Origin of the sequence: Rhizobium sp. RAF36 (assembly GCF_052114105.1) — a bacterium.
Lineage (GTDB): Bacteria > Pseudomonadota > Alphaproteobacteria > Rhizobiales > Rhizobiaceae > Rhizobium.
In genome coordinates, this window is record NZ_JBFREC010000011.1 from 1 (window position 1) to 57,671 (window position 57,671).

At 61.4% G+C, this 57,671-nt stretch carries 45 protein-coding genes and 1 tRNA gene (1 of these 46 running past the window's edge); 16 read left to right on the top strand and 30 right to left on the bottom strand.

The genetic code is table 11. The features are described 5' to 3' along the window. The coding region (locus AB4Z25_RS26355; protein ID WP_442210067.1) for a beta strand repeat-containing protein at window positions 1-2,841 on the top strand (2,841 nt) is incomplete at its 5' end. A gap of 592 nt (window positions 2,842-3,433) precedes the next feature. Here the strand turns inward: AB4Z25_RS26355 and AB4Z25_RS26360 are convergent. Continuing rightward, window positions 3,434-3,508: transfer RNA gene (locus AB4Z25_RS26360), tRNA-Val, on the bottom strand. Between the two features lie 84 nt (window positions 3,509-3,592). Further along, window positions 3,593-3,955 carry a response regulator CpdR1 gene (cpdR1, locus tag AB4Z25_RS26365; RefSeq protein WP_003542883.1) on the bottom strand — a complete coding sequence of 121 codons (363 nt, stop codon included), beginning with the start codon at window positions 3,953-3,955 and terminating at the stop codon, window positions 3,593-3,595. Window positions 3,956-4,143: 188 nt separating this feature from the next. Here cpdR1 and AB4Z25_RS26370 point away from each other — a divergent pair, with 188 nt between their 5' ends. Both AB4Z25_RS26370 and hisN read left to right on the top strand, forming a co-directional pair. Further along, a complete protein-coding gene (locus AB4Z25_RS26370) occupies window positions 4,144-5,025 on the top strand; it encodes an N-formylglutamate amidohydrolase (RefSeq protein ID WP_112385543.1) in 882 nt (293 codons plus the stop codon). Between the two features lie 248 nt (window positions 5,026-5,273). Then, window positions 5,274-6,047 (top strand): histidinol-phosphatase, encoded by a 774-nt coding sequence (gene hisN / locus AB4Z25_RS26375; RefSeq protein WP_112538645.1) that lies wholly within the window; start codon window positions 5,274-5,276, stop codon window positions 6,045-6,047. Between the two features lie 3 nt (window positions 6,048-6,050). Here the strand turns inward: hisN and AB4Z25_RS26380 are convergent, their stop codons facing one another. Then, window positions 6,051-7,025: an alpha/beta hydrolase gene (locus tag AB4Z25_RS26380; RefSeq protein WP_112538646.1), complete on the bottom strand. Its 975-nt coding sequence runs from the start codon at window positions 7,023-7,025 to the stop codon at window positions 6,051-6,053. A 419-nt stretch (window positions 7,026-7,444) separates the two neighbouring features. Here AB4Z25_RS26380 and AB4Z25_RS26385 point away from each other — a divergent pair, with 419 nt between their 5' ends. Then, window positions 7,445-7,912: an Hsp20 family protein gene (locus AB4Z25_RS26385; protein WP_112385540.1), complete on the top strand. Its 468-nt coding sequence runs from the start codon at window positions 7,445-7,447 to the stop codon at window positions 7,910-7,912. Window positions 7,913-7,994: 82 nt separating this feature from the next. Here the strand turns inward: AB4Z25_RS26385 and AB4Z25_RS26390 are convergent, their stop codons facing one another. Next, window positions 7,995-8,999 (bottom strand): bile acid:sodium symporter family protein, encoded by a 1,005-nt coding sequence (locus AB4Z25_RS26390; RefSeq protein ID WP_112538647.1) that lies wholly within the window; start codon window positions 8,997-8,999, stop codon window positions 7,995-7,997. 92 nt (window positions 9,000-9,091) lie between these two features. Here AB4Z25_RS26390 and AB4Z25_RS26395 point away from each other — a divergent pair, with 92 nt between their 5' ends. Then, window positions 9,092-9,949, top strand: a complete 858-nt coding sequence (locus AB4Z25_RS26395) for a LysR family transcriptional regulator (RefSeq protein WP_112538648.1) — start codon at window positions 9,092-9,094, stop codon at window positions 9,947-9,949. A 42-nt stretch (window positions 9,950-9,991) separates the two neighbouring features. Here the strand turns inward: AB4Z25_RS26395 and AB4Z25_RS26400 are convergent, their stop codons facing one another. Then, a complete protein-coding gene (locus AB4Z25_RS26400) occupies window positions 9,992-10,429 on the bottom strand; it encodes a BA14K family protein (protein ID WP_112538649.1) in 438 nt (145 codons plus the stop codon). 342 nt (window positions 10,430-10,771) lie between these two features. Further along, window positions 10,772-11,824, bottom strand: coding sequence for a threonine aldolase family protein (locus AB4Z25_RS26405; RefSeq protein ID WP_112538650.1), 1,053 nt, complete (start codon window positions 11,822-11,824; stop codon window positions 10,772-10,774). 537 nt (window positions 11,825-12,361) lie between these two features. Here AB4Z25_RS26405 and gltB point away from each other — a divergent pair. Continuing rightward, on the top strand, window positions 12,362-17,086 hold the full coding sequence (gltB, locus tag AB4Z25_RS26410) for a glutamate synthase large subunit (RefSeq protein WP_112538651.1): 4,725 nt from the start codon (window positions 12,362-12,364) through the stop codon (window positions 17,084-17,086). Between the two features lie 200 nt (window positions 17,087-17,286). After that, entirely contained in the window at window positions 17,287-18,762 is a 1,476-nt protein-coding gene (locus AB4Z25_RS26415; protein WP_442210070.1) for a glutamate synthase subunit beta, read from the top strand. Window positions 18,763-18,806: 44 nt separating this feature from the next. Here AB4Z25_RS26415 and AB4Z25_RS26420 read toward each other — a convergent pair whose 3' ends face one another. After that, window positions 18,807-20,009, bottom strand: a complete 1,203-nt coding sequence (locus AB4Z25_RS26420) for a DUF459 domain-containing protein (protein ID WP_112538718.1) — start codon at window positions 20,007-20,009, stop codon at window positions 18,807-18,809. Between the two features lie 81 nt (window positions 20,010-20,090). After that, window positions 20,091-21,314, bottom strand: a complete 1,224-nt coding sequence (locus AB4Z25_RS26425) for a lytic murein transglycosylase (RefSeq protein WP_112385533.1) — start codon at window positions 21,312-21,314, stop codon at window positions 20,091-20,093. Between the two features lie 200 nt (window positions 21,315-21,514). Between AB4Z25_RS26425 and galU the strand changes: the two genes are divergently transcribed. Beyond that, window positions 21,515-22,402, top strand: coding sequence for a UTP--glucose-1-phosphate uridylyltransferase GalU (gene galU, locus AB4Z25_RS26430; RefSeq protein WP_112385532.1), 888 nt, complete (start codon window positions 21,515-21,517; stop codon window positions 22,400-22,402). Between the two features lie 3 nt (window positions 22,403-22,405). On the opposite strand, the gene AB4Z25_RS26435 is transcribed toward galU, so the two are convergent. After that, window positions 22,406-23,989, bottom strand: a complete 1,584-nt coding sequence (locus tag AB4Z25_RS26435; RefSeq protein WP_112538652.1) for an outer membrane beta-barrel protein — start codon at window positions 23,987-23,989, stop codon at window positions 22,406-22,408. Between the two features lie 144 nt (window positions 23,990-24,133). Between AB4Z25_RS26435 and AB4Z25_RS26440 the strand changes: the two genes are divergently transcribed. Further along, a complete protein-coding gene (locus tag AB4Z25_RS26440; protein ID WP_112538653.1) occupies window positions 24,134-25,129 on the top strand; it encodes a KpsF/GutQ family sugar-phosphate isomerase in 996 nt (331 codons plus the stop codon). Here the strand turns inward: AB4Z25_RS26440 and AB4Z25_RS26445 are convergent, their stop codons facing one another. The 8 genes from AB4Z25_RS26445 to AB4Z25_RS26480 all read right to left on the bottom strand — a co-directional run bounded on the left by AB4Z25_RS26445 (window position 25,130) and on the right by AB4Z25_RS26480 (window position 33,315). Further along, on the bottom strand, window positions 25,130-25,585 hold the full coding sequence (locus AB4Z25_RS26445; protein WP_112538654.1) for an NfeD family protein: 456 nt from the start codon (window positions 25,583-25,585) through the stop codon (window positions 25,130-25,132). Between the two features lie 3 nt (window positions 25,586-25,588). Further along, the gene (locus AB4Z25_RS26450) at window positions 25,589-26,599 is read right to left on the bottom strand and encodes an SPFH domain-containing protein (protein ID WP_112538655.1); all 1,011 of its coding nucleotides are present in this window, start codon (window positions 26,597-26,599) and stop codon (window positions 25,589-25,591) included. Between the two features lie 102 nt (window positions 26,600-26,701). Continuing rightward, the gene (gene hemH, locus AB4Z25_RS26455; protein WP_112538656.1) at window positions 26,702-27,739 is read right to left on the bottom strand and encodes a ferrochelatase; all 1,038 of its coding nucleotides are present in this window, start codon (window positions 27,737-27,739) and stop codon (window positions 26,702-26,704) included. A gap of 126 nt (window positions 27,740-27,865) precedes the next feature. Further along, complete coding sequence (locus AB4Z25_RS26460) at window positions 27,866-29,737, bottom strand: 5'-nucleotidase C-terminal domain-containing protein (RefSeq protein ID WP_112538657.1); 1,872 nt, start codon at window positions 29,735-29,737, stop codon at window positions 27,866-27,868. Window positions 29,738-29,949: 212 nt separating this feature from the next. Then, window positions 29,950-30,318: an outer membrane lipoprotein Omp10 gene (gene omp10, locus AB4Z25_RS26465; RefSeq protein ID WP_112385525.1), complete on the bottom strand. Its 369-nt coding sequence runs from the start codon at window positions 30,316-30,318 to the stop codon at window positions 29,950-29,952. A 168-nt stretch (window positions 30,319-30,486) separates the two neighbouring features. After that, window positions 30,487-31,941, bottom strand: a complete 1,455-nt coding sequence (locus AB4Z25_RS26470) for a homospermidine synthase (RefSeq protein WP_112538658.1) — start codon at window positions 31,939-31,941, stop codon at window positions 30,487-30,489. Between the two features lie 136 nt (window positions 31,942-32,077). Then, window positions 32,078-32,983, bottom strand: a complete 906-nt coding sequence (locus AB4Z25_RS26475; RefSeq protein WP_442210075.1) for a heme-dependent oxidative N-demethylase family protein — start codon at window positions 32,981-32,983, stop codon at window positions 32,078-32,080. 47 nt (window positions 32,984-33,030) lie between these two features. Continuing rightward, window positions 33,031-33,315 carry a YciI family protein gene (locus tag AB4Z25_RS26480; RefSeq protein ID WP_112538660.1) on the bottom strand — a complete coding sequence of 95 codons (285 nt, stop codon included), beginning with the start codon at window positions 33,313-33,315 and terminating at the stop codon, window positions 33,031-33,033. A 130-nt stretch (window positions 33,316-33,445) separates the two neighbouring features. On the opposite strand from AB4Z25_RS26480, the gene AB4Z25_RS26485 reads away from it, so the two are divergent. After that, window positions 33,446-34,351: a sensor domain-containing diguanylate cyclase gene (locus AB4Z25_RS26485; RefSeq protein WP_112538661.1), complete on the top strand. Its 906-nt coding sequence runs from the start codon at window positions 33,446-33,448 to the stop codon at window positions 34,349-34,351. Here AB4Z25_RS26485 and AB4Z25_RS26490 read toward each other — a convergent pair. The 3 genes from AB4Z25_RS26490 to AB4Z25_RS26500 all read right to left on the bottom strand — a co-directional run bounded on the left by AB4Z25_RS26490 (window position 34,348) and on the right by AB4Z25_RS26500 (window position 38,236). Beyond that, the gene (locus AB4Z25_RS26490) at window positions 34,348-34,974 is read right to left on the bottom strand and encodes an aminotransferase class IV family protein (RefSeq protein WP_112538662.1); all 627 of its coding nucleotides are present in this window, start codon (window positions 34,972-34,974) and stop codon (window positions 34,348-34,350) included. The two genes, AB4Z25_RS26485 and AB4Z25_RS26490, sit on opposite strands and share 4 nt — an antisense overlap. Next, window positions 34,971-36,077, bottom strand: a complete 1,107-nt coding sequence (locus AB4Z25_RS26495) for an aminodeoxychorismate synthase component I (RefSeq protein ID WP_442210193.1) — start codon at window positions 36,075-36,077, stop codon at window positions 34,971-34,973. The genes AB4Z25_RS26490 and AB4Z25_RS26495 overlap by 4 nt, the downstream gene beginning before the upstream one ends. 305 nt (window positions 36,078-36,382) lie before the next feature. After that, window positions 36,383-38,236, bottom strand: coding sequence for a M3 family oligoendopeptidase (locus AB4Z25_RS26500; protein WP_112538663.1), 1,854 nt, complete (start codon window positions 38,234-38,236; stop codon window positions 36,383-36,385). Window positions 38,237-38,444: 208 nt separating this feature from the next. Between AB4Z25_RS26500 and AB4Z25_RS26505 the strand changes: the two genes are divergently transcribed. Together AB4Z25_RS26505 and AB4Z25_RS26510 are read left to right on the top strand one after the other, a co-directional pair. After that, a complete protein-coding gene (locus tag AB4Z25_RS26505; protein ID WP_112538664.1) occupies window positions 38,445-39,998 on the top strand; it encodes a sigma-54-dependent transcriptional regulator in 1,554 nt (517 codons plus the stop codon). 178 nt (window positions 39,999-40,176) lie between these two features. Further along, window positions 40,177-42,030, top strand: coding sequence for a DUF882 domain-containing protein (locus AB4Z25_RS26510; protein ID WP_112538665.1), 1,854 nt, complete (start codon window positions 40,177-40,179; stop codon window positions 42,028-42,030). 128 nt (window positions 42,031-42,158) lie between these two features. Here the strand turns inward: AB4Z25_RS26510 and AB4Z25_RS26515 are convergent, their stop codons facing one another. The 3 genes from AB4Z25_RS26515 to AB4Z25_RS26525 all read right to left on the bottom strand — a co-directional run bounded on the left by AB4Z25_RS26515 (window position 42,159) and on the right by AB4Z25_RS26525 (window position 43,621). Then, on the bottom strand, window positions 42,159-42,422 hold the full coding sequence (locus AB4Z25_RS26515; RefSeq protein WP_007822869.1) for a DUF2312 domain-containing protein: 264 nt from the start codon (window positions 42,420-42,422) through the stop codon (window positions 42,159-42,161). Between the two features lie 91 nt (window positions 42,423-42,513). Next, window positions 42,514-42,819, bottom strand: a complete 306-nt coding sequence (locus tag AB4Z25_RS26520) for a DUF1244 domain-containing protein (protein WP_112538666.1) — start codon at window positions 42,817-42,819, stop codon at window positions 42,514-42,516. 10 nt (window positions 42,820-42,829) lie between these two features. Continuing rightward, on the bottom strand, window positions 42,830-43,621 hold the full coding sequence (locus AB4Z25_RS26525) for an N-formylglutamate amidohydrolase (RefSeq protein WP_112538720.1): 792 nt from the start codon (window positions 43,619-43,621) through the stop codon (window positions 42,830-42,832). A 219-nt stretch (window positions 43,622-43,840) separates the two neighbouring features. Between AB4Z25_RS26525 and AB4Z25_RS26530 the strand changes: the two genes are divergently transcribed. Together AB4Z25_RS26530 and pyk are read left to right on the top strand one after the other, a co-directional pair. Beyond that, complete coding sequence (locus AB4Z25_RS26530; RefSeq protein ID WP_112385515.1) at window positions 43,841-44,311, top strand: DUF1036 domain-containing protein; 471 nt, start codon at window positions 43,841-43,843, stop codon at window positions 44,309-44,311. Continuing rightward, the gene (gene pyk, locus AB4Z25_RS26535) at window positions 44,311-45,750 is read left to right on the top strand and encodes a pyruvate kinase (protein ID WP_112385514.1); all 1,440 of its coding nucleotides are present in this window, start codon (window positions 44,311-44,313) and stop codon (window positions 45,748-45,750) included. Before AB4Z25_RS26530 ends, pyk begins: the two co-directional genes overlap by 1 nt. A 73-nt stretch (window positions 45,751-45,823) precedes the next feature. Here pyk and AB4Z25_RS26540 read toward each other — a convergent pair whose 3' ends face one another. From AB4Z25_RS26540 to AB4Z25_RS26550, 3 genes are read right to left on the bottom strand one after another with little or no spacing between them, the layout of a single operon-like run. Next, window positions 45,824-46,378 carry a DUF4865 family protein gene (locus tag AB4Z25_RS26540; protein WP_112538667.1) on the bottom strand — a complete coding sequence of 185 codons (555 nt, stop codon included), beginning with the start codon at window positions 46,376-46,378 and terminating at the stop codon, window positions 45,824-45,826. After that, window positions 46,375-46,776: a cupin domain-containing protein gene (locus AB4Z25_RS26545; protein ID WP_112538668.1), complete on the bottom strand. Its 402-nt coding sequence runs from the start codon at window positions 46,774-46,776 to the stop codon at window positions 46,375-46,377. Before AB4Z25_RS26545 ends, AB4Z25_RS26540 begins: the two co-directional genes overlap by 4 nt. Then, window positions 46,773-47,192, bottom strand: a complete 420-nt coding sequence (locus AB4Z25_RS26550) for a tautomerase family protein (RefSeq protein ID WP_112538669.1) — start codon at window positions 47,190-47,192, stop codon at window positions 46,773-46,775. Before AB4Z25_RS26550 ends, AB4Z25_RS26545 begins: the two co-directional genes overlap by 4 nt. Window positions 47,193-47,297: 105 nt before the next feature. On the opposite strand from AB4Z25_RS26550, the gene AB4Z25_RS26555 reads away from it, so the two are divergent. Beyond that, a complete protein-coding gene (locus AB4Z25_RS26555) occupies window positions 47,298-48,215 on the top strand; it encodes a LysR substrate-binding domain-containing protein (protein ID WP_112538721.1) in 918 nt (305 codons plus the stop codon). A gap of 71 nt (window positions 48,216-48,286) precedes the next feature. Here AB4Z25_RS26555 and AB4Z25_RS26560 read toward each other — a convergent pair whose 3' ends face one another. From AB4Z25_RS26560 to AB4Z25_RS26570, 3 genes are all read right to left on the bottom strand, one after another. After that, on the bottom strand, window positions 48,287-53,749 hold the full coding sequence (locus AB4Z25_RS26560; RefSeq protein WP_112538670.1) for a hypothetical protein: 5,463 nt from the start codon (window positions 53,747-53,749) through the stop codon (window positions 48,287-48,289). A gap of 645 nt (window positions 53,750-54,394) precedes the next feature. Further along, on the bottom strand, window positions 54,395-55,369 hold the full coding sequence (locus AB4Z25_RS26565; RefSeq protein WP_112385509.1) for a threonine ammonia-lyase: 975 nt from the start codon (window positions 55,367-55,369) through the stop codon (window positions 54,395-54,397). Window positions 55,370-55,441: 72 nt separating this feature from the next. Continuing rightward, complete coding sequence (locus AB4Z25_RS26570) at window positions 55,442-56,503, bottom strand: helix-turn-helix domain-containing protein (protein WP_112538672.1); 1,062 nt, start codon at window positions 56,501-56,503, stop codon at window positions 55,442-55,444. 157 nt (window positions 56,504-56,660) lie between these two features. Here AB4Z25_RS26570 and AB4Z25_RS26575 point away from each other — a divergent pair, with 157 nt between their 5' ends. Then, complete coding sequence (locus AB4Z25_RS26575) at window positions 56,661-57,368, top strand: hypothetical protein (protein WP_112538673.1); 708 nt, start codon at window positions 56,661-56,663, stop codon at window positions 57,366-57,368. Here AB4Z25_RS26575 and ggt read toward each other — a convergent pair whose 3' ends face one another. Beyond that, window positions 57,369-57,671 carry the 3' portion of a gamma-glutamyltransferase gene (gene ggt / locus AB4Z25_RS26580; RefSeq protein ID WP_112538674.1) on the bottom strand. The gene runs 1,443 nt beyond the window's last position, so 303 of the gene's 1,746 nt are visible here — the last part of the coding sequence; the start codon falls outside the window, past its right edge — the gene reads right to left on this strand; its stop codon occupies window positions 57,369-57,371.

The following is a 57,671-nucleotide window of genomic DNA, read 5'->3' on the forward strand; positions in this document are numbered from 1 at the left end:
GGCGCATTGTCGGCTGCCCAGGTCGGCTCGCTCACCAACGACCAGATCGGTGGCCTGACCGCCGGTCAGATCGGCAAGCTCAGCAATGCTGCTGTCGCTGGCCTCAAGGCCACGCAGATCACGGCGATGACTGCCGATCAGGTTGCCGGCATCACCGCAGGTCAGAGCGCTCTGCTGACGGCTGCGCAGGTTGCGGGCTTCAGCGCCACGAACGTGACGAAGCTGACCGACGACGCTGTTGCCGGGATATCCGCCAAGGCGATTGGTGGTCTTACCAACGAAGCGATCGCTGTCCTCAGCGACAGCCAGATCGGCAAGCTCAGCGCCGACCAGATCAAGGTGATGACGCCGAAGCAGGTTACCGCCTTCACGGCTGGCCAGCTCGGCAAGTTCACCGACGATCAGATGGGTGCTCTGACGGCAGCCCAGGTCGGTTCTCTCTCCGACACGCAGATCGTCGGTCTCTCGGCTGCTCAGATTGGCAAGCTCAGCAACGCTGCAGTGGGCGGTCTGAAGGCAACGCAGATCAGCGGTATGTCTGACACGCAGCTTGAAGGTCTGAGCGTTGCGCAGGCTGGCGCACTGACGGCGGCCCAGGTCGGTGCTCTCAGTGCCGATGACATCAAGAAGTTCTCCGACGACGAAATCGGGGCGATTGGTGTAAAGTCGATTAACGGCCTGAAGAACGAGGCAATCGCTGCCCTTACCGAAAGCCAGATCGGCAAGCTGACGACCGGCCAGATCTCCGGTCTGCTGTCGACACAGGTTGCGAGCTTCACGGCTGCTCAGCTTGGCAAGTTCACCGACGACCAGATCGGCGCACTCTCCGCCGCTCAGGTTGGTGCACTGACCAACGACCAGATCGGTGGTCTTTCCGCCGGTCAGATCGGCAAGCTTAGCAACACGGCCGTCACCGGCCTCAAGGCAAGCCAGATCACGGCGATGACTGCCGATCAGGTTGCCGGCATCACCGCAGGCCAGAGCGCTCTTCTGACCGGTGCGCAGGTTGCTGGCTTCACTGCCACGAACGTTACGAAGCTGACCGATGATGCGGTTGCGGGCCTGACCGCCAAGGCAATCCCGAGCCTGACGAACGACGCGATCGCTGTCCTCAGCGAAAGCCAGGTCGGCAAGCTCAGCACCGACCAGCTCAAGGCGATGACGCCGAAGCAGGTCAGCGGCTTCACTGCCACGCAGCTCGGCAAGTTCACCGACGACCAGATCGGTGCGCTCTCCGCAACTCAGGTCGGCGCGCTGACCGATACGCAGATCGGTGGCCTCTCGGCCGGTCAGATCGGCAAGATCAGCAACACGGCAGTCACCGGTCTCAAGGCCACGCAGATCACGGCGATGAGCGCCGATCAGGTTGCCGGCATCACCGCTGACCAGAGTGCTCTGCTGACAGCTGCGCAGGTTGGTGGCTTCAGCGCCACGAACGTGACGAAGCTGACCGACAACGCAGTTGCCGGCCTGACCGCCAAGGCGATCCCTGGCTTGAAGAACGAAGCGATCGCTGTCCTCAGCGACAGCCAGATCGGCAAGCTCAGCGCCGATCAGATCAAGGCGGTGACAACGCAGCAGATCGCAGGCTTCACAGCTGCTCAGCTCGGCAAGTTCACCGACGATCAGATGGGTGCTCTGTCGGCTGCTCAGGTCGGCGCACTCTCCGACACGCAGATCGCCGGTCTCTCGGCTGCCCAGATCGGCAAGCTCAGCAACGCTGCAGTGGGCGGTCTGAAGGCAACCCAGATCAGCGGCATGACCGACGTACAGCTCGAAGGCGTCAGCACGTCCCAGGCCGCTGTGCTGACGGCAGCCCAGGTCGGTGCTCTGAGCGCCGACGACATCAAGAAGTTCTCCGATGACGACATCGGGGCGATCACGGCGAAGTCGATCAACGGTCTGAAGGCCGATGCCATTGCCGCTCTCAGCGAAAGCCAGATCGGCAAGCTCAGCGCGGACCAGATCTCCGGTCTGCTTTCGACGCAGGTTGCCAGCTTCACGGCTGCTCAGCTCGGCAAGTTCAGTGACGACCAGATCGGCGCACTTTCCGCCGCTCAGGTTGGTGCACTGACCAACGACCAGATTGGCGGTCTCTCTGCCGGTCAGATCGGCAAGCTCAGCAACTCGGCTGTAGCGGGTCTGAAGGCAAGCCAGATCACGGCAATGAGCGCCGATCAGGTTGCCGGCATCACCACAGGCCAGGCAGGTCTGCTGACTGCTCTGCAGGTCGCTGGCTTCAGCGCCACGAACGTCACCAAACTGACGGACGACGCGGTTGCCGCGATCGGTACCAAGTCGATGGGTGGTCTGAAGACCGACGCGATCGGTGTTCTCAGCGACAGCCAGATCGGCAAGCTGAGCGCTGATCAGATCAAGTCGATCACGACACAGCAGATCGCCGGCTTCAAGGCTGCCCAGCTCGGCAAGTTCACCGACGACCAGCTCGGCGCACTCTCCGCCGCCCAGGTCGGCGCACTGAGCAACGATCAGATCGCGGGTCTCTCTGCGGCTCAGATCGGCAAGCTCAGCGACACGGCGATCACCGGTCTCAAGGCAACGCAGATCACCTCGATGAGCACCGCTCAGATCGAAGGGATCACGCTGTCGCAGACCGCAAAGTTGAACGCTGCACAGATCGGCGCCATGGCGCCGGAAGGCGTCGCGAAATTCTCGGTCGACGAGATCGCCGCAATCGACGTCAGCGCGATCAAGGGACTGTCTGCGGACGACATCACGGCTTTGGACAAGGATCACGCCAACGCCTTCACCACGCCGCAGATCCAGGCAATGAACGACGATCAGCTGGCAGCCGTCGTGGCCGCCTACAACGCAGCCTAAGACGCAAGGGAGGGTGGCCTGTCGGCCACGCTTCACCGGCTTAACGCAATCGGGCCCGCAGCTTTGCGGGCCCTTTTCATTTTCCGGCCTACCTGGTCCTCGCGCATGGCAACAAGCTGCCCCCAGTTCGCTTCGAGACCATGCCGCGAATCATCATTGCCGTCCGATTCGCGTCGGCTGTTTTATGTGATGGAAGTGTGCCGCCGGCTGGGCCCGGTCATTCCGATTTTTCAACGGCCATAAAAGGCCCAGAGAGGGCCTAGGGCGAGAGATGACAGTCTTGTGCTGTTGCGGCCCGGGTTGCATCAGCGAGCACGTCGTGAAGGCTCTGTAGAGGCTTTCGCTTGTGCCAAAGATTGAGCCCAGCACACAGCAGCGATCGCCATGGCGTATTTCAGGGCATGCTTCTTAATTCGACTGAGAACCATACCGCAGTTCCTCTGCGATAGCGCGCGGCAGACGCGGGAAATGGCAGTGCTGCAGAAGGCAGCGGCGTGGGAGATTTTGTGAGAAAACTTAGCCGGCTTTGAGGGAAGCTAAAATCACCAATCAGCGGCTTGGTAAAATCCTCTAATAAATCAAGAGGATCGGATGGTGGGCGTGACAGGGATTGAACCTGTGACCCCTACGATGTCAACGTAGTGCTCTCCCGCTGAGCTACACGCCCATCCGATGGCGGCGCATAGATCACAAAACCTTTGGGGCCGTCAATAGGCTTTTTTGAAGTTTTGTGACCTGACGCCTGCAAGCCTTATGCGGCAAGCATTTTGTTCACTTCGTCGACGAGATCGCGGAGGTGGAAAGGCTTGGAAAGGACCTTTGCATCCTTCGGTGCCTTCGAATCAGGGTTCAGTGCCACGGCAGCAAAACCGGTGATGAACATGACCTTGAGGTCCGGATCGAGTTCGGTCGCGCGACGCGCGAGTTCGATGCCGTCCATTTCAGGCATGACGATGTCGGTCAGCAGAAGCGAAAAGGGCTCTTCGCGGAGCCGGTCATAGGCGCTTGCGCCGTTGTCGTAGGACAGAACCTTGTAGCCTGCCTTTTCGAGCGCCTTCACGAGGAAGCGGCGCATGTCGTTGTCGTCTTCTGCAAGCAGTATCTTCTGAGTCATTATCCAGACCGCTGGTGAGATGAATTTTTATGGGAGGCTCCAGCCAATACACTAGTCCTTCCCCGGTAAACAACCGGTGAAGTGACCACCCGTGGCTGTCATCCCCTGTACATAGTATGGACTTGCGGCCGGGCAACTGGCAACATGGGGCAAGCAAGCCTCGAACGACATGGTTAAGAGGGTAGAAGGTGCCTGAAATCCGCGAATACGAGCTTTTTGAGATACGTGAGCCCGTGTCGCAGACCATTCCCTTCGTTTACAATTCCCCCCATAGCGGCCGCATTTATCCACCGGAATTTATCGCCCAGTCCCGTCTTCAGGGCATTTCGATCCGCCGCTCGGAGGATCACTACGTCGATGAACTGTTCTCGGCGGCCAGCCTGCTCGGTGCGCCGCTGCTGCTCGCAAACTTCCCGCGGGCCTATCTCGACGTTAACCGTGAACCCTATGAACTCGATCCGCGAATGTTCGACGGGCTTCTGCCGTCCTATGCGAACATCAATTCGCTGCGTGTTGCAGGCGGTCTAGGGACCATCCCGCGCATCGTCGCCGAAAACATGGAGATCTATGCGCGGCGCATTCCGGTCCAGGAAGGGCTTGATCGCGTCGAGAGCGTCTACAAGCCATATCACGCCGCACTGCGGCGGCTGATTGCCCGTACCCATGTGCAGTTCGGCTTCGGTGTGCTGATCGATTGCCACTCGATGCCTGGAAACGTGCGGGTTGCCGGCAGCAACCAGCGGCCGGATTTCATCATCGGCGACCGTTACGGGACGTCGGCCTCCGCCGAGTTGTCGCGCACTGCGATCAGTATCTTCGAAGAGATGGGCTTCACGGCCATTCGCAACAAGCCCTATGCCGGCGGCTTCATCACCGAGCATTACGGGCGCCCGTCGAGGGGTTTGCATGCGCTGCAGATCGAGGTCAACCGCTCGATCTACGTCGATGAGGTCACGCTGGAAAAGCGCGCGGATTTCCCGGTGATCGCCAATGCGGTGACGAGCTTCATGCGGCAGATGGCTGATTACGTGCAGCGCTTTGCCGACGATACGGCACTGGCTGCTGAATAACTCCCTGGCAATACTCAAAAAAAACCGCGCTCTGCAGCGCGGCTAAGTCTAGGGAGGAAACACCCAAGGAGGGTATTTACAGTCAGAAGACTGTAAGAAGAAGCTACTATTGCGCTGCACAATCGTCAAGCAAAATATTGCGGTGCAAAATAATTAGGCAGATAAAGATCGATTGCCTGAAGTGTTTGCATTTTAACGCAGTTTCGCTATGAAAAGCGCCAATCCCGAGGCCAGAAACGGATCCGCCAATGCTCCCCGACCGCTCGTTCTTCAATCGTCTGGCCGAAGCGGCCAAGGCCGAAACGCTTCCGCGCTTCCGCTCCGGCCTTGATGTCACCAACAAGCTCGTCAGCGGGTTCGACCCGGTCACCGAGGGCGACCAGGCGGCGGAAGCTGCGATCCGCAAGCTGATCGAGGCGCATTATCCCGAACACGGCATCCTTGGCGAGGAGCACGGCAGCGTCGGTCTCGACCGGGAATATGTCTGGGTCATCGATCCGATCGATGGCACGCGGGCCTTCATATCGGGCGTACCCGTCTGGGGCACGCTGATCGGCCTGCAGCAAAATGGCCAAGCCATCATGGGCATGATCGAGCAGCCGTTCACCGGAGAGCGCTATTTCGCTGACCAGAGCGGTTCGTTCTACACCGGGCCGGAAGGCGACAGGCAGCTCAAGGTGCGCGATTGCGATGCGCTTTCCAACGCCATCCTGTTTACAACCTCGCCGCATCTCTTCACCGGCAGCGATATGGACAAGTACCGGGAGATCGAAAGCCAGGTGCGGTTGTTCCGCTATGGCTGCGATTGCTACGCCTATGCGCTGCTTGCGGCCGGGCATATCGATCTCGTGATCGAAAACAGCCTGAAGCCCTACGACGTCGGCGGCATCATTCCTGTCGTCGAAAAGGCGGGGGGCATCATGACGACCTGGGACGGCGGGCGGCCGGAAAACGGCGGTTCGATCATCGCCGCCGGCAGCCGGGCTGTCTACGAACAGGCGATCGCCATCCTGCAGCGCTAGGCGTCAGGTGCCGATCGCTTCGACTTCCTGTATCGCTTCGGCATCGCTGCCGGGGATGAAGGCGTGGAAGGCGGCAAGGGCGGCTGCGCGATAGACATCGCGCTCCTGGAAGATCTCGTGACGGGCGCCGTTGACCGGCACCAGCTGACCGGCGCGGAAATAGCGCGACAGGCGCTCCTGGGCGATATAGGGCACGACGCCGTCACGCGTGGGGGCGATGACAACGGTCGGAATGGTGATGGAGAACAGGTGATTCGGCGCCATCACCTTGTCGATCGTCTTGAAGGATTCGACCAGCCAGCGGGCAGTCGGCGGGCCGAGCGTTAGTTCGGGGTGATTTCGCGTCATTGCGGCGTTGCGCTCGAAGCGGACCTCGTCTGACGTCAGCGGATTGTCGCGGAACTCGGGCTCGCGCAATTTGGCGCTCAGCGCCATGGTGCCCAAGCCGACGCTGCAGGCGGCGGACGCCAGCCTACGGATGGTCGAGGCCGATGCAGCCTGGCCGATCAGACCGATGAACGGTGCCGACAAAACCATACGCTCGATGCGGGTCGATAGATACGGTGCGGCGGAAAGCGCAATCAGCGCTCCGGTGGAATGCGCCAGGATGTAGAAGGGCAAGCGGGTGTCCGGCAGCACGATCTTCTCCAGGAAGATGTCGAGGTCGCGCTCGTAATCCGAAAACCGCCGGACATGGCCGTGCTGGCGCTTCTTGACGAGGCGCGGCGAGCCGCCCTGGCCGCGCAGGTCGAAGGTCGCCACCCAGAGGCCCTTCGCCGTCAGATCGCGGATCGTCTCGAAATATTTCTCGATATATTCGTTGCGGCCCTGCAGCAGCACGACCGTGCCCTTGGCGACGGAGGCGTTGGAGCGAAACACCGCATAACGCAGCTGCTGCCCGTCAAAGGTCTCGAAATAGCCCTCGGTCCGGTTCTCTGGGGCCGGATTGTCTGGAGTCGAGATGAGAACCTGGTCCATGGAATTTGCCGCTGCTCGATGAACGTCTATTGTAGGGGATAATGCACGCGAGGCTGAAATCAACTCTTAAAGATCGTCCGGCCGCCAAGTCCGCTCGAAAAAAGAGACCGGCGGGGCGAGAGGGATGCCCGGCGCCGGTCCATAGTCGGACTGAAGAAGAAGGGACGATGCACTTCAGCCATCGGGCCAGTTTGATTACCCGACGGTTTGATTTCTAGGACAGGGCGACTGAACCGATACCGAACCGGGCGTTCATGCGTGGTTCACCGGTCTGATCGGCGGCACTTGAACTCCGGAAAATCGATCACCATCTGAATTCTGCAGGTGCCGGAAGGGCCTGCCCAACCGCTCCGAAGCTGCCGAATATGGGGTTTCGGGGACATGTTTTTCGCAACTCGTCGCTTCCCAAGGAGGACACTATGCGTCACGTCGATTTCTCTCCCCTCTACCGTTCCACCGTCGGTTTCGATCGTCTTTTCACGATGCTCGACAGCCTTGCTCAGCCCGATCAGGGCCAGACCTATCCGCCCTACAATATCGAGCGCACCGGTGAGAACACCTACCGCATCACGATGGCGGTTGCCGGTTTCGATGAAACCGAAATCTCGATCGAAGCCCAGGCGCACGCCCTGACCGTCAAGGGCGAAAAGAGCGAAGATGCTGCCGACGGCAGCGAATTCCTCTATCGCGGCATCGCCAAGCGCACTTTCGAGCGCCGCTTTCAGCTTGCCGATCATGTCGAGGTCACTGCCGCTTCGCTGAAGAACGGCCTGCTGCACATCGACCTTCTGCGCAGCATTCCTGAAGCCATGAAGCCCCGGAAGATTGCGATTGCCGCCGAGGCGGTCAACGCGCCCAAGGCCATCGAGGCTCAGGTCACCAACTGATCAATCCCTCCCAGGACTGAAAAGAAAAGCGGCGCTCCGGTGGAGCGCCGCTTTTTTGTTGATTGCTTGCCGGGCTCGCCGGTCAGGCCGGACTTGCCGCTTCCTCGAGCTCCTTGGCGCTGGCCCGCTTTGCGGCGGCAGCCGCGTATTTCTGGGCGATGACGGCGCAGGCCATCAGCTGGATCTGGTGGAACAGCATCAGCGGCAGCACGATAGCGCCGATTGACTGGCCGGCGAAGATGACGTTGGCCATCGGCACGCCGCTCGCCAGGCTCTTCTTCGAGCCACAAAAGGTGATGGTGATCTCGTCGGCCTTGTTGAAGCCGAGCGCCCGGCTTCCGTACATGGTGATCGCAAGAACCAGCGCCAGCAGCAGCATGTCGAGGACGATGACCACGGCGATATCGCCGATCGAGAACGTATGCCAGAGACCCTCGACGACGGCCTTGCTGAAGGCCACGTAGACGACCATCAGGATCGATCCGCGATCGACAGGCATCAGGATCTTCTTTATCGAGCGGATCCAGTCACCGATCCACGGCTGCAATACCTGGCCGAGCACGAAGGGCAGCAGCAGCTGCAGCATGATCTGCTCCAGCGCATCCCACGAGAAGCCGCCATGGCCGCCGACCGAAAATAATAGGCCGACGAGCAGCGGCGTCAGGAACATGCCGAAGATGTTCGATGCCGATGCCGAGCAGATCGCTGCCGGAACATTGCCGCCGGCCATCGAGGTGAAGGCGATCGAGGACTGAACCGTCGAAGGCAGCACGCAGAGGAAGAGAATGCCGAGATAGAGCGGTTGCGGCAGGATCGTATCGGGGATGAAGCCGATGGCTACGCCAAGTAGCGGGAAAAGCGCGAAAGTGGTCAGCAGGATCGCCAGATGCAGACGCCAGTGCAGCACGCCGGCGATCACCACGTCGCGGGAAAGACGCGCGCCGTGCAGGAAGAACAACAGGGCGATCGCCAAATCCGTGGCAATGCTGAAGTAACCGGCAAACGCTCCGTCCGCCGGAAACAGCGACGCGAGGATAACGGTGCAGACGAGGAGGATCGTGAAAGTATCTGGCAGGAAGCGGCGCATGATCTGGTCCCGGGCAATTCTAAGTTCATTGTTTTGTCATCCATTATGATTCAGGATGCAAGGAATAACAGTTATCATGAATTGAGATTAGAATGCTCGATCTTACCCAGTTGCGCAGTTTCGTCGCCGTCGAACAGATGGGCAGTTTCACTCTGGCTGCCGAGCGCCTGGGGCTTGGGCAATCGACGGTCAGCCAGCATATTCAGCGGCTTGAAACGTCGGTCGGCCGGAAATTGCTGGCGCGGGATACGCATAAGGTGGTGCTGACTGGAGACGGTGAGGCGCTGCTGTCGCATGCCCGGGCCATGCTTTCGATCGAGGGGCAAGTGCAGTCTCTGTTTCGCGGCAACAGTCTGCGCGGCAAGCTCAGACTCGGCGTTTCGGAGGATTTCGTCACCAGCCAGCTCCCGGCGGTGCTGGAAGATTTCGTCCGCTCGCATCCCTCCGTCGATCTGGAGCTCACCGTTGCTCTTTCTGGTGCGCTCTATGAGATGCAGGACAATGGCGAGATCGACCTCGTGCTTGCGAAGCGCCGGCTGGGGGATGCGCGCGGCAAGCTGGTTTACCGCGAGCCTCTGGTGTGGCTGGCGCGTGATCCCGAGCATATCATGGCGCAGAACCCGCTGCCGCTGATCGCCTTCCCGGCGCCAAGCGTCACCCGCAGCATCGCGCTGGAAGCACTGGGGCGGACGCAGGTGGCGTGGCGGATCGTCTGCACCTGCGGCAGCCTCAGCGGCCTTACGGCGGCGGCGCGTGCCGGAATGGGGGTGCTGGTGCAACCGCGCAGCATGGCACCGTCAGGATTGAAGGAAATTTCGCCTGGTCGGCTGCCGGTGCTTGAGGATGTGGAATTTGTGCTTGTCCCACGCAAGGGCGCCGATCGGGCTCTGGTCTCGGCGCTTTCCGAAGACATCCTCGGCAAGGTGCGCAGCTTGCGGTCAAGCAACTAAAGAAAAACCCCGCCGGATCGGCGGGGGTTTCTGTTGTTCCGGTTATGGGCCTACGCACTGCTGGCGGGGGCCGTTATAGGGCTGGAACGTGTTATCCGAAGCCCGGTAAGAACGGTAGCGGTCGGCGCACCAGCGGGTATGCGAGTTGCCGCCATAGTAGCGCGGCTGCGACGCAGCGCTCAATGCGCCGCCGATGATCGCACCGGCTGCAAGTCCGCCGATAATCGCGCCGGTATTGTTGTTATGGCGATGGTAGTAGCCGTCGCGATAGTAGCGGCGGTTATAGTTCGAGTGGTAGCGGCCATTGTTCCAATGGTGGTTGTTCCAGTTGCGGTGGCGCACAATTCTGGGGCTGCGCACTTGCTGGATATCGGATGCCAGCTGCGGCTTCTCGATGTTGACCACGGGGAACGCCTGCGCTGGCGCAATGCCGGTGAAGGCGGTGGCGAGAGAAATGACTAGGATTGCGAGTTTTTTCATGATTTTCACCTTTCGCCTGTAAAATCGAAAGGCGGCCCGAAAGTTCCGCGAGACCACACTTTTGTGCAGGCTTTCACGCAAACGTTAACGGGCTGCTTGCCGCTTTAAGCCGCTCTCAACCGTGTCGCTTAGGCGTTTGGTCAGATTTCGGCCGATAGTTTAGCAATCCTTAAAGGTCGTCGTTCGGGGCGAGGGAGAACGGACCTATGGTTTATGGAGCAATATTCGTATCCGGGCTGGTTGCCTGCGTGATGATGATCGTGGTGATTGGCCACGAAGCAGAAAAGGCGGATCAGGGTGCACCCCAATCCGCCGTCTTCGGACATCAGAATTGATGCCGTCTTATGCCGCCAGGCATTTCAGGAAGCCGTCGACATCGGCTTCCGTCGTCGCAAAGCTGGTCACCAGACGGATCAGCGTTTCGTTGTCGCCAACGAGTTCCGGGGTGGCGACCGGGATAGGCCACTCATAGAATTTTGCGCCGCGGCTTTCGGCGGTCTTGGCTGCTGCCTTGGTGATCACGGAAAAGACTTCGTTGGATGCCGTCGGCCAGGCAAGGCGGGCGGAATTGCTGGCGCCGATGCCGGAGCGCAGCTGGTCGGCCATGCCGTTCGAATGGCGTGCAAGGCCAAGCCAGAGCTCTTCCTCGAAATAGGCGTCGAACTGTGCGGCGATGAAGCGCGATTTGGAGAAGAGCTGCGCGGCGCGCTTGCGGATGAAGGGAATATCCTTGGCCTGCTCCGGATTGAAGAAGACGATCGCTTCCGCACACCAGCAGCCGTTCTTGGTGCCGCCGAACGAGAGAATATCGACGCCGCGCTTCCAGGTCATTTCCGCCGGTGTTGCACCGAGCGCGACAAGCGCATTTGCAAAACGGGCGCCATCCATATGAAGCGGGAGGCCGCGCTTTTTGGCGATCGACGAGATCTCGCCGATTTCAGGCAGCGAGTAGACGGTGCCGATCTCTGTCGCCTGAGTGATGGAAATGGCGGAGGCGCGGCCGTGATGCACGGCATCTTCCGGGAAGCTGGCGATCTTCGCCGCGAGTTTCGCCGGGTCGATCTTTCCAGCCTCGCCGCTGACGGGGATTAGGCGGGCAGAATCGGCGAAGAATTCCGGTGCGCCGCACTCGTCTTCGATCACGTGGGCCTCGGAGTGGCAGAAGGTCACGCCGCCCGGCCGTTGCACGCTGGCAAGCGAGAGTGAGTTGGCGGCGGTGCCTGTTGCCACGAAGAAGACGGCGACGTCGCGCTCAAAGACCTCGGAGAAGCGGGCTGCGACCTTCTTGTCGAGATCGCTGTTGCCATAGGCGGCGGCAAAGCCGGTGGAGGCTGAAAGAAGGCGTTTGGCAATGGCCTCGTGGGCACCGGCCCAGTTGTCGGAAGCAAAAAACATGATGTGACCGCACTTGGTAGTTTGGGGAGGGGTAAAGTTCGGCAGGGACATTACGCCATTGCCGCGGCCGATCAAGCGGCAGCCATCAGACACATCACGAAATCTGATTTCCGCAATCAATATACAAAATAATGCAAAAGAGCGTAATTTTATGTCGCACAATTGTTGTTTAGGGTAACTTTTGGTCGAAACTTGATGTTTTTTTAATTTATCACTCTTGCGGGAGCTCCGTCATTCTGGCATAGAACTTGTGAATTAGGACAGGGTTGTTGTCCTATTTTGGCCTTCGTGGCCGGAGAGGTGCCGAAAGTCCTGACCTTTGCAGGCTTTCACGTTATAGTCCGCACGAGCGCAAGACCTTTGAGGTTGCGCGGAGGCGGCTGACAGGCGCGGAGCGCGGCGGATCGCTTCTGGCGGACGCATGCGGCCGATCTTCACAATGCAACAGCGCTGTCACGCGCCGGACCTAAGATCGGGAACGGTGCATGACGAAAGGCCGCCCGCCGACCCCCGCGGGCTTTGACAGGAGCGAAGACGATGACGAAGAAGACGCCATCCACGAGTTTTGACCAGAGTGCTGCGGCCAGTGCGCGCGCAACGGCCAAAACGCGCAAATTCGCCTCCGGGCTGCCGAAAAAGCAAGGCCTCTACGATCCCCGCAACGAGCACGATGCCTGTGGCGTCGGCTTTGTTGCGCATATGAAGGGTCAGAAGTCGCATCAGATCGTCAAGGACGGCCTCTTCATTCTCGAAAACCTGACGCACCGCGGTGCCGTCGGCGCCGATCCGCTGATGGGTGACGGTGCAGGAATTCTCGTGCAGATTCCCGATCGCTTCTTCCGCGAGGAAATGGCGAAGCAGGGCATCACCCTGCCGAAGGCCGGCGAATACGGCGTTGGTCACATCTTCATGCCGCGCGACGAAGCACAGATCGAGCATTTCAAGAAGGTGATCAAGGATGTCATCACCGAGGAAGGCCAGGTTCTGATCGGCTTCCGCGATGTGCCGGTCGACAACTCGTCGCTGTCCAAGGCGCCTGAAATCGCCGCCACCGAGCCGCATCACGTTCAGATCTTCATCGGCGCCGGCGAAGATGCCGCGACGAACGACGAGTTCGAGCGCCGCCTGTTCACGCTCCGCAAGGTGATCTCCAACCGCATCTATGACGAGTTCGATGGCGAGGAGAGCAATTTCTATCCGGTATCGCTGTCGTCGGCGACGATTGTCTACAAGGGCATGTTCCTGGCCTATCAGGTCGGCGCCTATTACACCGATCTGGCGGACCCGCGGTTCGAAAGCGCTGTCGCGCTCGTGCATCAGCGCTTCTCGACCAACACCTTCCCGTCCTGGAAGCTGGCGCATCCGTACCGCATGGTTGCCCATAACGGCGAAATCAACACGCTGCGCTCAAACGTCAACTGGATGGCGGCGCGCCAAGCCTCGGTGTCCTCGCCGCTGTTCGGCGACGATATCTCCAAGCTTTGGCCTATCTCTTACGAGGGCCAGTCGGATACGGCCTGTTTCGACAACGCGCTCGAATTCCTGGTGCGCGGCGGCTATTCCATGGCGCATGCCGTGATGATGCTGATCCCGGAAGCCTGGGCCGGCAACCAGTCGATGGCTGCCGAGCGCAAGGCATTCTACGAATACCACGCGGCGCTGATGGAGCCGTGGGACGGCCCGGCTGCCGTTGCCTTTACCGATGGCAAGCAGATCGGCGCGACGCTCGACCGTAACGGCCTGCGTCCGGCGCGCTATCTCGTCACCAACGACGACCGTATCATCTTGGCTTCGGAAGCCGGCACGCTGCCGGTTCCGGAAGAGGACATCGTTCAGAAGTGGCGCCTGCAGCCCGGCAAGATGCTGCTGATCGACATGGAAAAGGGCCGGATCGTTTCCGACGAGGAAGTGAAGTCCGAGCTCGCTACCAAGCATCCCTACCGCAGCTGGCTCGACCGTACGCAGCTGATCCTCGAAGACCTGAAGCCGGTGGAGCCGCGCGCGCTGCGCCGCGATGTCTCGCTGCTGAACCGCCAGCAGGCCTTCGGCTACACGACCGAAGACACCAAGATCCTGATGTCGCCGATGGCGACCACGGGTCAGGAAGCCGTCGGTTCGATGGGCACCGATACGCCGATCTCGGCGATGTCGGAAAAGTCGAAGCTGCTCTACACCTATTTCAAGCAGAACTTCGCGCAGGTCACCAACCCGCCGATCGATCCGATCCGCGAAGAGCTGGTCATGAGCCTCGTGTCGTTCATCGGCCCGCGTCCGAACCTGCTCGACCATACCGGCATGGCGAATGCCAAGCGTCTGGAAGTGCGCCAGCCGATCCTGACCAACGGCGATCTCGAGAAGATCCGCTCGATCGGCCACACGGAAGACCGCTTCGACACCAAGACGCTCGACTTCACCTATGACGTCGAACGTGGCGCCGAAGGCATGCCCGAAATGCTCGACCGCCTCTGTGAGCGCGCCGAAGCGGCCGTCAAGGGCGGCTACAACATCATCGTGCTGTCGGACCGTCAGCTGGGCCCCGATCGCATCGCCATCCCGGCGCTGCTGGCGACCGCTGCCGTCCACCATCACCTGATCCGCAAGGGTCTGCGCACCTCCGTCGGCATCGTCGTCGAGACCGGCGAGCCGCGCGAAGTGCACCATTTCTGCCTGCTCGCTGGCTATGGTGCCGAAGCGATCAACCCGTATCTCGCTTTCGATACGTTGCTCGACATGCATGCCAAGGGCGAGTTCCCGAAGGAAGTCGATGCCTCGGAAGTCGTCTATCGTTACATCAAGGCTGTCGGTAAGGGCATCCTGAAGGTCATGTCGAAGATGGGCATCTCGACCTACCAGTCCTATTGCGGCGGCCAGATCTTCGATGCGATCGGTCTGCAGCAGGAGCTGGTCGACAAGTATTTCTTCGGCACGGCAACGATGATCGAAGGTGTCGATCTCTCGGCGATCGCCGAAGAGACCGTTGCCCGCCATACGTCGGCTTTCGGCAAGGATCCGCTGCTGGCGACGACGCTCGATATCGGCGGCGAATATGCCTACCGCATGCGTGGCGAAAGCCATGCCTGGACGCCGGATGCCGTTGCCACGCTGCAGCATGCCGTTCGCGGCAATGCCGAGGATCGCTACCGCGAGTTTGCCGAAATGGTGAACACGTCGGCACTGCGCATGAACACGATCCGCGGTCTCTTCAACATCAAGAGCGCCGAGCAGCTGGGCCGCACGCCGGTTTCCGTCGACGAGGTCGAGCCGGCGATCGATATCGTCAAGCGCTTCTCGACGGGCGCCATGTCGTTCGGCTCGATCAGCCGCGAGGCGCATACGACGCTGGCGATCGCCATGAACAAGATCGGCGGCAAGTCGAACACCGGCGAGGGCGGCGAAGAGAGCGATCGCTACATGCCGCTGCCGGATGGCTCGTCGAACCCGGAACGCTCGGCCATCAAGCAGATCGCCTCGGGACGTTTCGGTGTGACGACGGAATATCTGGTCAATGCCGACATGCTGCAGATCAAGGTCGCGCAGGGTGCCAAGCCCGGCGAAGGCGGTCAGCTGCCCGGCCACAAGGTCGATGCGACCGTCGCCAAGACCCGCCACTCGACCCCGGGCGTCGGCCTGATTTCGCCGCCGCCGCACCACGACATCTATTCGATCGAAGATCTGGCACAGCTGATCTACGACCTGAAGAACGTCAACCCGACGTCCGATGTCTCGGTCAAGCTCGTCTCGGAAGTCGGCGTCGGCACGGTTGCTGCCGGTGTTGCCAAGGCGCGTGCCGACCACATCACGGTCTCGGGCTTCGATGGCGGCACTGGCGCATCGCCGCTGACCTCGCTGAAGCATGCGGGTTCCCCCTGGGAAATCGGCCTTGCCGAAACACAGCAGACGCTGGTGCTGAACGGTCTGCGCTCGCGTATCGCCCTGCAGGTCGATGGCGGTCTGAAGACCGGCCGCGACGTCATCATCGGTGCGCTTCTCGGTGCCGACGAGTTCGGCTTCGCGACCGCGCCGCTGATCGCTGCCGGCTGCATCATGATGCGCAAGTGCCATCTGAACACCTGTCCGGTTGGCGTTGCGACGCAGGATCCGGTTTTGCGCAAGCGCTTCAAGGGCACGCCGGAGCACGTCATCAACTACTTCTTCTTCGTCGCCAACGAAGTGCGCGAAATCCTCGCCTCGCTCGGCTTCACCAAGCTCGACGATATCGTCGGTGCTTCGGAGTTGCTGGAGAAGGACGAGATGCTGGCGCATTGGAAGGCCAAGGGTCTCGATTTCAGCCGCATCTTCCACAAGGTCGAAGCTGCCAAGGAAGAGACCTACTGGACCACACGCCAGAAGCATCCGATCGACGATATCCTCGACCGCAAGCTGATCGAGCAGGCGGAACCGGCACTGACGTCCAAGACCCCGGTTGCCTTCGAAGTCGATATCAAGAACGTCGACCGTTCGGCAGGCGCGATGCTGTCTGGCGAAGTCGCCAAGCGTTACAACCATCGCGGTCTGAAGGAAGACACGATCAACGTGACGCTTCGCGGCACGGCCGGACAGTCGTTTGGCGCGTTCCTAGCCCGCGGCATCACCTTCAACCTGATCGGCGACGGCAACGACTATGTCGGCAAGGGCCTTTCGGGTGGCAAGATCATCGTCCGTCCGCCGGAGAATTCGAAGATCGTCGCGGAAGATTCGATCATCGTCGGCAACACCGTTCTCTACGGCGCGACCGAGGGTGAATGCTACTTCCGCGGTGTCGCGGGCGAGCGCTTTGCTGTCCGTAACTCGGGTGCGATCGCCATCGTCGAAGGCGTGGGCGACCACGGCTGCGAATACATGACGGGCGGCGTCGTCGTCGTGCTCGGCGCAACGGGGCGTAACTTCGCGGCCGGCATGTCCGGTGGCGTGGCTTACGTTCTCGACGAGATCGGCGATTTCGCCAAGCGCTGCAACATGGCGATGGTCGAACTCGAGCCGGTTCCGGAAGAGGACGACATGATGGAGAAGCTGCATCATCACGGCGGCGATCTGGCGCACAAGGGACGCGTCGACGTCTCCGGCGACATGACCCGCCACGACGAGGAGCGCCTCTATCAGCTGATCTCCAACCATCTGCACTACACGGGCTCAACCCGCGCGAAGCAGATCTTGGACGGCTGGGCCGACTACCGCCCGAAATTCCGCAAGGTCATGCCGGTCGAGTACCGCCGTGCGCTTGAGGAAATGGAGCGCGCCCGGATGGGGATCGCTGCGGAATAATTTGCAAAGAAGTCCGCCGCGCCGAGTGCGTGGCGGATGACCGGACTATCTTCAAATGACCCGTGCCGATTGGTGGCAGCATCCTGCTGCTGGTCCGCACGGATGGATCTCAGGGGATATGTGCTGATGACGGTCGAAAGAAGCAACCTGCCTCCAGAGCTGAGGCTGATGATGGACAACTGGCCGCAGGCGAGGCGGTCATGAGGGTAAGGGACGAAAATATGGGTAAGGTTACAGGCTTTCTGGAAATCGACCGGCAGGTTGCGAAGTATCAGCCCGCGTCGGATCGTATCCGGCATTTCCGCGAATTCACCATCCCGATGTCTGACCCGGAAGTGCAGAAGCAGGCAGCCCGCTGCATGGACTGTGGCATTCCCTATTGTCATGGCCCGACCGGCTGCCCTGTACATAACCAGATCCCGGACTGGAACGACCTCGTCTACAACAACAACTGGGAAGCAGCGATCCAGAACCTGCATTCCACCAACAACTTCCCGGAGTTCACCGGCCGCGTCTGCCCCGCGCCCTGCGAGGAAGCCTGCACGCTGAACCTTGAAGATACGCCTGTGGCGATCAAGACGGTCGAACAGGCAATCGCCGACAAGGCTTATGAGCTCGGCTTCATCCGCCCGCAGCCGGCGACCGTTCACACCGGCAAGAAGGTTGCGATCATCGGTTCGGGTCCGGCCGGTATGGCGGCTGCCCAGCAGCTCGGCCGCGCTGGTCACGAGGTTCATCTCTATGAGCGCGAGAGCAAGGCCGGCGGCCTGCTGCGCTACGGCATTCCTGATTTCAAGATGGAGAAGAACTTCATCGATCGCCGCGTCGAGCAGATGAAAGGCGAGGGTGTCACCTTCCATTGCGGCGTCAATGTCGGCGTCGACGTCACCGTCGAACAGCTCTTGGCGGATCATGACGCGGTGCTCTATTGCGGCGGCTCGGAAACTCCGCGCGAAGCCGGTATTCCGGGCACGGATTTCGCAGGCGTTCACGACGCGATGCCTTATCTCGTGCAGCAGAACAAGCGCGTCGGCCGCGAGAATATCGACAGCGTCGGCTGGCAGGCGGATCCGATCTTGGCCGGTGCCAAGCATGTCGTCGTCGTCGGTGGTGGCGATACCGCATCGGACTGCGTCGGCACGGCGTTCCGCCAGGGCGCCGTCAAGGTGACCCAGCTCGACATCCGCCCGCAGCCGCCGGAAAAGGAAGACAAGCTCGCCGTCTGGCCGTTCTGGGCCACGAAGATGCGTACCTCGTCGTCTCAGGCCGAAGGCGCTGTCCGCGAATTTCAGGTCGCAACGCTCGAATTCGTCGGCGAAGACGGCGTGTTGACCGGTGTGAAGTGCTGCGAAGTCGATGAGCGCCGCAAGCCGGTTCCCGGTACGGAGTTCGTGATTAAGGCCGATCTCGCCTTCATCGCTATCGGCTTCCGCGGCCCGTTCACCGACAGCGTGCTCAAGGAACTGGACGGCAAGCTGACGCTGAACACCGACCGCCGTGGCTCGACCAACGTCGTTGCCAACGACAAGGACTACAAGACCTCTGTCGACAAGTTCTGGACCGCCGGCGACGTGCGCCGTGGCCAGTCGCTGGTCGTCTGGGCGATCCGCGAAGGCCGCCAGGCCGCGCGCGCGATCGATGAAGCGCTGATGGGCTCGACGGTTCTGCCGCGCTGATCTGATGAGAGATTGAATTGAAGAGGGCCGCTTCTGCGGCCCTTTTATTTTGCCGAAACCTGCTTCGGTTCTTTGGCAGCGGGAAGCCTGTAGTCATCGACCCGGCCGGCGGGTGCCTGTTCGACCATGCCGTCCTGCACCAGAATGTCGCGTGGCGATTTCGTCAGCGATACCGGCGGTGCCTTGGCGCCGAGCAGTTCGGATCCACCGTCGAGATTGGGATCGGAGAGGCTGATCGGCTGCGTGTGCGGCGCGTTGGGTTCCGGCAGGCCGAGGCTCGGCAGGTTGCTGGTGTCGAGGCGCACCAGGTCCGGGCTTGCCTGGGTGCCGAGAATGCGGCGTGCCGGCTTCTCGACATAGAAGGCAACCTTGCGGCGCCCCGCCTGCGTCAGGTTGATGCCGTCGGAGGTGCGCAGGCGTACCTGCTGGCCGTTGATATCCGAACCGGTGACGATGAACTCGCCACCCTCGTTGACGAAGCCGTCCCAGATGTCGACGAACTCGCCGCCGGCACTTTCAATCTGTTTTCGGAACAGCTGGTTCATCTGCACGGCATCCGCCGTCATCGAATCCGAATCGAAGGCCGGGAGACCGACCCAAAGCAGCGGGATCTTGCGGCTTGTCACTTCCTTGCCGAAATTCAGCACACGCTTCTGGTATTCGGCATACCATGCGTCGGTCCGGAATTTCTCCTTGGTGCCGTTGATCGCCATCTGCTGGCGGTCGTTGGCGCCGATCATCACGACGACGATGGCGGGCTTGACCTCGTCCATCATCTTCAGCAGCTGTTCGGGCCAATCGTAGTAGTCGTCGCGGACGAGGCCTGACGAAACATTGCCGCGGGCATCGATGACGACGCCGGGAGAGGTCTTGAAGGCTTCGGTCATGCCATCGCCAAGGCCGCTTGCCAGAAAGTCGCCGACGATCAGGATCTTCTGGGCATTTTCCTGCTTCTGAACGACGTCCTCATCGGGCACGGGCGCCACAGCCTTCGGCGCAGCCGCTGCCTTGGGCGGCGCAGTGCGCTTCTTCTGCGGGCGGGGCCGCTGGACATCGGGCGCTGGCGGATATTCTTCTTCGACGGCGCGGCGGCCGAGGAAGAAATCGAGGATCGAGCGGCGCTGATAGCGCTCCTGGGCGTCGGCAAAATGGACAGGCGCAGTCAAGCCGAACGACAGTACCAACGCAGCCGTCAGCAGCGTTCGTCCGCCGAGTTTCCGCTTGTGATCAGACTTCCGCATGGTCATGCCCCGCATCTCGCGCCATTTTCGCATGGAGTGGGCGTAATCGTCCACTCACAACGCGATTTGTGCCGCGGATTCTTCCTGTTAGCGCCGCAGCGCGTTCAGAAGAGGAAGCGAAGGCTCGCCATCCGTCTGCATGCCGAGACGCTGCTGGACTGCCGAAATGGCGGCTTTCGATCCGGAGCCGAAATTGCCATCGACTTCGCCGTCGTAATAGCCGAGCGTCTTCAGACGAGTCTGGAGCTCGAACTTTTCCTTCACATCAAGCGTACCATCTGGCCGCGGCCAGCGCTGCTTCATGCCGCCATAGCCGGCAATCTCATCGGCAAGCAGACCGACGGCGAGAGCATAGCTGTCGGAAGCATTGTATTTCTTGATGGTGAAGAAGTTCGAGGTCATCAGGAAACCCGGGCCACCCGGGCCGCCCGGCATTTTCAGCTGCGCCTTGGTCGAAGCATCCTTGAAGCTTTTGCCGTTCGGGCGGGTCAGACCCATCGCGGCCCATTGAGCCAGCGTGTGGGTCTTGCCTGCCTGCTTGGCCGCACTTGCGGGAACCTGGACTTCGTAGCCCCAGGTCTTGCCTGTGTCCCAGCCATTTTTGGCCAAGAGGTTGGCCGAAGTCGCCAATGCGTCCGGAACCGAATTCCAGATGTCGCGATGGCCATTGCCATCGGCATCGACGGCGTAAAGCAAGTAGCTGGTCGGGATGAACTGCGTGTGGCCCATGGCGCCGGCCCAGGAACCGGTCATGCCGTCGGCGGAGATATCGCCGTTCTGCAGAATCTTGAGTGCGGCAATGAGCTGCTTCTGGGCAAATTTCGCCCGGCGCTCATCGGCATAGGCAAGCGTTGCCAGTGCGCGCGGCACGTAATGCAGGCGGTCGTCTTTGGCGAGCACGGCGCCGTAATTCGATTCCATCGACCAGATGGCGAGAATGATCGTCTTGTCGACGCCGAAATGGCGCTCGATGGCGTTCAGGGTCGAGGCGTGCTTTGCGGCCATTTTGCGACCGATCTCGACTGTGTAGGGGTTAACCCGGGAATCCACATAGTCCCAAATCTTGGTGGTGAATTCCGGCTGAAAAGCCGCCTTTTCAAGGACTGTAGGGTCAGGTTCGCTCACACCCGCGAAGGCTTTGCGGTACGTTGCCTTGCTGATGCCATTTTGCGCGGCAGTTTGATAAAAGTCCGCGATCCACTTTTGGAACCGCTGGTCGGCGGCTGCGTTATGCGGAGCCAATCCGGCGGAAGCGGTCACAACGAGGGCGAGAGCAAGACCACGAAGGGAGTATTTGTGATTTTTGGTCATCGGCAGTCCGTATCCGTCATCTCTGTTACAAGTGCGGCGGAGGGGCATTCCGTCCGGACCCGAGACTACCGGAACGAAGTCAACAAATTCTTTACCATGACAACGTCTTCCCGTCATCATTTGTAAAACAGTAGCGAATTTAGCTTAATTCACCCCAAATAGCTTGAGTTCAAAGCGATAAGCCCCCCAGGAGGTTCTACGTGACGCAGCAGAAAAAGGTTCGTAAGGCGGTATTCCCGGTCGCAGGTCTTGGAACGCGGTTCCTTCCGGCAACCAAAGCCGTTCCGAAGGAAATGCTGACCGTCGTCGATAAACCGATCATTCAGTATGTGGTCGACGAGGCGCTGGAAGCGGGTATCGAGCATTTCGTGTTCGTCACCGGCCGCAACAAGCACATCATCGAAGACTATTTCGATATCCATTTCGAGCTGGAGCAGACGCTGCGCGAGCGCAGCAAGAAGGCCGAGATGACGCTGCTGGCCGGCCAGCTGCCGAAAGCAGGTACTGTCAGCTTTACCCGGCAGCAGGAGCCGCTTGGTCTTGGGCACGCCGTCTGGTGCGCCCGCGAGATCGTCGGCGACGAGCCTTTCGCGCTGCTGCTGCCTGATATGATCATGAAGGCCGAGGGCAAGGGCTGCATGAAGGGGATGATCGATCTCTATGCTCAGAGCGGCGGCAACATCATTGCCGTCGAAGAATGCGAGCCGGATCAGACGCACAAATACGGCATCGTCGGTGTCGGCGAGGCGATCGGTGAAGGCTTCCGCATCACCGGCATGGTCGAAAAGCCTGCCAAGGGTACGGCACCGTCGAACTTCTTCATCAACGGCCGCTACATCCTGCAGCCGGAGGTCTTCAAGATTCTCGAAACCCAGGAGCGCGGCGCGGGCAACGAAATCCAGCTGACCGACGGCATGCTGAAGCTTCTGACGTCGCAGGATTTCGCGGGCTATCACTTCAAGGGAACGACCTATGACTGCGGCGCCAAGGATGGTTTCATCCTCGCCAACGTCGCCTTCGCGCTCGACCGCGCGGATATCCGCCCGACCGTCGAAGACGGCTTCAAGGCTCTGCTGAAGGGTCTTTAAGGCCTAGCGTTTCAGCCGCAAACCGACACCGGCTCGCCATTGCTGCGAGTCGGTGCCTTCATCCCGCGTCGTCAGCTCGTAGCCGAGAGTGCTGGTGAGATCGAGATAGCGGTTGATGTTCCAGATGAGACCGGCACTCGTCGTATAGACCGTCTCATCGCTGCTCGCTCCGGCCGGATAGTCGCGCAGCATCACCCCACCCAGAACCGTTGCCTGCAGGTTGTCGCGCAGCTGATGCGTGATCGTCGTCGTCAAGGCGTGCGAGACATAGCCGCTCAGCCCCGGCGTCGTGGAAGGCTGGATGCTGGTCTGCAGGTCGAAATTGACATTGGTACCGCGCAGCGGCGACCAGAGGATATTGGCGTCGACAGTCGCCGTATCGATCGAGGCCAGGCGGTCATCGTCGAAACTTGCGGTTTCGTATCCGGCGCTGACTTCGCCCCTGAGCTTCTCGCCGAGATCGACCTGCACGCCGGCCTTGGCGCCGTAGCTGTTGCCGGAGCGGGCGTAGCCTGAGCTGTCGCGGGTCTCGTCGTAGGCGGTCTTGCCGACAGTGCCCTCGATGAAGGGGATGAGTGCCGGGGAGAGCTCATAGCCGATGCGGGCGCGGAGGGTGCCAGCGGTCTGGTCGCGGTCGCTGAGGGAAACGTCCGTGCCGTTGGCGAGCGTCACGTCGGAATAGATGGTCCTGACGACATCGAGTTCGGTGGTGCCGCGCAGCACGCCGAAGTCGCGCTCGATTGAAGCACCGGTGCTGAATTCCTGAACATTCGACTGCTTGCTGGCATCGGAGATCGCGTTAGGATCGTCGGTGTCTTCACGGTAGAAGCGGTAGCCGCCCTTCAGATGCGCGACCGTATCCTCTGGCAGATCGAGGCGCAGATCGCCGTCGATCTGGAAGGAGGGCTGCTCTTCGCCTTCGCCGCTGATATTCTGCTGCCAGCTGCCCTGGCTGGTGACGGTCAGCTGGTGCAGCGCCCAGTCGGAGGTGAGTGTCGCGTTGCCATCGGTCTGCAGGAAGCCGCGGCTTTCCTTGGTGCCATTTTCCTTGGTCGTCTCGGTATTGATCGACTGCGTAATCGATGGGCGCAAGATGAAGGTGCCGATGCGGATGCCGTCGGTATCCTTCTCGGTCAACGCATCGTCGGCCTTGCGCGGCAGACGGCGTTCGTCGATCGCCGGTTCGCGGGTGTTGAGGCGGCGCATGTCCTCGTCGAGGATCGAGCCTGTCGTCTCGTCGCTTGGCTGCTGATCGCCTGATGCCGTCGTGGATGACGCGCCGTTCTGCTGGGCGGCGCCGGTCTGGGTGCCGGTTGCGGTGTCATCGGGGGAGGGCACGCCGGGCTGGCCCGGATCCGGAACACCATCGCCATCCAGGTCGGCCGCCTGTGTCTGTTGGCCGCCGGTGTTGCCGCCGGAGGAATATTGGGAGGAGGATGAGTAGCCAGATGTGCCGCTGCCGTAGCTCTGCGCCGATTGGGCGAACGCGGACTGCGGCAATGCTGCGGCGGCCAGGAGAACGGCAGACACGGCAAAGCGCGTCGCACGGAGCGGCGTCAAACTGCTCGTATCACGTTCCTTGCCCATTCAGAATCCGCGTGTGGCATGCTTCAACTCGTTACCTGAAAGTAAAACGTCATAGTTAATCATTCGTTTAGACTGGTGCTCCGGGCCGTCGTTTCGACCGAGACAGCAATGGACAGCCACAGTGAAAAGCGCTAACGCAGGCGCATGATGAGGAAAGCTGTCAATCTGGCCGAGAACAGTGTGCTGGAATCCGCGAAGCGGACTATCACGACGGAGCGGCGCGGTCTCGAGGCGCTCGAGCGCGCGCTCGACAACGGGCTTTCCGGCCCATTCTCCCAAGCGGTCGAAACGATCGGCGGCATCAGCGGCCGGGTGATTGTGACGGGCGTCGGCAAGAGCGGTCATATCGGCGCCAAGCTGGCTGCGACATTCGCCTCGACAGGAACGCCTGCCTTCTTCGTACACGCCGCCGAAGCCAATCACGGCGATCTCGGCATGATTGCCAGGGACGATCTGGTTCTGGCGATCTCCAAGGGCGGCGAGAGTGCCGAGCTTCGCAGCATCATCTCCTATACCCGCCGGTTTTCCATCCCGCTGATCTCGATCACCTGCGGCGCGGAATCGTCACTCGCCAAGGCCTCGGATGTGGTGCTTCTCGTTCCGAACGAGGAGGAAGCCTGCCCGAACGGTCTCGCGCCAACCACCTCTACACTTATGCAGCTGGCAGTCGGCGATGCAGTGGCGGTAGCGCTGCTTGAGGCGCGCGGGTTCACGGCGCGCGATTTCCATGTGTTTCATCCCGGCGGGAAACTCGGCGCCAGCCTGGCGCATGTCGGTGACATCATGCATACCGGCGAGCGCGTGCCGTTGGTGCCGCAGGGTACGCCGATGCCGGATGCGATCCAGGTTCTGTCGCGCAAGCATTTTGGCTGCGTCGGCGTTCTCGATCAGGACGGCCGGCTTTGCGGCATCGTGACCGAAGGGGACATGGCGCGCAATCTGACGCGCAATCTGGCCGAACTTGTTGTCGACGACATTATGACGCGGACGCCGAAGGTGGTGAAGCCGTCAGTGCTGGCAACCGCTGCGCTGGCACTGCTCAACAAGCACCATATCGGAGCGCTGATCGTCGTCGATGACGACAACCGCCCGGTCGGGCTCATCCATTTCCACGATCTCTTGCGGATTGGCGTCGCCTGATCAGGCGGCCTCAACCGTCAGGTCGCGGCCATTGCTGGCGACGACCTTGACGCGGGTGCCGACCGGAAGGTCGGGCCCCATGACCTGCCATATCGTATCGTCGAGACGAATCCGGCCACGTCCCTCGCGGATCGGTTCAGCCAGCGTTGCCGTGCGGCCGACAAGGCTCGCGCCGCGCTGATTGAGGAAGGGCTCGTCCGTTGCGTCGTGGCGCAGCGTTAGCTTGCGGCCAACGAAAGTTGTCGCCACGGCAAAGGCCGCGAAAAGGATCAGTTGCACTTCCCAGACCCAGAAGCCTGCGTCCCATAGCAGAAACGAAAGGACGCCGACGGCGAGCGCCGCAAGCCCGATCCAGACGAGGAAGAAGCCGGGCACGATCATTTCGGCGGCCAGCAGGATTAGACCGATCACCCACCAGCTCCACGGGCCAAGCTCTGCAACGATGCGTGCCAGCATGCGTCAGCGCTCCGGGTTCTGGTTGAACGGGTTTACGGGTGGCGTGCTGCGCTGGGTGACCTGGCGGGAAGGCTGCGGGGCGGGTGGGGTGCTGCCGTCGCCGAAGACTTCCTTGGCGATGGCGCCGATACCGCTCAGCGAGCCGAGAATAGAGGATGCCTCGATGGGCATCAGCACGACCTTGGAATTGGGGGCCGAACCGATTGAGGTCAGGGCTTCGGTGTATTTCTGCGCCACGAAGTAGTTGATTGCCTGGACGTCACCGGCGGCGATCGCTTCGGAGACCATCTTCGTCGCCTTGGCTTCGGCTTCGGCCAAGCGTTCGCGCGCTTCGGCGTTGCGGAAGGCGGCTTCGCGCTGGCCTTCGGCCTGCAGGATCGCCGACTGCTTGGCGCCTTCGGCGCGCAGGATCTGGGCGTTTCGCGAGCCTTCGGCTTCTAGAACCTGGGCGCGCTTCTCGCGCTCGGCCTTCATCTGGCGGGCCATGGCATCGACGAGGTCACGGGGCGGCTGGATGTCCTTGATCTCGACGCGGGTGACCTTGATGCCCCAGGGATGCACGGCCTCATCGACGACGCGCAGCAGGCGGTCGTTGATCGCGTCGCGGTTGGAAAGCAGCTCGTCGAGGTCCATCGAGCCCATGACCGATCGGATGTTGGTCATCGTCAGGTTGAGGATGGCGTTTTCGAGGTTCGAGACCTGATAGGCGGCCTGTGCGGCGTTCAGCACCTGATAGAAGGACACGGCATCGGCGGAGACCGAGGCATTGTCCTTGGTGATGACCTCCTGGGTCGGCACGTTCAGCACCTGTTCCATGACATTCATCTTGGCGCCGACGCGCTCGATGAAGGGGGTGATCAGGTTGAGGCCGGGCTCCAGCGTCCGCGTGTAGCGGCCGAAGCGCTCGATCGTATAGCGATAGCCCTGCGGCACCGTCTTGATGCCCGCAAAGAGCACCAGAATAACGAAGATGACGAGTGCGATGACGACGATGTCGAAGCCGCCCAGGACCATGAAATTCCTCCACCGGTTGTTGCCGGAATATCCGGCACACATCAAACGTGGAGACTTATCCCGTTATTTGCAATGATCCGCAACAAAAAGCCGCTGGCTGGGTCAGACCCAGCCAAGAAGCTCACGCCGCACCACCTTTTCGAGCACGCGCATGCCGTCTTCGCTGTCATTCAGACAGGGGATATGCGCGAATTTCTCGCCGCCATTCTCGTGGAAAGAGTGGGCTGCCTGCTCGGCAATCTCTTCCAGCGTTTCGAGACAGTCGGACACGAAGCCGGGGTTGAGTACCGCGATCTTCTTGACGCCGTCCTGCGCCAGCTTCTCGACCGTCTTGTCGGTATAGGGCTGTAGCCACTCCTCAGGCCCGAAGCGGGATTGGAAGGTGACCATGAACTTGTCTTTCGGCAGTCCGAGACGTTCGCGCAGCAGGCGGCCGGTCTTCTGGCACTGGCAGTAATAGGGATCGCCCTGCTTGAAGTAGGACATCGGGATGCCGTGGAAGGAGGCAAGGATCATCTCCGGCTTCCAGTCCAGCGTGGCGAGATGGTTGGTCACCGAGTTGGCGAGCGCCTCGATATAGGTCTCGTCGTCGTGATAATCAGGGATGGTACGCAGGGCCGGTTGCCAGCGCATGGTGAGCAGCTTCTGGAACGCCTTGTCGTTTACCGTTGCCGTGGTTGCTGCGGCGTATTGCGGATAGAGTGGGAAGAGCACGATACGGTCGCAGCCGGCGGCCTTCAGGCTGTCGATCTTCGAGGCGATCGACGGGTTCCCGTAGCGCATCGCCCAATCGACGACGACATTCGGCAGGTCCTTCAGGCGCTCGGCCATCAGGTCCGACTGGCTGCGCGTATAGGTGCGTAGGTAGCTCTCATCCTTGTCCTTGTTCCAGATCAGCTCATAGGCCTTGCCGACCTTGCCGGGGCGGGTGTTCAGCACGATGCCGAACAGGATCGGGTACCATTTCCAGGGCGACCATTCGATGACACGCTTGTCTGTCAGAAATTCGCGGAGGTAGCGGCGCATCGAGCTGTAGTCGGTGCCGTCGGGCGTTCCGAGATTGACGAGCAGCACGCCCACCTTGCCGAAGGTCACAGGCGGGTGTTCCGCCGGGCGGTTCGAAATTTCAGCGGTCGTCATTCTGGCCCCAACGCTCTCATGTCTTCGCCGGCTCATACGCAGCCGGACGTGATTGGTTCAACCCTATAAGTAGAAAAGCCGGCCCGGGGAACCCCGGACCGGCTTTCGAGATCGGGACAAATCGTCTTACTTCGCCGGAAGCTTCAGCTCTTCGCCAACCATCAGGCGGCGCGGGTTCGGGCTGCCATTGGCTTCGGAGATCTTCCTCCAGAGCTCGCCATTGCCGTAGAACTGCTTGGCGAGATCCCAGAGCGTGTCGCCAGCGGCAATGACGTGGCTGGCGGGCGTTGCCGTTGCCGGAGCAGCCGCAGCCGGTGCCGCAGCGGGAGCCGCGGCCGGTGCTGTTGCTGCCGGAGCCGCAGCAGGGGCTGCCGGTGCGGCGGCACCAGCGGCTGCGATCGCCGTCACGCGTCCATCGGTATAGGGCTTGTAGGGGTTGTGCGCCGTCAGGTATCCGACAGTGACATCGGCGAGATCGGGGCCGAAGTCGTAGGCATTCTTGCCTGCTGTGTCGAAGATCGAATAGCCATCGCCGCCAGCGCGCATGAAGTTGTTGGTCGCAACGCCGTAGGTCTTGGCCGGATCGATGGCGACGAAATTATCGCCGTCCTTGACCTGCACATCGCTGACGCGGCTGCCGACCGGCTTGGAAATGTCGAAGCTGTATTTCAGACCGGCAACCTGCGCGAAGCGGCCGGCACCCTGGTCGATCTGGCTGACACCGTTTTCGAGCGCCTTGACGACGTCGGCACCGGTCAGTTGGAAGGTTGCCAGTGTATTCTGGAACGGCAGAACGGTGATGACTTCGCCCTGGGTGACTTCGCCGCCATCGATCGAGGCGCGCAGACCGCCGCCGTTCTGGATGGCGATCTGGACGCCCTGGCTCTTGGTGCGGTCGAGCATGGCATCGGCCACCAGATTGCCCATCGAGCATTCCTGGACGCGGCAGATGGTGCGATCACCCTCGATCGGACCTTCCGACGCGCCGATGACCTTCTTGCGCAGGTCTTCGATCGGCTTTGCCAGCTCGGCGATACGGGCGGTGAGCGCCGGATCCGGGGTGAACGTCGAATCGATCAGGATCGGATCGCCCTTGGCACTCTTGACGACGCCGTTGTCATCAAAATCGACGACGAGATCGCCGAGATACTTGCTGTAGGATGCGGCCTGAACGACCGGAACCTTGTAGCCGCCCGGGTTGTCGACCAGCGTCGGATAGGGGCCCTCGGCCTTCGGATCGGTGTTCGACAGCAGGCTATGCGAATGGCCGCCGACAACGACGTCGACATCGGGGATCTTGGCGATTGCCGAGAGGTCGCGCGGATAACCGACATGGGTCAGCGCGATGATCTTGTTGATGCCCTGTGCCTTCAGCTCCTGAACGGCTGCGGTGATCGAGGCGACGTCGTCGGCGATCAGAACCTTCGGGCCAGGCGAGGAGAGTTCTTCCGTATCGTTAGTGACGGCGCCGACGATGCCGACCTTCTGGCCGCCGACATCGAGAACCAGCGATGGCTTGATGCGGTCGCCGAGCTTCGAGCCGTCACCGGCAAGGACGTTAGCCGAGATGACCGGGAACTGCACCTTGTCGAGGAAGGTGGCGAGGCCGTCTTCGCTGTCGTCGAATTCATGGTTGCCGACGGTCATGACATCGAACTTCATGGCGTTCAGCACTTCGGCTTCGGCTGCACCCTTGTAGGTCGTATAGAACAGCGAGCCCTGGAAGTTGTCGCCGGCGTTGAGCAGCAGCACGTTCTGGCCGGAGAGGGCCTGGCGGCGCTGGTCGATCGCGGTCTTCAGGCGGGCGGCGCCGCCGAAGCATTCCTTCTTGCCTTCTTCCTCGGCAGAGCAGGTGGAATCGAACTTGTTGATCGATTCAATGCGGGAATGGAAATCGTTGATGTGAAGAATATTGAGCTGATAGTCGGCGAAAGCCGCGCCCGTGCTGAGCGCCAGCATGGATGCCGTCAGCAGACCGAAACTAAAGGATTTCGTCATCCTGTTCTCCTGATTTTCCGGCGGCAGCGCTTACCCCTGGCTGTTCCGCCGATCCCTCTTAGCCGTTTTTACCCGGCGCGCCGGATGTTTTCATCTCACCTGCGCAACCGCAAGCGAAAAGCTGGGCCAATGCTCGCGCTTTCCAAGTGGCGGTAAACAAAAAAGCTCCCGCGAAGGGGAGCTTTTCATTCTCGGTAATCGGTGAAGCGCGGTTACAGGCTGCGCGTCAGCGTGAATTGCGCGCCGGCATCCGAGGTGCAGTTCAGCTGGCCCTGATTGACCAGTGCGCAGTTGACCTTGGACTGGGTCTTGCGCACCAGCGAGGTCATGTTGATTTCCACCAGAGACGGCCCGGTGTTCACATAGGTACCGGATGCCAGCAGCTGGTTGCTGTCGGTCGTGCGGGTGGTGAAGGTGCCAGCCTGGAAGGTGGAGACGATGCCGTTCGGATCGCGCCATGCGCCTTCGACGCCCGTTGGCGCGGCACGGGTGGAAACCGGCATAGGACGGGGATCAGAGGAAACACAAGCTGCGAGCGCTGCTGCTGCAGCCGCGAGCGCGGCAATATTTCTCAACTTCATAAAGCTTCTCCGGCGATTGGCGGCGGACGATATCCGCAAGTTCTGGAAAAAACATGGCGCGGGGCGGCCGCCAAGGCAAGCCTTCTACAAGCTGCAAGCGAAATTACACAGCAGGCGTTACAAAAATGCCCGCCTTTCGGCGGGCATTTTGTCTCTACCGGTTCGCGATTACGTGCGAACCAGGATGTTCTTGAACTGCCATGGATCCTTGGTGTCGATGTCCTCGGGGAAGAGGCCCGGGCGCCCATCGAGCGGGGTCCAGTCGGTGTAGTGTCCTTCGACCGGGCCGAGGTAAGGCAGCTGCACTTCGAGGCAGCGCTTGTAGTCGATCTCGTCGGCTTCGACGATGCCGGCCTTCGGGTTTTCGAGCGCATAGACCATGCCGGCGAGAACGGCCGAGGTGACCTGCAGGCCGGTGGCGTTCTGGTACGGCGCGATGCGGCGGGTTTCTTCGAGCGACAGGCGCGAGCCGAACCAGTAGGCGTTCTTCTCGTGGCCGTAGAGCAGCACGCCGAGCTCGTCGATGCCTTCGACCAGTTCGTCCTCGTCGAGAACGTGGTGCACAGGCTGCGCCGTGCCGCCGTTGCCGAACATCTCATGCAGAGAGAGAACAGCGTCGTTGGCAGGATGGTAGGCGTAGTGGCAGGTCGGGCGGAAGGTGACTTCGCCGTCCTTGTCGCGAACCGTGAAATAGTCGGCGATCGAGATGGATTCGTTGTGTGTGACGAGGAAGCCGTACTGCGGGCCAGGCGTCGGGCACCAGGTACGAACGCGGGTGTTGGCGCCCGGCTGTTCCAGGTAGATCGCTGCCTTGTTGCCCTTCTTGTGCTTCTTGGCGTTCTTCGGCATCCAGTTTTCGTGGGTGCCCCAGCCGAGTTCCGCCGGCTGCAGGCCTTCGGAGATGAAGCCTTCGACCGACCAGGTATTCCAGAAGACGTTGAGCGGCTTCGGGGTCTTGGTGAGCTGCGTGTCGCGCTCGGCAATGTGGACGCCCTTGACGCCAAGCTTCTTCATCAGCTTGGCCCAGCCTTCGCGGTCATGCTGATCCGGCTCTTCGAACTTCAGGCCGGTGTCGTTGGCGAGGTTGACCAGCGCCTGCTTGACGAACCAGGAAACCATGCCCGGATTTGCACCGCAGGTGGAAACGGCCGTTGCGCCGCCCGGGTTCTTTTCCTTTTCCTTGCGCACGGTTTCGCGCAGCGCGTAGTTGGTGCGGTCGGCGTTCTTCATGCTCTTGTCGAAATAGAAGCCGAGCCACGGCTCGACGACGGTGTCGATGTAGAGAACGTCAAGCTTGCGGCAGAGCTTCATCAGGTCGAGCGAGCCGGTGTCAACCGAGAGGTTGACGCAGAAGCCCTGGCCTTCGCCTTCGGTCAGCAGCGGCTTCAGGAGGTCCTTGTAGTTGTCCTTCGTCACATATTCCTTGATGTGACGGACGCCGTGCTTCTTGAGGATTTCCATGTCGCCCGGCTCTTCGCGCGGGTCGATGACAACCAACCGGTTCTTGTCGAACTTGAAGTGGCGCTCGATCAGCGGCAGCGTGCCGCGGCCGATGGAGCCAAAGCCGATCATCACGATCGGGCCGGTAATTTCGGCATATACCGGGTGGGTCTGTTCCGTCATTCTTTTCTCCTGTGGAAGGCGGCGAAGGCAATCAGCCTCAAGAATTCTTCAAAATGCGCTGAAAATAAGCGAAGTGACCGGCTCTAACCATAAAATGGCGTCACAATAAAGAGCGTTTGGTCCGGGAAAGCAAATATCAGGCGGGCGCCAGCTGCTGTGCAAGGCTGTGCAGCTTCTGCACGAGGTCAGCTTTCTGCAGCGTCAATCCCTTGTAGGCGGCCTGATGTTCGTCCAGCGCGTCGAGTTGTGACGCGAAGCTTGAGGCGAGTTCCGCGGCCCGCGGGTGATGTTCGATCGCTGCAATCGGATCGACATAGACGCGGATGGTGAAGACGATATCGCCTGAGACGGGAAGCTTGCGCAGCGTCTGCCGCTCGACGCGGGCGAAGCGGTCGGCGAGCGTGAAATCGTCGGAGGATGGCGGCCGGCGGTGCTTGGAGAGCGGCAGGAAAAGATCTCCAGTCGTGTTGACCGACCAATTCATCCGCTCGACCGGCTGGGTGACCTGCAGATTGTCGAAGATGCGGGTGATCAGCGCCGCGTTGCGCGTGCCCTCGCTGAAACCGGGCACATCCGCATGGATCGCCTGCATCGGACGGCCGAACTTTTCCTGCAGCGACCAGGAAGACGGGAAGGAGACGTGGCCTGCGACCAAATGCCAGCCATCATCCTTGCGGCGCATGATGACGAGATCATCGGCAACAAGGAGGCCGGCTTTCACCAGCGGCGGCAGTGTGCTGTCGGCGAGATCAACTTTGGTACCCGCTGTTTCAATAACGCTGCCGTGGCGGGCATACAGATCGGGATGGGCAGAGCAGAGATAATCCGCAAGCAGTGCCAGACATTCTTCCTGCGCCGCCAGCGTATCGTCTTCGGCGACAAACACGTCTTCGCGATGGACACCGATGAGGCCACGCTTCTCGCCGAGATAGCGCGCCAGATCGGCATCCGGCTCGATCCACCTGCCGATATCGAGCGGCATCAGGCCGATGGTGAAGGGCCTGGATGATCCATCATAGGGTGTGTAAGCGGGAAGTTTCATTGTCAGGAAACTGCCGATTTGCTAGGTTTGATGCAAGAGTAAAGCGCTTATCCCTTCAAAGCTTCCAGCCCTTCATTGACCGTCGTCAATGCCACTTCCGTCACCTCATACTCCGCAACGCCGTGCAGCGTGAAAGGATCGGCCGCGACGTAGGCTTCGATATCGGCGCGGTCGCCGGTGGCGAAAATCACGCCGCCGGTGCGCGGGACCTTGCGGCCGGAGGCGAGGAACCAGCCTTTTGCATAGCCTTCCTTCACCCAGGCCATGTGCGTCTCCATGTGCTTGTCGGCCTCCTCGTTGGGCTTCACGTAGGTGAGGGAGAGAATGAACATGTTCCGATCCTGAAAGCTGTGTGCCGTTATGAGGCTGTTGATAACCGAAATGGGACTGGTCCATCCATCTTCTTTTTAGACTTTCGCCGCAATGTGCCACACATCGCCACAGCACGCCCGGGACCATCGGATGACCCAGATATCGGAGCGGCTTGCGGAGTTGCAGGAAGAAAGTGCCGTGCTGATCGGGCTCTACGATCAGGATGACCGTTTGCAATATGCGAACGCCGCCTTTCGCTCCATCTTCGCCATTGAGCCGGACGAAACGCCCACATGGGCCGAACTCATGCGCCGCAACACCAAGGCCGGACGCGGTACGATCATCCGTACAGCCGATTTCGAGGCTTGGCTGATTTCGGCGCAATCGCGCCGCGGCAAGCTGCCGTTCCGCGCCTTCGAGACCGATGTCGTCGATGGCCGCTGGTTCTGGATGACGGAGACGGTTCAGCGCGACGGCTGGATGCTCTGTATCGCCAGCGACATCACGCATATGAAGACCAGCCAGCGCGATCTCCGGCAGGATCGCGACTTCGCACTGAAAGCATCGCAGACCGACGAGCTGACGGGCATTTCGAACCGGCGTTTCATGATGGCGGCGGTTGAGAACATGATCCTGCGGCAGGGTTCGGCCATGTCGATCAGTGGCTGCATGTGCATCATCGATCTCGATTTCTTCAAGCGGATCAACGATAGCTTCGGCCATCAGGTGGGGGATCTGGTGCTGATCGATTTTGCCCGCCGCGTCCAGCCGATGGTCCGTCGCCGCGACAGTTTCGGGCGGATCGGCGGCGAGGAGTTCATGCTGGTTTTGCCGGATACGACGCTGGAACAGGGGGAGAAGATCGTCGACCGGGTGCTCGACCGTGTCCGCGTTGCGCGGCCGCTGCTGGCTTCGCCGGCATTTTCCTATACCTGCTCCGCCGGGCTGGCAGAGCTCAGGATCGGCGATACGGTGCAGCAGATCTACGCGCGGGCGGACGAGGCACTCTATGTTGCCAAGCAGAGCGGCCGCGATCGGCTGAAGATCGTCGCCTAAGGCAGGAGCATGGCGGGGATCAATCCGCGCAGCGAGTTGCCCATGTAGAGCTTGCCGGCGGCGACATCGGCAAGACCGATGCGGCCGACGCGCGCCTTGCGCTGGCAGATCAGCTCGGTGCGCAGCACGCCGGCCAGCAAGCCGCAGGAGATCGGTGGCGTGCGCAGAATGCCGGAGCCGTCATCGAGGAAGACCGAGGTAATGGTACCCTCGCAGACCTCATCCTTCTCATTGAGCATCAGCACTTCGTCGGCGTCAGCGGCTGCATATTCCGCCCGCGCCGTCTCATAGACCTCGCGGCGGGTCGTCTTGATGCGCAGCAGCTTGTCGCTGCTATCAAGGCGTTGGGCGGCGAGTTTCACTTTCCAGATGGTGTCAGGCGCCAACGGCACGAAGGGGGCGCTGGTCACCTCGATCCGGCCATTGGCGTCGAAGGTCAGCCGGACACGGAGCGGGGCCGCCGCATCGTGAACCGCCTCTTGCAGAGCTTCGGCCGCAGCCCGAGGGGCGGGAAAACCGATACGGCGGGCAGAGCGTTCGAGGCGGGCGAGATGCAGCCGCAGCCGGGTGAAGCCCACTTCCGAATCCCAGCGCATCGTCTCGATCAGCGAGAAATCGCTCATCGGGCAATCTCCTGATCGCCGATCGCAAAGCGCGCCTTCAACAGGCACTCCTCATACTCGGCCTCGGCGGTGGAATCGAAGACGATCCCGCCGCCGACATTGAAGACGGCGCGGCCGTCCTCGAAGAGGCTGATGGTGCGGATGGCGACGGAGAAGCGCATGGCGCCCGAGGGGGCAATCATGCCGATCGCTCCGCAATAGACATCGCGCGGCTGGTCCTCGAGATCGTCGAGGATCTGCATGGCGCTGAGTTTGGGGGCGCCGGTGATCGAGCCGCAGGGGAAGAGAGCGGCAAAGATATCGCGGATCGTCAGATCGGGAAGCAGCTTCGCCTGCACATGGCTCACCATCTGGTGCACCGTGGGGTAGCTCTCGATGTCGAAGAGTTTTGGCACGTCGAGCGTGCCGACTTCGGTGATGCGCGAGATATCGTTGCGCAGGAGATCGACGATCATCCGGTTTTCGGCCTGGGTCTTCACATCGGCCAGCATGGCGGCCTTGATCGCTTCATCCTCTGCCGCATCGGCCCCGCGCCGGGCGGTGCCCTTCATCGGATGCGTCTCGATCCAGCCGTCCTCATCGGTGCGGAAGAAGAGTTCCGGCGAGCGCGAGAGTATGATCGGACCGCCGCAATCGGCATAGGCGCCGTATTTGACCGGCTGGCGCTCGATCAGCGACCAGAAGGCGGCGAGCGGATCGCCACTCCAGCGCGCTTCGACAGGCATCGTCAGGTTCGCCTGGTAGCAATCGCCCTGGCGCAGGTGCCAGTGGAGGCGGTCGAAGCGCTTCCTGTATGTCTCGAAATCCCATCCGGCTTTCGGGGCTGTCAGGAATTCCTCGTTGTCGCGGCGGCGCACCGGCTGCGACAGGGGATGGTCATCCGGTGCGGGGCCGTCGAAGACGCCGAAGCAGAGGAGTGGTGACTGGCGATCGGTGGGGAGTTTCGGGGCGAGCTTGTCTTCGAAGAGGTAGCCGGCCTCGTAGGAGATGTAGCCCGCCAGCCATTTGCCTGCGGCCTTGGCGTCCTGCATTCGCTGCAGGGCGGAGAAGAATTCGGCCCGGTCGTTCGCGATTATGGTTTCGGACGGCTCGGCGAAGAGCATCGTCTGATCGGTTGTGTCGTCGCGGAAGAGGATGAATGGGCTCAATTTACGCCTCCCTCATTCCTGTGCTTGTCACATGAATCCAGTGCGCCCAAGTCCTTGGGCGCGGAAGAGCCACTTCACGGCGCAGACGCGCCGTGGCTGGATTCCTGTGACGAGCACAGGAATGAGGGAGTGGGTGGGTTGGCGTCATTCGTTCTCTCTTGGACGGCAGTAAGGACGGCGTAACCCGCCTGAGATGCGGAAAGCCGTCTCGCTGATCGCCTTTCGTCCACCTTCCCCCCGCGAGAAGGAGGCCTATCGCTTCAGCCCTTATCCAAAGCTTCCAGTTCGTCGATCAGCCCTTCGATCATCGACAGTCCCTTGCTCCAGAACGACGGATCGGTGGCATCCAGGCCGAAGGGCTTCAGGAGTTCGGAATGGTGCTTGGTGCCGCCGGCCTTCAAGAGCTCGAAATACTTGTCCTGGAAGCCCTTGTCCGCCTTCTGGTAGACGGCATAGAGCGAGTTCACCAGGCAGTCGCCGAAGGCGTAGGCATAGACGTAGAAGGGCGAGTGGATGAAGTGCGGGATATAGGTCCAGTAAGTCTCGTAACCCTCGGAAATCTTGATCGCCGGTCCGAGGCTCTCTGACTGAACCGACAGCCAGAGTTCGCCGATATCGTCGGAGGTCAGTTCGCCGGCCTTGCGGGCCGTGTGCAGCTTGCGCTCGAATTCGTAGAAGGCGATCTGGCGCACGACCGTGTTGATCATGTCCTCGACCTTCTGGGCGAGCATCGCCTTGCGCTCGCGCTTGTCCGCCGTCTTGTCGAGCAGGGCGCGGAAGGTCAGCATCTCGCCGAAGACCGAGGCGGTTTCGGCCAGCGTCAGCGGCGTCTGGCACATCAGCGCGCCCTGTCCGCCGGCAAGAACCTGATGGACGCCGTGGCCGAGTTCGTGGGCGAGCGTCATCACGTCGCGCGGCTTGCCCATGTAATTGACGAGCACATAGGGATGGGCCGACGGCACCGTCGGATGCGCGAAGGCGCCCGGCGCCTTGCCGGGGCGAACTGGCGCGTCGATCCATTGTTCGTCGAAGAAGCGCCTGGCGATATCAGCCATCTCGGGGGCGAAACTGCCATAGGCGGAGAGAACGGTATCCTTCGCCTCGTTCCAGGAAATGACGGCGTTTGAGGTTTCCGGCAGCGGCGCGTTGCGGTCCCAGAAATTCATCTGGTCCATTCCGAGCCATTTCGCCTTCATCTTGTAATAACGGTGCGACAGACGCGGATAGGCCTGCTTGACGGCGGCGGCCAAAGCATCGACCACTTCGCGCTCGACGCGGTTGGCAAGGTGCCTGGAGTCGGCGATATCCTCGAAACCGCGCCAGCGGTCGGCGATGTCCTTGTCCTTGGCGAGCGTATTGGTAATCAGCGTGAAGACGCGGATGTTGGCCTTGAAGGTTTCGGCCAGCGCCATCGCGGCCTTGTGGCGGGCTTCCGGGTCCGGGTCCTGCAGCATGTTGAGCGCGACCTCGAGCGGCACCTTCTCGCCGTCGATCTCATAGCGAAGCTCTGCCATGGTTTCGTCGAACAGGCGGTTGAAGGCGGCGGCCGATGTCATCGACTTTTCGAGGAAGAGCTGCTCCAGCTTATCGTCCAGCTGATAGGGTTTGTCCTTGCGAAGATCGACCAGCCAGGGGCGGTAGTGCCCTGCAGCCGGGTCATTCTCCATGCAGGCATCCATGACGGCGTCGTCGATGCGGTTCAGTTCCAGCGCGAAGAACAAGAGGTGGCCGGAGAATTCGGTGATACGCGCCTGCACGTCGCCATACAGCTTGCCGTTAACAGGGCTCGTCGTATCGGAGAAATAGGTGAGGCCGGCAAACGAGCCGAGACGGCCGATGATGTCGTCGAGCGCTTCATATTCCTTCAGCGCCTGGCCGATGCCATCGGCGCCGGTCTTGGTGGCGGCTTCGGCAAGCTTGCCTTTCCATTTATCCTCGAAGGCAACCGCGTTCTTGCCTGCCTTTTCCATGTCGCTGGTAAAGGCCGTCGAGGTTGCCGAGGGGTAGAGGTCCTGCAGTTTCCAGACCGGAAGATCGCCGAGTGCAGCGTCGGCCGCGCCACCGGCAGATGTTGCCGAGAAATTAAGACCGGCAGCGTTGAGCGCAAAATTCATGGCGAAGCTCCTCTTCCTCATTCAAGACAGGTCTGACTACCTAAGCGCCGGAAGGTCCCGCATCAAGGGGCTTTCGGCGCGTTAAAGGCCCCGGTTCGATACGGAATCGCCATCGTCACAATCGTTAAAATGCGATTATTTCTCAAAACTGGATGTTCAAGCCTTTCAGGCAGAGTGCAACCTAGGTTTCGCATGAAGTGAGGCGACAATGACCGGTTACAATGAGCTCAAAGGGGCAGGGCAGATACTCGTGGTCGAGGATGACCCGGTACAGCGCCGTCTGTTGAAGAACGCAATCGAGCGCCACGGGCACGTCGTCCATCAGGCAGAAAACGGCCGTATCGGCCTGGAGATGGTCAAGCGCGATGCTGGTCTCTTCAACGTCATCGTGCTCGATCTGATGATGCCTGAGATGACCGGTCTCGAGTTTCTGGAAGCGGTGCACGAATTCGGCACACAGATCCCGGTGATCGTGCAGACCGGGCAGGGCGGCATCGAAACGGTCGTCCAGGCGATGCGCGCCGGGGCCTTCGATTTCGTCGTCAAGCCTGTCTCGCCCGAGCGGATCGCCACGTCGATCGCCAATGCGATGAAGCTTGACCAGCGTGAAGTGAAGGCCCGCTCCGGCCGCCGTTCACGCTCCGGCGTCGTTGGTTTCGATGATATCGTTTCGGCAAGCCCAGCAATGCTTCGTGTCATTGATCTGGCGCAGCGCGCCGCTCAGTCGAATATCCCGGTCGTTCTCGAAGGTGAGTCCGGCGTCGGCAAGGAGCTTGTTGCCCGGGCGATCCAGTCTGCCGGCGACCGTTCCGGCAAGCCGTTCGTGACCGTCAACTGTGGTGCTATCCCGCATAATCTGGTCGAGAGCATCCTGTTCGGTCATGAGAAGGGCGCGTTCACCGGCGCGACCGAGCGCCATACCGGCAAGTTCATGGAGGCCGATGGCGGCACGATCTTCCTCGATGAAATCGGCGATCTGCCGCTTGAGGTTCAGGTCAAGCTGTTGCGCGCCGTCCAGCAGGGCGAGATCGAGACTGTCGGTGCCCGCACCGCACATAAGGTCAATGTCCGGCTGATTTCGGCGACCAACAAGGATCTGATCGAGGAGGTCAAGAACGGCCACTTCCGCGAGGATCTCTATTACCGCCTCAACGTCTTCCCGATCACGATTCCGGCGCTGCGCAAGCGCAAGGAAGACATTCCGCATCTGGTGCGCGTCTTCACCGATCGGTTCTCATCAGAGCAGAAGAACGGCCATCGCATGACCGTCAATTCCGGTGCGCTGGCACTGCTGACGGCTTACGACTGGCCGGGCAACATCCGGCAGCTGGAAAACGCCATCTTCCGTGCTGTCGTACTGGCGGAAGGCTCTGAGCTGACGGAATCTGATTTCCCGCAGATTGCGGCGCAACTGCCGGAATATGATGTGATCGATCACCTGGCGCTGGTCGCCGACAACACGCATCGCGATCACGATGCGGAGTTTGCGGCATCCGATTATAGCGTTCCGCCGCCCTCGGTTCTCGATGTTGCGCATCGTCACTCCGATAGCGCCGAAAACGCGATCGCGAGCGTCAATCCAGCCGGCGAGGTGAGGAAACTTGCTGACGTCGAAGAGGAGTTGATCCGATTCGCCCTTAAATTCTACCGGGGCCAGATGAGTCAAGTGGCGAGGAAACTGGGGATCGGCCGTTCGACGCTGTATCGCAAGCTGAAGGACTACGGCATTGACCCCGATAATCCCCAGAAAGACGCGGCTTAGTCCACAATCCGTTAATATTCCCGCAAGCATGTTCGGTTACTGTTCATAAACCACTTGTTAGTCGATCGTTGACTATGTAAAGAAAAGGTTGATCGTGTGTGGCATTTTTGCCATCGTGTCACCGCATTTGACAGTCATTGGGACAGCCGGACATTTGGCAGTCTGACGGGGATTGAGTTTGCCGGATCTGAATGAGCATACCAAGCCTTCGCGCTTGAGCTGGCGTACGCTGTGCGCCAACGTTGGCGGAAAGGTGGTCCGGACGGCAATGGCCGCCCTCCTCGCGCTTGCGGTATCCTCACCTGTATTCGTCGGCACGCCTTCCGAAGCGGCCGGCGAAACACGCAGCCTGAAGCTCTATTTCATCCATACGGGTGAAAAGGCCGTCATCACCTACAAGCGCAACGGCAAGTTCGACCCGAAGGGTCTTGAGCAGCTGAACCGATTCCTTCGTGACTGGCGCAAGAACCAGCCGACGAAGATGGATCCTCATCTGTTCGACCTGATCTGGGAAGTCTACCGCCAGAGTGGCTCGAAAGATTACATCAACGTCGTTTGCGGTTTCCGCTCGCCGGGCACCAATGCGATGCTGAAGTCGCGTTCGCGCAATTCTGGTGTCGCCGAGAAGAGCCAGCATATGCTCGGCAAGGCGATGGACTTCTTCATTCCTGACGTGAAGCTAGCGACGCTGCGTGCGATCGGAATGAAGATGCAGGTCGGCGGTGTCGGCTTCTATCCGAAGTCTGGTTCGCCCTTCGTGCACATGGATGTCGGCGGCGTTCGTGCCTGGCCGCGCATGAGCCGCGATGAGCTCGTCCGCCTCTTCCCGAAGGGCAACACGCTTCATATCCCTGCCGACGGCACGCCGCTTCCCGGCTACCAGCAGGCATTGGCCGACTACAAGCGCCGTGTGAATTCCGACCAGCTCGTCGCTGCCGTCGGCGGCGACAATCTCTCTGAAACGAAGAAGCCGAAGACGCTTTTTGCAGCGTTGTTCGGTGGCGGTGCGGACGAAGAAGAGGATAGCTCGGACGATTCGGCTCCTGTCGCTGTTGCCAAGGCAACGCCGACCAAGCCTGAAGCTCCGGCCGCCGCGGCCGAGCCGGTGCAGGAAGAAGTTCAGGTTGCCGCCGTTAATGCGCCGGTTCCGCAGGTTCGTCCGGCATTCGCCGGTCAGCTGGGCGGTGGCGAAGTTGCCAATGCGATGCTTCCGGCCAATTCGGGCAATGCAGCTCAGCAGGCTCTTGCTGCCGCAACGGCGCAGGAAGATCAGCCGCAGCAGTTTGCCGATCTCAGCACCTATCATGTTCCTATTCCGGAACTGCTTGGTCAGCGCCGCGAGCCGGGTGATGCGGAAGTGGCTTCCGTCGATCCGTCCATTCCTGTTCCGACGCCTGTTGATCGTCCTGTTGCTGCCGAAAACCTTCTGGCTGCGGCTGCTGATGCTGATCCAGATGCTGCGGGCGACGAAGCGGAAGCCGAACAGCTTTCTCCTGCCGTTGCACAGCAGCTCGACAAGGATAGCGCTGCTTCCGGTCCGCAGGTTGCCGCTCTCGCGCCGGCGACGGTCGAGCAGGCGATCAATGCCGCTATGCCCGGATCGAAGCCTGTCGCCGCCAAGACGCCGGTGCAGCTTGCAGCACTTGCGCCGACAAAGTCTGCGAGCTTCGGCGATAACTTCGATCTGCCTCAGCAGCAGGTCAGCGTTGATGATGCCGTTCCTGTCACGCCGTCCAAGGGTGGCCGTCCGACCAAGGCCGTTGCCGCTGCCGCCGATGCAGGCCGTGCTTCGGTTCGCACCGAGCCCAAGCTGACGCAGAAGATGATATCGCAATGGGCGCTCACCAATGCGCGCCTCGAAATGGTCACCAAGCCGGTCAAGGCACCGCGCTTCGTCAGCCAGACGCTCCGCGCACAGCCGACCGCCGTCTACGCCGAAGGCTTCAACGTCAAGACCGCTTCCATCGATCCCGGCCGTTTCAGCGGCACGGCCGTCAACTTCATGGAAGTGAAGAAGTTCAACACGAACTGAGACGTCCAATCGTTTGACAAAGGCCGCTGGAGCGATCCGGCGACCTTTTTGTTTGTGGACCCGTCAGGCCATAGAAAAAGCCGCCGAGGCGCGGGGCCTGGCGGCTTTTTGAACTATGCCGTCGAGGCTCAGCCTTCCGGCGGCGACTCGATCATGCCGAGAGCATGCAGGTAGGTGTCGAGGATCGCATCTTCTTCCATGCGCTCCTGCTCGTCCTTCTTGCGCAGGGCAACGACCTTCTTGAGGATCTTGGTGTCGAAGCCCATGCCCTTGGCTTCGCCGTAGACGTCCTTGATGTCGTCGGCGATGGTCTTCTTTTCTTCTTCCAGGCGTTCGATACGCTCGACAAAAGCGCGAAGCTGATCGCGGGCGACGCCGTGAGCATCAGACATCCGTGTTCTCCTGATTTTTGCGGATTGAAATTCGTGGGCGTTGACTGCCGTGAAGCGGCGCCGCGGTCAAGCCCCTTCGGCCATCATCGGCTTATTTGTGCGGGTTGTTCGTGTCGAAAGCGGCTTTCTGTGCTTCCGAAGCCTCGTTCTGGTGGAGGGTTTTCCACTGCTCGTACGGCATGCCGTAGACGATCTCGCGGGATTGATCCTTGGTGACGGGCACGCCGGTTTCCTCGGCGGCTTCCCGGTACCAGTTCGACAGGCAGTTGCGGCAGAAGCCTGCGAGGTTCATCAGGTCGATGTTCTGCACGTCGGTGCGATCGCGCAGATGCGCCACCAGCCTGCGAAAGGCGGCGGCCTCGAACTCTGTCTGCTGTTCTTTCGTCAGGTCGGTCATATCGCTTCCTTCATGCATAGGGGCCGGTGCGCGACGGGTGCACCTTGTATTCGTGCAGAACCGGATCGGCATTCATCGCCTCGAAGACCGGCGCCAGCCGCGCCGCCCAATCGGCGATGCCGGCCTCGTCGCCGATCAGGTCCTGGCGGACTTCGAGCAGGGCGTGCGGCATGCCCGATACCATGCAGTGCCGGTACATGGTGTCACCCTTCAACGCGCCGTCATAGGGTTCGTTATCGCCGACAATGAGATCGGGATCGCGGCGCAGCATGTCAAGCAGCGGGCCGACGGCGCGGTGGTCGCTGTCCCAGAGGACGGCTGCGTGCCACGGGCGGGGAACGCCCTTCCAGGCCGGCGTATAGGAATGCAGCGACAGCACCAGCGGCGCCTTGCCGGTGGCGCTCGCCACCTTGGCGATCTCTGCTGCCACGGCATCGTGATAGGGCCGGTGGAAGCGCTCGATACGGTTCTGCCATTCGGCGGAGGAGATCGGGTGGTTGCCCGGAATGATGGCGCCATCCGAGATCTTCATGATCAGCGTGGGGTCGTCCTCACCGCGGTTCGGATCGATCAGCAGCCGCGAGAAGCCGCCGAGGACGGCGGGAACGCCGAGCCTGGCGGAGAGGCTGCGCACCAGCCCCTCGATGCCGATATCGTAGGCGATGTGGCGCGAGAAGGCGGTCTCCGGCAGGCCGAGCATGCCGTAGCTTTCCGGCAGCCGGTTCATGGCGTGATCGCCAAGGATCACCATGCCGCTGTCATGATTGCCGGGTAGGATTTCGAAGGGTTTGAAGTCTTCCATCAGCGAAGGGCCATTCGTCATTTCGGGCAAGGCGCCACTGATCGCATGCACGTGCCGGAGGTTCAAGCGGGATGAGACGGCAACAGCCGTGACTCGCCGGTCACAAGCAGGTTATGAAAGGAATATAATCGATTAGCATCGCGTTGACATTCGCGGGATGGCGGCGCAAGAAGGCACGGGAAAACGAATAACCGTGGGAGCAAATCGGAAGCCGTGTTGATGCAAGCCGCACCAAGTTTCCTCACCCGGTCCGGGCCGCTTGCCCGCCTCGCTTTGTTCGCATTCGCAGCCATGATGCCATTCTTCGCCGCAAACGCGGCACGCGCGGATTTCCGCGTCTGCAATGGCACCCAAAATCTGGTCGGCGTCGCCATCGGCTATCGTGCCAAGGATGGTTGGATCACCGAAGGCTGGTGGCAGGTCCCGGCAACGACCTGCGCGACGCTGATCGAAGGAGAGCTGCAGTCGCGATATTACTACCTCTACGCAGAAGATGCCGCCCGGGGAGGCCGTTGGACGGGCGATGTGCAGATGTGCGTAGCGGAGAACGAGTTCAAGATCACGGGCGTCAATGATTGCTATGCCCGTGGCTACCAGAAGATGGGGTTTAAGGAATATGATACGGGCCGCCAGGGTAGCTGGATGGTCCAACTTTCCGATACGCCCGGAACGCAAGAAAGCCCGAATTGATGAAGCGTAACCGCAAAGTAAAAATCCTCGCCACGCTCGGCCCCGCCTCCAGCGACGAAGCGATGATCGAGAAGCTGCACCAGGCTGGTGCCGATGTCTTCCGCATCAACATGAGCCATGCGAGCCATGACGTGATGCGCTCGCTGATCCAGCGCATCCGCTCGGTCGAAGCCCGCTCCGGCCGCCCGATCGGCATTCTCGCCGACCTCCAGGGCCCGAAGCTTCGCGTCGGCAAGTTCGCCGATACCAAGGTCGACCTGAAGCCCGGCCAGACCTTCACGCTCGACAACAACGAAGCGCCCGGCGATGCCACCCGCGTCTTCCTGCCGCACCCGGAAATCCTGGAATCGGTACAGCCGGGCCACCGCCTGCTGATCGACGACGGCAAGCTCGCCCTTCGCGCTGAAAAGTGCGACGGCAAGAGCATCGTCACCACGGTTATCTCGGGCACCAAGATTTCCGACCGCAAGGGCGTCAGCCTTCCCGATACGCTTCTCACCGTCGGCGTTCTGACGGACAAGGACCGCGTCGATCTGGATGCTGTTCTCGCCACCGACGACGTCGACTGGGTTGCGCTCTCCTTCGTGCAGCGCCCGGAAGATCTCGCCGAAGTGCGCAAGATCGCCAAGGGCCGCGTCGGCATCATGTCGAAGATCGAGAAGCCGCAGGCGATCGAACGCATCGAAGAAATCATCGAGCTGTCGGATGCCCTGATGGTTGCCCGTGGCGACCTCGGCGTCGAAATGCCGCTCGAAGCCGTTCCCGGCATCCAGAAGCAGCTGATCCGCGCCTGCCGCCGTTCGGGCAAGCCCGTCGTCGTCGCGACCCAGATGCTGGAATCGATGATCACCGCGCCGGTCCCGACCCGCGCTGAAGTCTCCGACGTCGCGACCGCCGTATTCGAAGGCGCCGACGCCGTCATGCTCTCGGCTGAATCGGCATCGGGTGACTATCCGGTCGAAGCCGTGGCCACCATGGCGTCGATCGCTACCGCCATCGAGCGCGAACCGCATTACCCGGGCATCATCTATGCGCAGCGCGCTCAGCCCGAGGCAACCGGTGCCGACGCGATCTCGCTCGCCGGCCGCCAGATTGCCGAAACGCTGAAGCTCTCGGCCATCGTCTGTTATACCTCGTCGGGTACGACGGGTCTGCGCGCCTCGCGCGAGCGCCCGCAGGTGCCGATCCTGGCGCTGTCGCCGATCATCAAGACGGCCCGCCGTCTGGCAATCGTCTGGGGCCTGCACTGCGTCGTTACCCACGACGCGACCGATCTCGACGACATGGTCAACCGCGCCTGCCGTATCGTTGCCGACGAAGGCTTCGGCAAGCCGGGCGACCGCATCATCATCTCGGCCGGCGTTCCGCTCGGCACGCCGGGTGCGACCAACATGATCCGCATCGCCTATATTGGCTCCGACGGCCGCAGCGGCATCTGATCCTCAGAGATTGCAACGAATACAAAAACCCGCCGCGAACACGGCGGGTTTTTTCTTTTTTGGGCAGATCGGCTTAAGCGGGCAGGGACATGTGGCCGACCCGGTAGATCTGGCCGTCACCCGATATCAGCGGCGCGTCGCGATAGAGGGTGAAGCGGACGAGTGACCACGTCGTCGCTTCGAAGGCCGAGATTGCGGCCAGCGCATCGCGCCTGCTGCCTGCTCGCGACGCACGCTCCGTTTCCTGCACTTTCAATCCGGCAAGATCCGCGTGCGGCTCGATAGGCAACACCTCGCTTGAAGCAAACTGCGCCTTGCCGAGATCGGGCGCAGTGGCTGCGTGCCAGACCATCCACTGCCGGATACTCGGGCGGCCGAAGGACTGGGTCAGTGCCTCAAAGCCCGGCCCAGTGATGAAATTGCTGGCGCCTTCGGGTTCGTTCCAGAGATAGAAGGGCGCATAGAGATTTTCCGCACTGCCGAACTCGCCCTTTCTGGCGCTGAGATAGGCTTTGAAACCTAGATGCGGCAAGCCATCGGTGCCCTGCCCACGGCCGCGGATCCGGCGGTCGATGATGCCCATGTCGTAATCGGCGGGCAGGATGAAGCTGTATTGCATGGCGATCATCGGGATATCTCCACGGGCTCCAGCCAGTCGACGATGCGTTCACCGTCGGTCGCCTGGATGCTGATGTAGCTGAAAGGGCTGCCGGCGGCCGCGCCGTGCCAATGTTTCTCATGTGGGGCGAACCAGACGGCGTCGCCGGTTCTGAGCTCCTCCACCGGGCCGCCGTCGCGCTGGGCGCGGCCGGTGCCGGAGAGGACATAGAGCAGCTGACCGCGCGGATGCGTGTGCCAGTTGGTGATGGTGCCGGGATCGAGTGTTGCTCGCATGGCCGTGTTTTCGCCGCGCGCTTCGCCTTCGAGCAGCATCTCGACCCAGAAGGGTGCCGATGCCACGCCGTCGGGCGAGCGCGTGACGCTTCCCGGGCGGCGGATGGTCATCGTGAGAGGATTGCCGCTCATGACGGCTCTCCCATGGCGCGGGCGAGCCAGCCGTCATCCGCCATCTGCGCCAGGCCGTCGCCGAAGGACCATTCGTCGGGCTGGGAGCTGACGACGGTGATCATGATGTCTTCCTTCCGAAGCCCCGGCGCCTCGCTCAGCAATTCGGCGGCGCGCTTGAAGAAGGCCTTGCGCATCTCCGTCGTCCGCGGCCGGCCGGCGCGGATCGCAAAGAGCACGAAGTCGTCGGAGCGTGGACCGGCGAGATAGTTGCGGTCGAAGATCAGTTCGCCCGGCTCATGCTGCTGGATTTCGTGGAAACGGTCGGCAGGTGGCACGTCGAAGGCCTCGACGAGCGCGCGATGGATGCCGTCCGAAAGGGCGCGCAGGTATTCCGGCGATTTGCCTTTGAGAAGGGAGATGCGAACGAAGGGCATGGGAGCCTCCTTGTTTGAAATCTTGACAAGAGGAACATCGCACGGCAGATTAATCCATAAAATCAGAATATATTGAACATATGATCCTGAAAAATAGGATTGATGATGCGCAAGACGAATTTCGATCTGGATGTTCTCCGAACCTTCGCGGCCGGCATGGAACTCGGCAATTTCGCCAAGGCTTCCAAACGGCTGGGGCGTTCGACATCCGCCGTCAGCGCGCAATTGAAGAAGCTGGAAGAGCAGGCGGGGACGCCGATCTTCCGCAAAGCAGGGCGCGGCCTGGCGTTGACCGAAGCCGGTGAGACGATGCTTGCCTATGCCCGCCGCCTGCTTGAACTGAACGACGAGGCGGTGGCGGCGATCCAGAGCGTCGAGCTGGAGGGCTGGGTGCGGCTCGGGCTGCAGGAGGATTTCGGCGAGACCGTGCTGCCCGATGTGCTCGGGCGTTTTGCCCGGGCGCACCCAAGGGTCCGGATCGAAGCGCGTGTCGTCCGCAATATCGAACTGATCGAGCGGGTGACAACTGGCAAGCTCGATCTGGCGCTCGCCTGGAGCAACGACACGGTGACAGCGCATTGCGAGACGATCGGCGAAGTTCCCATGCAGTGGATCGGCCCGGCCTCGGAGCCATCACCGTGGAGCGCCGAAAGCGGGGAGCCGCTGCCGCTGGCCTCGCTTGAAGCTCCGTGCCTGCTGCGGACCGCGGCCACCAATGCTCTCGACCGCGCCAACATCCCCTGGCGCCTTTCCTTCGTCAGTCCCAGCCTCGGCGGGCTGTGGGCAGCGACCGCGGCAGGCCTCGGGATCACCATCCGCACGCCGATCGGTCTGCCGTCAAAAGTCGGAGCGCTTGCGCCCGGCGCCGCCGGACTGCCGCCGCTGCCATCGCTCGGGCTGATGTTGCACCGCGCGGAAGCGGATCCGAATGCAGCAACCGCGCGCCTTGCCTCCCTCGTCCTGCAATCCGTTCGGGAGGCGTTGGTCAACGCGATACCGGTGAAGGGGCTGGCTGGCGGTTAGGCTTCTGCCACAGCTGAATTGATAGCCGCTCCCGATCCTTGATGGGGAGCGGCCAGGAAACAGAGACTACTCTAGAAGTCGCTATAGGCCGCCACGACGGCTGCAACCTGTTGGTCGTTCATGGCCAGGACCTGAGGGCTTGTGAAGGCGTTGGCGTGGTTCTTGTCGAGACCCCTGAGGTCCTCGACGGAAAGTCCGGAAATCGCCCCGGTGTCGATGGCGGCGATGTCTTCGACGGAGAACTTCGCCACATCCTCGGGCGCCATTGCGGCGAGCTGTGCGGCACTCAGCTTTGCCGTCTGCGCCGGTGTGAAGCCTTCAATCTGGTCAGCCGTCATCGCGGTGATCTGGGCTGGCGTGAAACCGGCGACAGCTGTGTCGCTGAATTTGCCGATCTGTGCGGCGGTCAGACTGCCGATCTGCACGGCACTCATCCCGCCTAGCTGGGCGGCAGTCAGAGCGCCGAGCTGAGCGTCTGTGAACTTGGCAAGCTGAGCCGGGCTGAAGCTCGGAATCTGCTGCGGCGTCAGCCCCTTCAGCTGATCGGGGCCGAGCTTACCGAGCTGGCTATCGCTGAGGGCAGCGATGACGTCGCTCCGCAGGCCGATCATCGCCTTGGCATTGATGGCGCCGATTGCTTCATTCGTCAGCTTGGAGACGTTTGCGACCGTCAATCCGGCCACCTGCAGGGCGGTGAAGCCGCCAATCTGAGCCGGGGTCAACCCGGCCACCTGATCCGCGGTCATGGCCGTAATCTGGCTTGCCTTGAGGCCGACGGTGGCGGTCGCGCTGATCTTGCCGATCTGCGCAGGAGAAAGCGTCGCGATCTGGCCGTTGGTCAGTGCTCCAGCCTGCGCTGCCGACAGGGCGCCGATCTGATCGTCGGTGAGCCCGCCAAGCTGTGCAGTCGTGAGGCCCGGGATCTGTGCCGGAAGGAGGCCGGCGATCTGCTCCTTGCTGAGCTTGCCGATCTGTTCGGTACTCAGGGCCGCGATCGCATCATTCTTCAGGCCGGCTATCGCCGCTGGGCTGATAGCCGCGACTTCGTCGGCAGTGAATTTCGCAATATCTTGCGGGCTCAGGGCGGCCACCTGAGCGGCCGTCATTGCGCCGACCTGGGCAACGCTGAGCGCTTCAAGCTGCGTATCCGACATGGCGGCGATCTGCGCCGGCGTCAGGCCGGCAACCGCAGCGTTGTTCAGCTGGCCGATCTGGGCAGCGGAGAGAGCCGTAATCTGATCGTTGGTCAGCGCCCCGGTTTGCACCGCCGACAGCGCGCCCATCTGCTCGTCCGTGAACTTGCTGAGTTGGGCTGGCGTGAAACCGGGCATCTGCGATGCGGTCAAAGCCTTGAGCTTGTCAGCGCCGAGCTTGGCGATCTGGCTGTCGCTGAGGACGCTGATGGCCTCCGGCTTGAGGCCGCCAATCGCGGTGGCGCCGATGGCCGCGAAGGCATCGTCGCTCAGCTTGCTGACAGCGAGCGCGCTGAAGCCGGCGACCTGTGCCGCAGTTAGCAAAGCGCTCTTGTCCGCAGTGATCGTGGCTACCTGATCTGGCGTCATCGCCGCGATCTGCGTAGCGGTCAGGCCGGCAAAGGCGGTATTGCTGATTTGACCGATCTGAGCGGCAGTAAGGCTGCTGATCTGCGTGCCGGTCAGTGCGCCGACCTGAGCCGCGGATAGTGCGCCTATCTGCTGCTCGGTAAGTTTGCCGAGCTGTGCTGCGGTGAAGCCCGGGATTTGCTGTACAGTGACCGAAGCGATCTGTTCCGCGCTTAGCTTTCCGATCTGGCTGTCGCTCAAGGCGGCAATCGCCTCGTTGGTCAGGCCGGCGATGGCTTTGGGATTGATCGCGGCAAATGCCTCGTCGCCGAGCTTGATGATATTTGCTGCCGTCAGGCCAGCCGTTTGTGCCGCCGTCAAGGCACCGGCCTGCGCGGCCGTAAGCCCGGCAATCTGGTCAGCCGTCATTGCGGCAATCTGAGAGGACTTCAAACCGGCAAAAACCGCAGTGCTCAGCTGTCCGATCTGCGCGCCGGACAGACCTGATATCTGGTCATTGGTCAGCGAACCCGCCTGCGCCGCCGTTATCGCGCCGATCTGTTCTTCAGTGAACTTACCGAGCTGCGTTGCCGTCAAGCTGGCAACTTGGCTGGGCAGCAAACCTGCGATCTGTTCAGCACTCAACTTGCCGATCTGGCTTGGGGTGAGAGCGGCGATCACTGCGTTGGTCAGACCGGAAATGGACTTGGGATTGATCGCGGCAATCTCTTCGTCGGAGAACTTGGCTATGTCGGCCGCGGTGAGCGCACCAATCTGAGCTGCCGTCAGCGCGCCGGCTTGGGCGACACTCAGGCCTTCGCGCTGCGCTTCCGTCATATCGGCAATCTGCGTGGGTTTAAGGCCTGCAACGGCCGCGCTGCTGAGCTGGCCGATCTGCGCCGCGGACAGACCTGCGATCTGCTCCTTGGTCAGCGCGCCGACCTGAGCCGCTGAGAGCGCGCCAACCTGCTCGTCGGTGAACTTGCCGAGCTGAGCGGCAGTGAAGCCACCCATCTGCGCTACGGTGAATGCCTTGATCTGGTCGGCGCTGAGTTCGCCGATCTGGGTGTCGGTCAGAGCAGCGATCGTTTCGTTCTTCATGCCCGTAATCGCCTTCGGGGGGATGGCGGCGACAACATCGACGGGCAGTTTCGTGGAATTGCCCGGGTTCACCCCGGCAACCTGCGCGGCGGCAAGAACAGCGGCCTGTGCTGCCGTCAGTCCGGACAACTGGTCGGCGCTCATCGCCGCGATCTGCGCCGCCTTCAAACCAGCAATGGCGGCGTTGCTGAGTTCACCGATCTGAGCAGGCGTCAGTGCTGCAATCTGGGCCGTACCAAGCGATGCGGCTTGAGCCCCAGACAGCGCGTTGATCTGCTCGTCACTGAAACCTCTGAGCTGATCAGGGGTGAAGCTGGCTATTTGAGATGCCGTAAACGCCTTGATCTGCGTAGCGCTCAACATCGTGATCTGGTCGTTGCTGAGCGCTGCAATCGCCTCGCTCTTCAGGCCGCCGATTGCCTTGGTGTTGAGGGCGGCAATGGCTTCGTCGCTTAGCTTGGTGACGTTGGTTGCCGTAAGACCGGCAGTCTGCGCTGCCGTCAGCGCCCCGGCCTGGGCCGCCGTGAGACCGGCAAGCTGGTCAGCCGTCATCGCGCCGATCTGCGTTGCCTTGAGGCCGGATATGGCAGCATTGCTAAGTTGACCGATCTGGATATCGGAAAATCCGCCGATCTGGGCGTTGGTCAGCGCACCGGTCTGCGTTGCCGACAAAGCTTTCATCTGTGTCTCGGAAAACGTTCCGAGTTGGGCAGGGCTGAAGCTTGCAATCTGTTTGGCGGTCAATGCTTTCATCTGATCCGCACTCAGCATGCCGATCTGCGTGTCGGTGAGTGCAGCGATGGTATTGGCCGGCAATGCGCCAATGGCCTTAGGGCTGATGGCCGCGATCTCGTCGTCCGAGAATGTGGCGATATCCTCCGGCGTCAATGCACCGACCTGCGTTGCCGTCAGGGCAGCAACCTGTGCAACGCTTAGACCCTCAAGCTGCTCGGCCGTCATCGCAGCGATCTGGCTTGCCTTGAGAACGCTCAGCGCCGTGTTGCTGAGCTGGCCGATCTGGGCACCGGAAAGGCCGCTGATCTGATCGTTGGTCAGCGCACCAGCCTGGGTTATCGACAAAGCCTTGATCTGTACGTCGGAAAAGGTGCCGAACTGAGCAGGTGTCAGGCTGGCGAACTGCTTTGCCGTCAGCGCTCTGATCTGCAGCGTGCTCAATGAGGCGACCTGCTCATTTCCCAGGGCTGCGATGATCTCGTTCTTCAAGCCGCCGATGGCCTTTGGATTGATCGCCGCAAAGGCGTCCGCGCTCATCTTCGAAATGTTTTCGACGCCGAAGCCGGCAACCTGCAGGGTGCTCATCGCCGCCATCTGCGCTGCAGTCATGCCGGCCACTTGATCCGCGCTCATGGCCGCGATCTGTGTCGGCTTCAGACCTGGGGTGGCCGCAGTGTTGAGCTGGCCGATCTGTGTGCCGGAAAGGCCGGCAATCTGCGCGTTGGTCAGCGCACCAACCTGTGCTGCGGACAATGCATTGATCTGCACGCCTGAGAAAGTGGCGATCTGATCCGGCGTGAAGCCGGCGATCTGCTTCGCCGTCAGCGACTTGATCTGATTGACGCTCAGTTTGGCAATCTGATCGTTACCAAGTGCCGCAATTGCCGCATTGCTAAGCCCACTGGGCCATTTGATGGCTGCGATGGCGTCTCCGCTCAGCCCGGTGACATTGGTGGCGCTAAAGCCGGCAACCTGGGAAGCTGTGAGAAGTCCTGCTTGCGCAGCCGTCAAACCGGCCACCTGATCCGCCCGCATCACGGCAATCTGCGCCGCCTTCAGACCGCTGATACCCCCAGTGCTAAGCTGGCCGATCCGCGCTGCCGTCAGGCCGCCGATCTGGTCATTGGTCAGTGCGCCGGTCTGGGTGGCCGACAGTGCCTTGATCTGCAGGTCGGAGAATGCACCGAGATGGTCCGGCGTTATGCTGGCAACCTGCTTTACCGTCAGCATTCTGATCTGATCGGCGCTCAACTTGGAAATCTGCTCGCCGCTGAGAGCCGCGATCGCTTCGGGCTTCAGCGCGGCAAACGCCTTGGCGCTGATTGCTCCGATTTCGTCGGGCGAGAATTTGGCGATGTCATCGGCGCCCAGCGCGCCAACCTGGGTTGCGGTCAGTGCGGCCGCCTGGGCAACACTGAGGCCTTCAAGCTGGATATCGCTCATCGCGGCGATCTGTGTTGCCTTCAGACCTGTGATGGCCGTGTTGCTGAGGCTTGCGATCTGTGTGGCAGTCAGTCCGACGATTTGTGTGTTGGACAGCGTGCCGACCTGGGCTGCCGACAGTGCGCCGATCTGGCTCTCGGAGAACGACGCGATCTGGCCAGGCGTCAAGCCGGCGATCTGCTTTGCCGTCAGCGCCTTGATCTGATCGGTGCTCAATGCGGCGATCTGCTCGCCGCTGAGAGCGGAAACTGCTTCGGTCTGCAAGCCGCCGATCGCCTTGGGGCTGATCGCCCCGACGTCTTCTGCCGAAAACTTGGCGATATCGTCCGCCCCGAGCGAAGCAATCTGGGATGCGCTCAGGCCCTTGATCTGATCGGGCGTCAGAGCCTCGATCTGCTCGGGGGTGAGGACCGCAAGCTGGGTCGTGCTCAAGGCGGCGATCTGAGCCCCGCCAAGCGCGGCAAGTTTCGCGGCGTCGATCGCTGCGAGTAGCTCCGGTCCCAGACCGGCAATCGCACCGGCCGATATGGCACCAAGCTGAGCTGAGTCGAGCTGTCTGATATCTTCCGCTTCGAGCGCAGAAATCTGCGTCTTGCTGAGAACCCTCACCTGATCAGGAGAGAGCGACCCGATATCCTCGGCCGAAAGCTCCTTGATCGTCTTCGTCGAGAGAGCTCTGATCTGGGCGGTCGTAAAGGAAGCGATCGAGGTCATCTAGTTGCCCTTGCACTGGCGTTGCCGGTAACCGTCTCACGTCTGATGTCCAAAGGTTCGCACGCACCGCCTTCGGGCGGTTTGCAACAAACTCAACGGAACAAGACGCAGAAACAAATGGTTCGACAGGCATCGCTGGAAGCGAGCCGATGGGCGGGACAAGCATTATCGATGCGGCGCGCGTAAAGCGGCCGCCTTCCCAACACGACATGCGGCATTGCTGCCGCAAATCGTCAGGCCCAAAACGACCGAAGCCGTTATCGGCCGAAAAATGACTTACCCCACAACCAACGATTACAGCCCTACCTGCCGCCGTCTTGTCAGGATATGTGTCGTGCTAAGCTTGCGTGAGGATGGAGAGACAACGCCCGATCAACGGCGTTGCGAAATAGACAGCTTCCGCGTGCGGTATTGATCGCGAGTCCAGGGGACCTGTTCGCTCTGTGCGTCCGGCGGATGTTCTGCGGTGGCTGGCTGAATGCGCGCAGGGAGGCACGGCGTATCCGCTCGCCATCGGCAAAAGCCGGTCTCGCGGGCGAAAGCACCGATCGGGTGGCGCGCCTGTCACATCAACAGTCTTGCCGCTTCCAGCGGCAGGTTTCTGCTCGAAACCCGCCACCCGCTATAAGGTCTGAGGACCCGGCGTCAGCCGAAGCGCTCCAGCGCCATTGCGAAAACGTCGGTATCGACATTGCCGCCCGAAGTGACGGTGATGACGGTATCGCTCTCCAGCGCCTTGCCGTGGAACAATGCCGCCGCAAGGGCCACCGCGCCGCCTGGCTCGACGATGATCTTCAGCCGCTTGAAGGCGAGCGCCATGGCGCGCAGCGCCTCGTCGTCTGTCACGGCGATACCTGCGCCGGCAAGCCGCTGCAGGATCGGGAAGGTGATCTTGCCGGGTTCAGGCGTGATGATCGCATCGCAGATCGAGCCGGCCATCGCCGCATTGCGCTTGATCTCACCTGATGCCAGCGAGCGCGCGAAGTCGTCGAAGTTTTCGGGCTCGCAGGTGCGGACGGTAAAGCTCGGGGCGCTTGCTTCCAGCGCCAGCGCGATGCCGGAGCTCAGTCCGCCGCCGCCGCAGGGCACCAGAACTTCGGCTTCCTTGATGCCTTCTTCTTCCGCCTGTTCGGCGATCTCAAGACCCGTCGTCCCCTGGCCGGCGATGACTAGCGGTTCGTCGAAAGGCTTGATCAATGTCAGACGCCGATCGGCAGAGAGCCGGGCGCCGATGGCGTCACGGTCTTCCTTGGCGCGATCGTAGAGCACCACCTCGGCGCCGAAGGCGCGGGTGTTGTCGATCTTCAGCTTCGGCGCGTCCGCGGGCATGATGATGACCGAGGGGACGCCGTGGAGCTTGGCCGCCAGAGCCACGCCCTGCGCGTGGTTGCCGGACGAAAAGGCGATGACGCCGCGCTTGCGGATATCGGGTTCCAGTCCCGATACAGCCGACCAGCCGCCACGGAACTTGAAGGAGCCCGTGTGCTGCAAACATTCGGCCTTCACGAAGACACGGCGACCGGCCATCTCGTCGAGAAAGGGTGACGAGAGCAGCGGCGTGCGCCTGATATGTCCGCGCAGACGGGCGCGGGCGGCGACGATCATTTCAATGGATGCCATGGGGTGCTCTTTCGGCTGATGTGCTGCGCCATGAATAGAAGACGGCTTGGCGCTTGTGAACGCCGGTTCTTGTCACCGTGACACGAAAGCCTGTAGCGCGGTCTCCCTGGCGAGCTGCGGCGCGCGCTCACGGCGCCGGTATTCCGTCGGACTGGTGCCGGTGACACGCAGGAATTCGCGATTGAAGTTCGACTTGCTGATGAAGCCTGCCTCGAACATCACGCTGGTGACCGGTACATCGCTATGCGCCAGTTGATCGCAGGCGAAGCGGATGCGGAATTCGTTGACATACTGCGAGACGCTCATGCCGTGGATGCGGTTGACGGCCACCGAGACGCGGCGGGCGGGGAGGCCGAGCTTGCGGGCGATGCGGTTCAGATTGAGCTCGGGATCGCGATAGACCTGCTTGGTCTCCATGAGGCTGTCGAGACGACTGGCGACGGCGCCGTCCTCTTCCGTTGGAAGAGCGGGCGATGGAGGTGCGCTGTCGATCCCCTGTTCCGGCTGCGTGCCGCCGGCGATCGAGGCCGCGGCGCCGAGGATCAGGAGGACGATGACGTTTCCGAGCGCAACGATGGCCCCGGCGTTGGCGCCGCCGGTGCGGTAGAGATCGAGGCTGATGACGACGTCGCTCAGGCCCGAGCCGATCAGCGCGACAGCCGTGATCACCAGCGAGCGATAGGAAAGGAACGCCCCGTCGAGGCGGGAGGCGACAAGCGCATCGGCGCCGCTTCGCGAAATCCAGAGTAGCGCAAGGCCATAGCCGATGAAGAGCAGGATCAGGCTCAGGCCGACGACATCCCGCCAGAAGGCGAATGCCAGAGCAACGCCGATTGCCGGCAGAAGATGCAGCCATTGCCGGCTCAGCGGCCGTGGAGTGCCGAGCGTCAGGTCCGCGAAGCTTGCAAAGGAGAGCGGTGCGACGATGGCGGCGAGCACGGCCTGCAGCGGCATGATCGCCAGCATGTCGTAGCCCCAGCGCAGGCCGATGAAGACGGATTGCACCGCATAGGCGGCGATCAGCGCCAGAAACAGCCGCCGTCCGGGCGCGCTCCATTCCTCCATCCTCAGCATCCGGATGAGGAGGATAGAGAGGAGCAGGGCGACCACGAAAGGCAGAGGCACGAAAATCATCGGCAGTGTCCGGACATTTATCTCGTCAATATGAGCACGAGATTGGCCTTGATCGCAATTGCGGGCGACCCGGAACACGATCAAGGTCTCAAGAAAGCGTGTCGGACCTCACCTTGTTTGCGCCGGATCCCACCGGCGTCAAACAGGGAGCAAACCGATGACCATTATCCTTTCCATACCGCTTTTCTTCATGAGTCTCGTTTCCGCCTTCGGTGGCTCGAACACGCCGGGCGAAATCTTCGATATCACCAAGATCCGCTCAATCGTCATCCAGGGCGATTCCAGCTCGATCAGGATCACCACCGATGCCGGGAAGCCTTATGAAGCCGTCACATCCGGCCGCCGCAGCGGCTGGTTCTCGTCCTGGTACTCGAGCTGGTTCTTCAATGCTTGCAAGGATGAAAGCCGGGTGCGGATCGACGGCACGGCGATGACGATCGATGTCGGCGTCTCGGCGTGGAGTGACATTGCCGATTGCACGCCTGAAGTTTCCGCCAACGTGCCTGCGGGTGCGGCCGTGTCGATTGATCAGCATGCCTTCATGGCAAGGCTTGACGGAAACTTTTCCGCGTTTCGGACATCGGGCAACGCTGCGGATATCACACTCAACGGTCACGCATCGGAGGTCGACATCACGGGCACCGCGGTACGGGCGAACCTTACCTATGCCTTGATCACCCGGGACGAAACGATAGGCATCGAGGCGCAGTCGCTCGATGCCTATATTGGCTTCGGGGAGCATGTACCAGTCGATTACACGGTGATGGCCAAGGCGTCGCTGGTCGATACCCTGACGCCGAGCGTGCCGGGGGCAAAGCCGCAGGTGACGATCCGGGGCGATTATGTCCGCGCCCGGATCCGTTGATCAATAGCCCTTGGCCGAACCTTCCGCAGCGCGGCTGTCCATGGCGCCATAGTAGCGCGAGCCGCCGCCTTTCTCGATATCGGCGAGGCTCTTGCCGCCGACGAGGATGCCGGCGGCCTGACCCCAGAGGGGCGCGTCGTTGCCGCCGTCGAAGCTGTAGCCCATGGCGGCGAGCGCCTTTTCGGTGTCAGGCGACAGTGCATAGGGCTCGAGATAGACCTTATCAGGCTGCCATTGGTGATGGATGCGCGGGGCATTCACTGCCTGGCTGATGTCCATGCCGAAATCGATGACATTGAGGAT

Coding starts and splice junctions, on each gene's coding strand:
- AB4Z25_RS26450 (WP_112538655.1), bottom strand. CDS start 26,599: ATGGTCCTGGGCGGCTTCGACATCGTCGTCATCGCACTCGTCATCTTC.
- AB4Z25_RS26555 (WP_112538721.1), top strand. CDS start 47,298: ATGCGCAAGACGAATTTCGATCTGGATGTTCTCCGAACCTTCGCGGCC.
- omp10 (WP_112385525.1), bottom strand. CDS start 30,318: ATGAAGTTGAGAAATATTGCCGCGCTCGCGGCTGCAGCAGCAGCGCTC.
- AB4Z25_RS26420 (WP_112538718.1), bottom strand. CDS start 20,009: ATGACCATGCGGAAGTCTGATCACAAGCGGAAACTCGGCGGACGAACG.
- AB4Z25_RS26480 (WP_112538660.1), bottom strand. CDS start 33,315: ATGTTCATTCTCTCCCTCACCTACGTGAAGCCCAACGAGGAGGCCGAC.
- AB4Z25_RS26470 (WP_112538658.1), bottom strand. CDS start 31,941: ATGACGGAACAGACCCACCCGGTATATGCCGAAATTACCGGCCCGATC.
- AB4Z25_RS26405 (WP_112538650.1), bottom strand. CDS start 11,824: ATGTTTTTTGCTTCCGACAACTGGGCCGGTGCCCACGAGGCCATTGCC.
- AB4Z25_RS26380 (WP_112538646.1), bottom strand. CDS start 7,025: ATGGACCAGGTTCTCATCTCGACTCCAGACAATCCGGCCCCAGAGAAC.
- pyk (WP_112385514.1), top strand. CDS start 44,311: ATGAAGCGTAACCGCAAAGTAAAAATCCTCGCCACGCTCGGCCCCGCC.
- AB4Z25_RS26550 (WP_112538669.1), bottom strand. CDS start 47,192: ATGCCCTTCGTTCGCATCTCCCTTCTCAAAGGCAAATCGCCGGAATAC.
- AB4Z25_RS26545 (WP_112538668.1), bottom strand. CDS start 46,776: ATGAGCGGCAATCCTCTCACGATGACCATCCGCCGCCCGGGAAGCGTC.
- AB4Z25_RS26395 (WP_112538648.1), top strand. CDS start 9,092: ATGCTCGATCTTACCCAGTTGCGCAGTTTCGTCGCCGTCGAACAGATG.
- AB4Z25_RS26565 (WP_112385509.1), bottom strand. CDS start 55,369: ATGGCATCCATTGAAATGATCGTCGCCGCCCGCGCCCGTCTGCGCGGA.
- AB4Z25_RS26475 (WP_442210075.1), bottom strand. CDS start 32,983: ATGAAACTTCCCGCTTACACACCCTATGATGGATCATCCAGGCCCTTC.
- AB4Z25_RS26400 (WP_112538649.1), bottom strand. CDS start 10,429: ATGAAAAAACTCGCAATCCTAGTCATTTCTCTCGCCACCGCCTTCACC.
- AB4Z25_RS26490 (WP_112538662.1), bottom strand. CDS start 34,974: ATGAGCGATTTCTCGCTGATCGAGACGATGCGCTGGGATTCGGAAGTG.
- AB4Z25_RS26425 (WP_112385533.1), bottom strand. CDS start 21,314: ATGACCAAAAATCACAAATACTCCCTTCGTGGTCTTGCTCTCGCCCTC.
- AB4Z25_RS26530 (WP_112385515.1), top strand. CDS start 43,841: ATGCAAGCCGCACCAAGTTTCCTCACCCGGTCCGGGCCGCTTGCCCGC.
- AB4Z25_RS26485 (WP_112538661.1), top strand. CDS start 33,446: ATGACCCAGATATCGGAGCGGCTTGCGGAGTTGCAGGAAGAAAGTGCC.
- AB4Z25_RS26505 (WP_112538664.1), top strand. CDS start 38,445: ATGACCGGTTACAATGAGCTCAAAGGGGCAGGGCAGATACTCGTGGTC.
- AB4Z25_RS26560 (WP_112538670.1), bottom strand. CDS start 53,749: ATGACCTCGATCGCTTCCTTTACGACCGCCCAGATCAGAGCTCTCTCG.
- hemH (WP_112538656.1), bottom strand. CDS start 27,739: ATGACGACCGCTGAAATTTCGAACCGCCCGGCGGAACACCCGCCTGTG.
- cpdR1 (WP_003542883.1), bottom strand. CDS start 3,955: ATGACTCAGAAGATACTGCTTGCAGAAGACGACAACGACATGCGCCGC.
- AB4Z25_RS26495 (WP_442210193.1), bottom strand. CDS start 36,077: ATGCTCTTCGCCGAGCCGTCCGAAACCATAATCGCGAACGACCGGGCC.
- AB4Z25_RS26500 (WP_112538663.1), bottom strand. CDS start 38,236: ATGAATTTTGCGCTCAACGCTGCCGGTCTTAATTTCTCGGCAACATCT.
- AB4Z25_RS26435 (WP_112538652.1), bottom strand. CDS start 23,989: ATGGGCAAGGAACGTGATACGAGCAGTTTGACGCCGCTCCGTGCGACG.
- AB4Z25_RS26525 (WP_112538720.1), bottom strand. CDS start 43,621: ATGGAAGACTTCAAACCCTTCGAAATCCTACCCGGCAATCATGACAGC.
- AB4Z25_RS26390 (WP_112538647.1), bottom strand. CDS start 8,999: ATGCGCCGCTTCCTGCCAGATACTTTCACGATCCTCCTCGTCTGCACC.
- hisN (WP_112538645.1), top strand. CDS start 5,274: ATGCTCCCCGACCGCTCGTTCTTCAATCGTCTGGCCGAAGCGGCCAAG.
- AB4Z25_RS26460 (WP_112538657.1), bottom strand. CDS start 29,737: ATGACGAAATCCTTTAGTTTCGGTCTGCTGACGGCATCCATGCTGGCG.
- AB4Z25_RS26445 (WP_112538654.1), bottom strand. CDS start 25,585: ATGCTGGCACGCATCGTTGCAGAGCTTGGCCCGTGGAGCTGGTGGGTG.
- AB4Z25_RS26440 (WP_112538653.1), top strand. CDS start 24,134: ATGATGAGGAAAGCTGTCAATCTGGCCGAGAACAGTGTGCTGGAATCC.
- AB4Z25_RS26570 (WP_112538672.1), bottom strand. CDS start 56,503: ATGATTTTCGTGCCTCTGCCTTTCGTGGTCGCCCTGCTCCTCTCTATC.
- AB4Z25_RS26540 (WP_112538667.1), bottom strand. CDS start 46,378: ATGATCGCCATGCAATACAGCTTCATCCTGCCCGCCGATTACGACATG.
- AB4Z25_RS26520 (WP_112538666.1), bottom strand. CDS start 42,819: ATGACCGACCTGACGAAAGAACAGCAGACAGAGTTCGAGGCCGCCGCC.
- gltB (WP_112538651.1), top strand. CDS start 12,362: ATGACGAAGAAGACGCCATCCACGAGTTTTGACCAGAGTGCTGCGGCC.
- AB4Z25_RS26515 (WP_007822869.1), bottom strand. CDS start 42,422: ATGTCTGATGCTCACGGCGTCGCCCGCGATCAGCTTCGCGCTTTTGTC.
- AB4Z25_RS26575 (WP_112538673.1), top strand. CDS start 56,661: ATGACCATTATCCTTTCCATACCGCTTTTCTTCATGAGTCTCGTTTCC.
- AB4Z25_RS26385 (WP_112385540.1), top strand. CDS start 7,445: ATGCGTCACGTCGATTTCTCTCCCCTCTACCGTTCCACCGTCGGTTTC.
- AB4Z25_RS26415 (WP_442210070.1), top strand. CDS start 17,287: ATGAGGGTAAGGGACGAAAATATGGGTAAGGTTACAGGCTTTCTGGAA.